Source organism: Stenotrophomonas sp. 10L48 (genome assembly GCF_056395105.1).
In genome coordinates this window covers 110501-166251 of the sequence record NZ_JBFTIX010000004.1, presented here as the reverse complement: position 1 = coordinate 166251, position 55751 = coordinate 110501, and the positions used below count along the sequence as shown (strand labels likewise).

Below are 55751 nucleotides of genomic sequence, written 5' to 3'. Positions count from 1 at the left end.
GGGACCTGCTGCAGAAGCGCAGCACCCTGCGCCGCAACTATCCGGTGATAGCGCACTTCCGTTATGGCCTGGAATCGATCGGCCCGGAGATCCGCCAGTACTTCGTGCAGAGCGATCTGGAGGATGTCCCGTTCTCGCGGCAGCAGCGTGCGCTGATCTACCAGCGCGCCAAGAACCAGATGGACACGGTGCCCTTCGGTACCCTGCGCAGCACATATGCGGTGGACTACGAATGGATCAACCATTCGCTGGCGCCGACCACCATCGCCAAGCATGATTTCCGCGTGCTGATCGGTCCGAACTGTGCCAAGCCCTATTCGGCGAGCGTGTTCAACATCTCGGCGATGAGTTTCGGTTCGCTGTCGGCCAATGCGATCCGCGCATTGAACGAAGGCGCACGCCTGGGGGGTTTCTACCACGATACCGGCGAAGGCTCGATTTCGCCGTATCACCGGGAGATGGGCGGTGACCTGGTCTGGGAGATCGGCTCGGGCTACTTCGGGTGCCGTGACGAGAAGGGCGGCTTCAGCGAGGAACGCTTCGTTGCCAATGCCAACCACGATCAGGTGAAGATGATCGAGATCAAGCTGTCGCAGGGTGCCAAGCCCGGCCATGGCGGGGTGCTGCCGGCGCCGAAGGTGACCGCCGAGATCTCGGTGACGCGTGGCGTGCCGATGGGCGTGGACTGCGTGTCGCCATCGCGCCATTCGGCGTTCTCCACGCCGGTTGAACTGCTGCAGTTCGTGGCCCGCCTGCGTGAACTGTCCGGTGGCAAGCCGGTTGGTTTCAAGCTGGCCATCGGCCACCCATGGGAATGGTTCGGCATTGCCAAGGCAATGCACGAGACCGGTCTGCTGCCTGATTTCATCGTCGTCGATGGCGCCGAAGGCGGTACCGGCGCGGCACCGGCCGAATTCGTCGATCACGTGGGGGTGCCGATGCACGAAGCGTTGCTGCTGGTGCACAACACCCTGGTCGGCCTGGACCTGCGCGAGCACATCCGTATCGGCGCTGCCGGCAAGATCACCAGCGCGTTCGATATCGCCCGCACCATTGCGATGGGCGCCGACTGGTGCAATGCCGGGCGCGGTTTCATGTTCGCGCTGGGCTGCATCCAGTCGCTCAGCTGCCATACCGACAAGTGCCCGACCGGCATCGCGACCCAGGATCCGGCACGCTGGAAGCATCTGGATGCACCGGACAAGGCCACGCGCGTGTACAGCTTCCACGAGCACACCCTGCACGCGCTGAAGGAGTTGCTGTGCGCGGCGGGCTTGAACGATCCGGCCGAGCTAGGCCCGGAACACATCCTTCGCCGGGTGTCGCCGGTTGAGATCCGTTCGCTGGCCTCGTTGTATCGTTACCTGGAACCGGGCGAGCTGCTGCACAAGGTGCCCGACCACGCGGTGTTCCATTCGTTCTGGGCGGACGCACGCAGCGATTCGTTCCAGCCGCCACCGAAGATCCAGGCGCTGCGTGCCAGCAAGTCGCGATGACCCGCGTTGCAGGACCGAGCCCATGCTCGACTGCACGAAAACCATCCATGCAAGGAGGCTGCATGCAGTTCAGGACGGGTACCGACGATGATGTGGGCACGCTGTGGGCCCTGCGAACGCGCTGCGTACGTGAGCTGTGCAGCAGCCACTATCCGCCGGAGGTGATTGCACCCTGGTCGGCATCGCCGCCGCCGGTGCAGTATTCGCGGCTGCTGGGGCAGGGCGGCTGCGTCGTAGCCGAGGATGACCGGGGCAATGTGCTGGGGTTCGGTGTGTTCGATACCGAGGGCAACGAGATCGATGCGCTGTTCGTTGATCCGGATCGGGGCGGGCAGGGTGTCGGCCAGGCGCTGATGCAGCGGTTGCTGGCCCTGGCCGACCCGACGCGGGAGGTTGTGCTGTCGGCCTCGCTCAACGCCGTGCCGTTCTACCAGCGGCAGGGCTTCGTCGCCGAGCGCGAGGAGCTGTATCCGCATCCCAGTGGCGTGTCATTGGCGTCGGTGAAGATGCGCCGGCCGGGGTGAAATTTCCGGCGCTATCGCGCGTTGATCAACGCGTGGCCAACCACGCGGTCACGCCCTCTGCCGCACGCAGTCCGCTGGCATAGCACGCCGTCAACAGGTAGCCGCCGGTCGGTGCTTCCCAGTCCAGCATCTCTCCGGCGCAGAACACGCCGGGCAAGGCACGCAGCATCAGGCCCTCGTCCAGCGCGTCCAGGCGCACGCCGCCGGCCGTGCTGATCACCTCGGCCATCGGCCGCGGGCGCAGCAGGAGCAGTGGCAGGCGCTTCAACGTGGCGATCACCGCGGCCAGATCGTTGCCGGCATCCTTGCCCAGTGTTTCGAACACCAGCGCGGTCTTCACTGGGTCCAGTCCAGCCTGGCGACGCAGGTGCTCGCCGAAGCTTCGCCCCTTGCGCGGTTGCGAAAGGTCGGCCAGCAGCCGTGCCTCGTCGCGGCCCGGAACCAGGTCCAGCCACAGCGTGGCGTGGCCGTCGCGGTTGAGGGTTTCGCGCAGATCGGCCGACAGGGCGTAGATCAGGCTGCCTTCGATACCGTACTCGCTGGCCACGCACTCCCCTTGCAGGGTGTGCGGCTCACCGTCGAGGCCATGCCAATGTGCGACGACCGGCTTCAGCGGTGCGCCCGCATGGCGCTGCGCGAAGAACGGTGTCCACGCAATATCGAATCCACAGTTGGCCGATTGCAGCGGCGCGATGTCCACGGTGCGGGCCTGCAACGCCGGAACCCAGGCACCGTCACTGCCCAGCTGCGGCCAGCTTCCGCCGCCCAGTGCCAGTACGGTCGCATCGGCGCGCACCTCCAGTTCGCCGTTGTCGGTGGCAAAACGCAGTGCGCCGTCGTCGCTCCAGCCCAGCCAGCGATGGTTGACGTGCAGGCGCACGCCCTGTTCCTTCAGCCGGCGGACCCAGCCGCGCAGCAACGGTGCCGCCTTGCGGTCGACCGGGAACACCCGGCCGGAACTGCCGACGTAGGTCTCCACGCCGAAGCCAGCGGCCCAGTCGCGCAGCGCCTGCGCGTCGAAACCATCCAGCCAGCGGCCGACGCGGGTTGCCTGCTCGCGGTAGCGGCTGTCGAACAGTGGACGTGGGTCGGAATGGGTGAGGTTGAGCCCACCCTTGCCGGCGATCAGGAATTTGCGGCCCGGCGAGCCCTTGGCCTCGTACAGATCGACATCCAGGCCTGCCGCGCGCAGCCGCTCGGCGGCAAACAACCCGGCCGGGCCGCCGCCGATGACGGCGATGCGGCGCGGCGGGCGGACGTCACTGTTGGACATTGAGCAGCTCGACGTCGAACACCAGCGACGAACCTGCCGGAATCGGGCCGACCTGGCGGTCGCCATAGCCGAATTCCGGCGGAATCATCAGCGTGCGCTTGCCGCCGACCTTCATGCCGGCGACGCCTTCATCCCAGCCACGGATGACCTGGCCCGCACCCAGCGTGAAGGTGAACGGCTCGCCGCGCTCGACCGAACTGTCGAAGGTCTTGCCGTGCTTGTTGTCGGCGCGCTCGTCGTAGATCCAGCCGGTGTAATGCACGCTGACCTTCTGGCCCGGCACGGCCTCGGCACCGCTGCCCGGCTGGGTGTCGATGCGCTCGAACGTGGCAATGGTGCCTCCCGGCGGCGGGCCGGACGGCTCCGACGAGCAACCAACGGCGGCGAGGGACAGCAGCAGGGGAAGCAGCAGGCGGCGCATCAGGCGTCTCCAGGGGCGATGAGTCGAGGGCGGCAAGGTTAGCGCATCGGCGCCGGGTATCATGGTGGCATGGCAAAACTCCTGCTCAATCTGCGCAATGTCGGCAACGACGAATATGCCGATGTCTGCACGCTGCTGGACCAGCACGGCATCGCCTGGTACCGCACCGAACCCAGTCCGTGGGGCATCTCCAATGGTGGCCTGTGGCTGCGCGAGGATGCCGACCAGCCGCGAGCCAAGGCGCTGATGGCCGACTACCAGGCGGCCCGCGGCGTGCGGGTCCGTGCCGAGCGCGAACAGGCCTTGCGCGACGGCACTGCCGAGACCTTTGGCAGCCTGTTGCGCCGCCGCCCTGTGTTCGTGGTGCTGGTGCTGCTGGGCATGGCGGTGGCGGCGGCACTGGTGCTGCTGCCGTTCATGCTGCTGCGGGGGTAGAGGGTTCGGCCGGGTTGCACCCGGCACCCGCAGAGGCAACGGCAACAGCAACAGCAACAGCAACAGCAACAGCGGGCGTTCCGTGGTGGGCGGGGCGGTATAGGCAGGCGGGACACGCCGTAGACCCATCCTTGGGGGCTCGATGGCGCCATCCATGGCGCCAACGGTCCCGCCTGCCTATACCGCCCCGCCCCGGACGCGTTCCGGGTGCTGTCGGTAGATGTCGACCTTGGTCGACACTGTGGTAGATCCACGCCATGCGTGGATGAACGGTGGAGGCTGATGCGGGGGCGGTCAGGCGCTAAAATGGCGGGATGATCGCCAATACCGCTGCCTATCATTTCGCCGTCATCGACGCCCCCCAGGCCCTGTGCGACCAGCTGCAGGCGCGTGCCGAGGCGTCCGGCCTGCAGGGGACGATCCTGGTGGCGGGCGAGGGGCTGAACCTGTTCCTGGCGGGTGCGCCGTCCGCGATCGATGGCTTCTACGCGGAACTGCGTGCTGATGCGCGCTTCGCCGATATGCGGGTCAAGACCAGCTTCAGCGAGCACCAGCCGTTCGCGCGGCTGAAGGCCAAGGTCAAGGACGAGATCATCAGCTTCCGTCGTGACGATGGCCAGCCGCTGGACTACCCGCGCGCGCCGGCCATCGATCCTGCCACCGTGCAGCGTTGGCTGCGGCAGGGGCATGATGATGCTGGCAAGCGCGTGGTGATGCTCGATACGCGCAACCTGCAGGAGATCGAGTACGGCACCTTCAAGGACGCGCTGGTACTGCCCATCCACAAGTTCACCGATCTGCCCGAGGCGCTGGCGCCCCATCGTGAAGCGCTGAAGGACAGCACCGTGGTCAGTTTCTGCACCGGTGGCATCCGCTGCGAGAAGGCGGCGCTGTGGATGCTCAACGACGGCATGGACAACGTGCTGCAGCTCGATGGCGGCATCCTCGGCTACTTCGAGGAAGTCGGCGGTGAGGGCTACGAAGGTCGTTGTTTTGTGTTCGACGAACGGGTGGCGCTGGATGCCGAACTGAAGCCGTTGGTGGACGAGCCGTTGCCCGAGCCACGCCCCAGCGCGTTCTGACGCTTCCACATTGGCCTGCGGGCCTGAACCGGCCAGGCAGGAATCAGCGTCCCGCCACCGGCACTGGCCGTGGGGGCAGGGCGACCCCATCAAACGGGGATCTTGTGACGGAAAACCGCCTGATGATCCCGTTGTCGATTCTCGACCTGGCCCCGGTCTGCGAGGGCAGCGATACCACTGCCGCCTTTGCCAACATGCTTGAGCTCGCCCAGCATGCCGATGCGCTGGGCTACCGCCGCTACTGGCTGGCCGAACACCACAACATGCCTGGCATCGCCAGTGCCGCCACGGCGGTGCTGATCGGTCATGTGGCCGGTGGCACCCAACGCATCCGCGTCGGCGCCGGCGGCATCATGCTGCCCAACCATGCACCGCTGCAGGTGGCCGAGCAGTTCGGCACCCTGGCCTCGCTGTACCCGGATCGCATCGACCTCGGCCTGGGCCGCGCACCGGGTACCGACCAGCCGACCGCGCGCGCCCTGCGCCGCTATTTCGACAGTGCCGACCAGTTCCCGCAGGACGTACGCGAGCTGCTGCACTACTTCGAACCGGTGCAACCCGGCCAGGCGGTGCAGGCCGTACCCGGCGGCGGCCTGCGGGTGCCGACCTGGATCCTCGGTTCCAGCCTGTTCGGCGCACGCATGGCCGCCTCGATGGGCCTGCCGTACGCCTTCGCCTCGCACTTCGCCCCCGATTCCATGGATGAAGCGCTTGCGGTGTATCGCCGCGAATTCCGCCCGTCGGCCATGCTCAAGCAGCCGCACGCGATGCTGGCGTTGAACGTGGTGGCCAGTGACAGCGAGGCCGAATCGCGGCGGTTGTTCACCAGCCAGCAGCAGAGCTTCGTCAACCTGCGTCGCGGCCGTCCGGGCAAGATTCCGGCGCCGATCGATGACATCGAAGCGTTCTGGGAACCCCACGAGAAGCTCGGCGTGGAGCGGGCGCTGGCGTGCACCGTGCTGGGTGATCCGCAGCAGGTCGCCGATGGCATTGCGGCGTTCGTCGAACGCCATCAGCCCGACGAACTGATGCTTACCGCCAACCTGTACGACCACCGCGCGCGTCTTCGCTCGTTCGAGCTGGCAATGCACGCCTGGCATGCCCGCCACGCGGGCTGAACAATTGCGTCACGGCAATTTGCGGTGCGGACGCGTCTGATGGGGACTCCCACTTCCGGAGTCCCCCATGGACGAATCGCGTACCGAGCACATTGCCCAGCTGGCTGAACTGATCAAGGACGTGGAGGTGGCGATGTTCACCACCCGTGGTGTCGATGGACGCCTCTACAGCCGTCCGCTCGGCACCCAGCAGGTCGCCTTCGATGGCGACCTGTGGTTCGCCACTGCGGCCGACAGCCCGAAGGTGGCCGAGATCGCGCTCGACCCGCGGGTCAACGTGGCCTATGCCTCGCCATCGAAGAATACCTATGTGTCGGTAGCCGGCGTGGCACGGATCATCGATGACCGCGCGAAGGTCGAAGAGCTGTGGTCGCCGGCGATGAAGCTGTTCTTCCCGGGCGGCCCGGATGACCCGAGCCTGCGCTTGATCCACGTGCGTGCAGAGACCGCCGAGTACTGGGACGGACCGGGCACCCTGCTCGGCTCGGCGTTGAGTTTCGTGTTGTCGGCGGTGCAGGATGAGCCGGCACGGTTGGGCGACAACGGATTCATCGATCTGCGTTGATTGCAGCAACCCGCCGGGCATGGCCCGGCGCTACCGGGCGGGGCTCAGGGTAGCGCCGGGCCATGCCCGGCGAGCGCAGCGGCAGGCGCTCAGAACCAGCGCTGGAACAGGTCGACGGTGTAGCCCACCAGCTGCCCGGAACTGAAGCCGAAGAAAGCGATCGCCACCAGCGCAGCCACCCAGTTGAACAACATCAGCGCGCCGTCGCGTTCAAGCAGGGCCAGCGCGAACAGCAGCAACTGGAAGCCGAACAGATAGTTGGTGAACGGAATCGGCAGCGACAGCAGCAGGCCCAGCAGCACCAGCAGCAGGCCGCTGAAGGCGTGGGCGGGAGCCGGGGTCAGCAGTTGCGGCATGCGCGGCTTGAGCATGCGGTCGAGGCGGCGCAGGGCACCATCGATGCGATCCAGGAACCGGTGCATGGTGCCGCGCTTCGGCCCGCGACGGGCAATGAAGCCGGGCAGCCAGGGCCGGCGCATGCAGAACAGCATCTGCAGGCCGATCAGGATCACCAACGGACCGCTGACTGCGCCGCCCAGCCCCGGGATGGGGATGAAGGCCGGCAGGATGGCGACGAACAGGAATACACCAAAGGCACTCTGCTGCAGATCCTGCAGGATCTGCCCCAGCTTCATGTGCTGGGCCGGGTCACCGAAGGCGAACATCGCCAGCAGGGTCCGGATGCCCTCGTTGCGGTACTCCGGCGATGCAGCGCCGGGGCCGGCGTCAGGCGGTGAGCTCATCGGCCTGCTCGTCGGACAGGGTGCGAAGCAGCAGTTTGTCCACGCGCGCACCGTCCAGATCGACCACCTCGAAGCGCCAGCCGGCCCAGTCGAAGTACTCGCCCGCGTGCGGGATGCGGCCGAAGAAGTGGATGCACATGCCGGCCAGGGTGTAGTAATCGCCATCCTCGGCGTCGGGCAGGTCGTTGCTGCCGATCAGCTCGCGCAGGTCCTCGATCGGCAGCGAGCCGTCCACCAGCAGCGAGCCGTCCTCACGGGTCACCACCAGCGCGTCCTCGTCGGCATTTTCCGTTGCCTGCAGGCGGCCGACCACCGCGCCCATCAAATCGCTGATGGTTACCAGGCCCTGGATCTCGCCGTACTCGTCCACCACCAGCGCCATCGACTGCTGTTCTTCGCGGAAGATCTCCAGCAGCTTCATCGCATGGGTGGATTCGGAGACGTACAGCGGTTCGCGCAACGTCTGGAACAGCGCGTTGTCGCCGCGTGCCATCCGCGTGGCCAGCGATTTCAGCTCAAGCACGCCGACCACGTCCATGTCGTTGTCGCGGTACACCGGGTACCGCGAGAACTCGTGCTCGGCCATGATCTCCAGGTTCTTGTCCAGGCCACCCAGCGTATCCAGCCAGGCGATCCGGTTGCGCGGGGTCATCAGGCTGTCGGCGGTACGGTCGCCCAGGCGCATCACGCGGTTCATCATGTCGCGCTCGTGGCTGTCGATCACGCCGGCCTCGTGGCTCTCGGCCACCAGCATGCGGATCTCCTCTTCGGTCACCGACGCGACCTCGTCCTTGCCCAGGCCGAACAGGCGCAGCACCAGCTGGGTGGTCTTGGACAGCAGCCAGACGAAGGGGAAGGCCAGCTTGGCCAGCCAGCTCATCGGCAGCGCCACCAGGCCGGCGATGTCCTCCGAGCGGGTCAGGGCCAGGCGCTTGGGCACCAGTTCGCCGAAGATCAGCGTGATGAAGGTGATGAAGGTGACCGCAAGGGCCTTGCCGATGCCGCCGGCGTAGGCGAAGCCCGGCATCAGCCCCTGGATCCAGCCGCCGATGGCTTCACCCAGTGCCTCGCCGCCGAGGAAGCCGGTCAGCACRCCGATCACGGTGATGCCGATCTGGACGGTGGACAGGAAGGCTTCCGGCTTCTCCGACAGCTCCAGGGCCTTGGCCGCGCGCTTGGAGGTGCCGGCCAGCTGCTTCAGCCGGCTCTTGCGCGAGGTCATGACCGACATCTCGGACATGGCAAAGAAGCCGTTCAGCAGAACAAGCGCGAAAACAATCAGGATCATTTCAAACACGGGCATCGTCCCCGGTTGGTGGCAGGGAGGGCGGGTGCTTGCGATGGCGGCAGGCGCTCAGGAACGGGGTCCGGCGCGGCGCTGGGGGATAAGGGTCGTCGTCCATAAGGTGCGCCCGAAGGCGCGCTGGCATCTTAGCAAAGGGCCGTGGCTGGGTGGCAAATGCCTGTTCAGTTTTGGGCGTCCCGACCCCCGGAAAGGGGCAGGGATACCCGTGATGGTCATCTAGCCGTCATAATTCGCACTGGTGCCGTCCTTCCCGCGACGGCTGACAGGTTTCTCAATGTTCTCTCTGCAGACCATTTTCGGTTCCGGCAAACAGTTCTACACCCTGCTCGATGAGGCTGCCGTCGCGGCTTCCGATGCCGCCAAGGCACTGCATTCGATGCTGCGCGACGCCGATCGCCAGCCCGCCCTGGATGCCTTCAAGCTGGCCCGTCTGCGCGAACGCGCGGCCTCGGACAAGATCAGCCAGGCGCTGGTGGACAGCTTCATGACCCCGATCGAGCGCGAAGACATCGAAGCGCTGGGCTCGGCCCTCTACAAGATTCCCAAGCAGATCGAGAAGTTCGCCGATCGCTATTCGCTGGCCACCACCCACCTGGAACACATCGACTTCGCGCCGCGCGCGGCGATGCTGGAGCAGGCCGCTGGCGTGGTGGTGGAGATGGTCGCCGACCTGCGCCACATGAACCTGGACCGGATGACCGCGCTCAACGAGCGCCTGCGCTCGCTGGAAAACGAGGCCGACCGTCTGATGCTCGAGCTGTACCGCGACATCTACTCCGGTCGCCTGGACAACCTGCAGATGTTCCTGCTCAAGGAATTCTTCGAGATCCTGGAAAAGGCCATCGACCGCTGCCGCGAGGCCGGTGTGGTGGCGTACCAGATCGTGTTGAAGAACAGCTGACGGGCCGGTACCGATGCTCACCCTAGTCCTGGTGGTGATCCTGGCCGCGCTCGTCTTCGAGTTCATCAACGGCTTCCACGATACCGCCAACTCCATCGCTACCGTGGTGGCAACCAAAGTACTGTCGCCCGGTTGGGCGGTGATGCTTGCCGCCTTCATGAACCTCATCGGTGCCCTGACCGGCACCGCGGTCGCACTGACCATCGCGTCGGGCCTGCTCAACACCAACGTGGTCGACGTGACCCCGCAGGTGATCCTGTGCGCGCTGCTCGGCGGCATCATCTGGAACCTGATCACCTGGTGGAAGGGCCTGCCGTCCTCGTCCTCGCACGCGTTGATCGGTGGCCTGTGCGGCGCCGGCCTGGCTGCGGCCCACAACAACTGGGACGCGCTGATCTGGTCCGAACGGCTTGGCAGCTGGGCGCAGAACAAGGGCCTGCTGTGGAAGGTGTTCGTGCCGATGATCACCTCGCCGATCGCCGGCTTCCTGCTCGGCATCGCAGTGATGGTGCTGTTGTGGGCGCTGATCGCAGGCCTGGCCAAGATCGGCGGCGCGATCGGCCGGCTGGCACGTCCGCGCATCGTCAATGCGTTCTTCGGCAAGGCGCAGATCGCTTCGGCGGCCTACATGGGCTTTGCCCACGGCCACAACGATGCGCAGAAGACCATGGGCATCATCGCGATGACCCTGATCGGTGCCGAGGCGACCGGCGCGTTGAACGACCTGCCGTCGTGGCTGGCCTTCATGCATCCGGACGCGCACGCTGGCGACGGCATCGCCATGTGGATCGTGCTGACCTGTGCGGTGGTGATGGCCGCCGGTACCGCCTCGGGCGGCTGGAAGATCATCAAGACCCTGGGCCACAAGATGGTCAAGCTGCACCCGATCCACGGCTTCGCCGCGGAAACCAGCTCGGCCACCGTGCTGACCCTGGCGGCGCACTTCGGCATGCCGGTATCGACCACCCACAGCATCTCCACCGCGATCATGGGCGTAGGCTTCGCCAAGAACCCGCGTTCGCTGCGCCTGGGCGTGATCGAACGCATCGTCTGGGCCTGGATCCTGACCATCCCGGCGGCAGGCGGCTGCGCCTACCTGATCCTGAAGCTGTTCGAGCTGCTCGGCTGGACCTGATGCCAGGAGCCTTGCGGTCAGAGCCCTTTACCTGTGGGAAAAGGATCTGACGCTGGAAACAAAAAGCCCGCCGGATTCCGGCGGGCTTTTTCATTTCATGAAGCATCCGGTTTCCGTTATCCACGCATGGCGTGGATCTACAGTGTCGACCAAGGTCGACACCTACCAACAGCAGCAGGAAGTCGACACGCACCAACAGCAGCCGGAACCTGTCGAAGGCGGGGTGGGTCCGGTTGCGGGGGTGTCCGCGGCATGGATTCCGCGGACAAGCCCCCAAGGGTGAGGGCGCTTTGCTTGCGAAGCACTGCTTCGCAAGCGCCCGAACGCACAGCCGCCAGCGGCTGGGCCGGTCTGGGGGTTTACGGCGTCCCCCGCAACCGGGCCCACCCCGCCAACCCACGGAAAGCCCGCTTTTGACGTTGCCGTTGCCGTTGCCATTGCTGTCCGCGGGTGCCGGGCCGCAGGCCCGGCCGACAACCCCTCAATTGCGCTGGAACAACGCCTGCACATCCCTGCGGAACGCCGCCTGGCTGTCAGCCCGGCTGTAGAACATGTGCCCGCCCGGATAGCTGCGCACCTGCACGCGGTCCGGGTTGCTGCCCATCGCCGGCATCTGGTCCACCGTCAGGATCGAGCCCATGAACGGGCAGGACAGGTCATTCCAGCCATGCACGATCAGCACCTGCAGGTGCGGATCGATCGCCACGGCCTGGCGCAGCTGGGTCACCGCACCTTCGCGCAGGTCACCATTGCGATCCCACAGACGGTTCACGTCGTAGTTCAGTGCCTGGTAGCGCGCATCCACCTTCCAGCCGACCTCGCGGGTAACGAAGTCGACCATCGCGGTGGTGGTCGGGGCGATGATGCTGTCCAGCAGCGGATCGTTGGCGCGCTGCTCCGGATCGTTCGGGAACGGATCGAACGCAGTGACGTTGGAATCGTAGCGGCTGCCCAGCGTGCCCTTGTCGCGGAACACCTCACGCAGGTAGGCCTGGGTCTCCAGGCGGCCGCCGGCGCGGCGCACGAACTGCGGGTCCAGGCCGGTCAACTCGGCCACCCGGCGCAGCATCGCCTCGGTCGCCTGCGGATCGCTGCGGCCCTTCATCAACGCGGTGGCGTAGTCGCCGCGGGTGTACTCGACCACCTCGCGCATCGCCGCGTCGGTCAGCTTGCCCTGGCGTTCCAGGTGCGCGGCAGCGATCGATGGCAGGGTCTGCATCCACGCCATCGGCGAGACATCGGCGTTGTCTTCCAGGGTCGGGCTCAGGTAAGGCGACACCAGCACCAGGCCGTTCATCGCCACGCCCAGGCGCGTCTGCAGGAAGTGGGTGATGCGCGGGCCGCGATAGCCGCCATAGCTCTCGCCGGTCAGGTACTTGCGCGAGGCCATGCGCTGGTTGCGCAGCAGCCAGTCGTAGATCGTGCGCGAGAGGTACTCGACATCGGCACTGGGCGTATACAGCTGTTTCTTCGCTTCCTCATCGCCGATGCGGGCGCGGCTGAAGCCGGTACCGACCGGATCGATGAACACCAGGTCGGTGAAGTCCAGCCAGGTGCCGGGATTGTCGTGCAGCTTCGCCGGCGCCGATGCGCTGTCGCCTTCCGAACCGAAGGTCACCACCTTCGGGCCGATGGCGCCCAGGTTGAGGTACACAGAAGATGCGCCGGGGCCGCCATTGAGCGCGAAGGTCACCGGCCGGTCCTTGCCCGGCATCGTGTAGGCGGTGAACACCACATCGGCGATCACCTTGCCCTTCGCATCGCGTACCGGCAGGGTGCCGACGGTGGCGGTGTAGTCGAGGGTGCGCCCAGCCAGGCGCATGCTCTGGCGAGCCGACGCATCGGCCGGCAGGGGCGCGGCTTCGGTCTTTTCTTCTTTCGATTCGGAGGCGCCGTCAGCAGCAGGCGCGGCCAGCACGCAGGCAGGGGCGATCAGCAGGCCGACGCAGAGCGCGGCAGAGTGCAGCAGAAACTTCATGGCACCGGAACGGCAGCGGAAGGGACCCCGATGCTAGGGCGGGGTGCCGCGCACCGTATGTGTCCAAAGGCATGGGCCGGCGTTGTGGCCTGATCCGGTCAAGCGACGGTGGCTGAGCGCACCGCGTCGTCGGCCAGCAGTCCGTACACGGCCGAGTCGGCCAGTTCACCCTGGATACGCCAACGCTGCCGCAGCAGGCCTTCGCGGTGGAAGCCCAGGCGTTCGAGCACGTGTGCCGAGGCGTGGTTGCGTGGATCGATCTCCGCTTCCACCCGGTGCAGTTGCAGGGTGTTGAACAGATAGGCCAGCACCTGCTGCAGCGCTTCATGCATGTAGCCGTGGCCCTGCCTGCCAGGTGCCAGCAGATAGCCGATTTCCGCGCGCGCCGCATCCCGATCCAGGGCAAACACCACGCAGATGCCCAGTAGCGGGCCGTCCACCGATTCGCGCAGGGCCAGCTTCAACTGCGTGCCGGTGGCCTGTGCAGCCAGGTCGTCGTCGATCTGCGCGCGTGCTTCGGCCGGACGCGTCCACGCCGGGTGGTTCCACCAGTGCATCACGTCCGGGTCGGACTGCAGGGCGAACAGGGCCGCGGCGTCATCGCGGCGTATGGGGCTCAGCACCAGGCGCGCGCTGTGCAGCGGCAGCCCGGGGAACGGCAGTGAGTTGGCGGGCAATGGGGTCGTCCACGCGGATGAAGGTCGGTTGGTGCCGGCCGGTGGCCGGCACCCCAGGTATCCCGCTGGTTCACGAAAAGCAGCCGGCCAGCGGCCGGCACTACCACGGGTTCGGGAATCAGACTTCCAGCGAAGCCAGATCGCCCTTGCTCTCCAGCCAGCCCTTGCGGTCCGACGCGCGCTTCTTGGCCAGCAGCATGTCCATCAGTGAATGGGTCTGCTCGCCATCGTCGATGGTCAACTGCACCAGGCGACGGGTGTCCGGATGGATGGTGGATTCACGCAGCTGCGGCGGATTCATCTCGCCCAGGCCCTTGAAGCGGGTCACGTTGATGGCGCCCTTGATCTTCTCGCGTTCGATCTTGTCCAGCATCGAGCGCTTTTCTTCCTCATCCAGGGCGTAGAACACCTGCTTGCCCACGTCGATGCGGAACAGCGGCGGCATCGCCACGAACACGTGGCCGGCATCGACCAGCGCCGGGAAGTGCTTCAGGAACAGTGCGGTCAGCAGCGTTGCGATATGCAGGCCGTCGGAGTCGGCGTCGGCCAGGATGATCACCTTGCCGTAGCGCAGGCCGCTGATGTCTTCCTTGCCCGGGTCACAGCCGATGGCCACCGCCAGGTTGTGCACTTCCTCCGAGGCCAGCACGCTGTTGGAGGACACTTCCCAGGTGTTGAGGATCTTGCCGCGCAGCGGCAGGATCGCCTGGAAATCCTTGTCGCGGGCCTGCTTGGCGCTGCCGCCTGCCGAGTCGCCCTCGACCAGGAACAGTTCGGTGCGCGACAGGTCCTGGCTGATGCAGTCGGCCAGCTTGCCGGGCAGGGCAGGGCCCTGGGTGACCTTCTTGCGGACGACCAGCTTCTCGGTCTTCAGGCGCGCACTGGCGCGCTCGATGGCGATCTGCGCGATCTTCTCGCCCAGCTCCACGTTCTGGTTCAGCAGCAGGCTGAACGCATCGTGCGCGGCGCCTTCGACAAAACCGGCGGCCTGGCGCGAGGACAGGCGTTCCTTGGTCTGGCCGCTGAACTGCGGGTCGGTCATCTTCAGCGACAGCACGAACGACACGCGGTCCCACACGTCTTCCGGGGCCAGCTTGACGCCGCGCGGCAGCAGGTTGCGGAAGTCGCAGAACTCGCGCAGCGCTTCGGTCAGGCCGGTGCGCAGGCCGTTGGCGTGGGTGCCGTGCTGTGCGGTGGGAATCAGGTTGACGTAGCTTTCCTGCACCAGCTCGCCTTCCGGCAGCCAGGCCACGGCCCAGTCCACGATCTCGGTGTCTTTCTTCAGGTTGCCCACGAACAGATCAGCCGGCAGCGACTCGCGATCGCCCAGTTCCAGCTTCAGGTAATCGCGCAGGCCATCCTCGTAGTACCAGGTGTCGACCTCGCCGGTGGCTTCGTCGGTCAGCTTGACGGTCAGGCCCGGGCACAGCACGGCCTTGGCGCGCAGCAGGTGCTTGAGCGCGCGCACGGCGAACTTGGGCGTATCGAAGTACTTCGGGTCCGGCCAGAAGCGCAGGCGGGTACCGGTGTTCTTCTTGCCGACGGTGCCGACCACTTCCAGCGGCGAGGCGCGGTCGCCGTTGCGGAAGGTGATGCGGTGTTCGGCACCGTCGCGCTTGATGTGGATTTCCACCAGGGTCGACAGCGCGTTGACCACGCTGACGCCGACGCCATGCAGGCCGCCGGAGAAGGTGTAGTTGTTGTTGTTGAACTTGCCGCCGGCATGCAGGCGGGTCAGGATCAGCTCGACGCCCGGGATCTTCTCTTCCGGATGGATGTCCACCGGCATGCCGCGGCCGTCATCGCTGACCTCCACGCTGCCGTCCTTGAACAGGGTGATCTCGATCGAGCGGGCATGGCCTGCGAGGGCCTCGTCCACCGAGTTGTCGATCACTTCCTGCGCCAGGTGGTTCGGGCGCGCGGTGTCGGTATACATGCCGGGGCGGCGCTTGACCGGGTCAAGGCCGGACAGGACTTCAATATCGGCGGCGTTATAGCGGGCGTTCATCTGTCTTCGAAAGCGTGGAGCGACGGGCAAGTGTGCGGTCTGGACCGGGAATTTGCACGCCTGCGGTTCAGCCTCGTTGGCGGGGAGGGGGTAAAATGGCAACCGCTGGAACCGAACACCGGCGCCCCCCACATCCGAGCCATACCGCGAGGAGGACTCCATGAAGAAGTTGCTGACCATTGCGATCCTGGCTGCCGCCGCTGTTGCAGTGCCGATGGTGCTGGCGCAGAACGCCGGCCAGCCTGCTCCGCAGCAGGGTGACCAGGCCGACAAGGCGCAGTCCGAAGCCGAGGCCAAGGCCAAGCGCCGCGCGCAGGCCAATGCCGAGATGAAGGCCAAGGGCCAGCCGGTGCCGCAGCAGGAAGAAGAGGAAGAGGCACGCAAGAAGAAGTAATTCTTCTGCCCCTCCGAGGCCCTTGCCACAAGGGTTTCCCCCTCGAACGCCCCGCCCAGCGGGGCGTTTCTTTTTGCCGATGGCGCCATCTGCCCCTTGGGTTGGCGGCCATCTATCTGTAAACTATGGCTTTCCGGGAGTAAGTGCGTGTCCACCATTTGCGAATGGGCTGGCACGGCCAAGCGTGGCCTCCAGCAAAGCGGGTCGCAGGTGACGGTCGAAGTGACCGGCACGGCCGCCCCGACCTCGCAGGGTGGTTCCCCGCTGGCGCATTGCGCTGGCCGGGCCCGCACCTCCCTCGCTGCTCCAGCGAACCGGAAAACCCCCTTTCTGCTCCACGCCCGCCCCCCGGGCAGGCGTGGCGCTGCCGTTTTCCATTTCCAGACAGGATGCTTGCAGCCATGACTCCCTTGATTTTCGTAACCGGCGGCGTGGTGTCCTCGCTCGGCAAAGGTATTGCCGCCGCGTCACTGGCCGCCATTCTCGAAGCGCGTGGCCTGAAGGTCACGATGATGAAGCTCGATCCGTACATCAACGTCGACCCGGGCACCATGAGCCCGTTCCAGCACGGTGAGGTGTATGTCACCGACGACGGCGCCGAAACCGATCTCGACCTGGGCCACTACGAGCGCTTCGTGCGCACCCGCCTGAGCCGCAAGAACTCGGTCACCACCGGCCGCATCTATGAGGAAGTGATCCGCAAGGAGCGCCGCGGCGACTACCTGGGCGCGACCGTGCAGGTCATTCCGCACATCACCGACGAGATCCGTCGCTGCATGGACGAAGCCACCGAGGGCTTCGACGTGGCCCTGGTGGAGATCGGCGGCACCGTCGGCGACATCGAGTCGCTGCCGTTCCTGGAGGCGATCCGCCAGGTACGCACCGAGCGCGGCCCGGAAAAGGCGCTGTTCATGCACCTCACCCTGGTGCCGTACATCGCCGCCGCGGGTGAACTGAAGACCAAGCCGACCCAGCACTCGGTGAAGGAACTGCGCTCGATCGGCATCCAGCCGGACGTGCTGCTGTGCCGTTCGGAACAGCCGGTACCGGATTCGGAGCGTCGCAAGATCGCCCAGTTCACCAACGTCTCCGAGCGCGCGGTGATCAGCGTGCCCGACGTCGATGTGCTGTACCGCATTCCGATGGGCCTGCACGCACAGGGCCTGGACGAGATCGTCATCAACCAGCTGAAGCTGGCCGACAAGGCCGGCCCGGCCGACCTGTCGATGTGGGAAGACGCCGTCGATGCCACCCTGCATCCGCTGGATGCGGTGACCATCGCGGTGGTCGGCAAGTACATCGACCACCAGGACGCCTACAAGTCGGTCGGCGAAGCGCTCAAGCACGGTGGCCTGCGTCAGCGCACCAAGGTCACCCTGAAGTGGCTGGAAGCGCAGGACCTGGAAGGCAGCGACATGTCCGCGCTGGCCGATGTCGACGGCATCCTGGTGCCGGGTGGTTTCGGCGACCGTGGCTTCGAAGGCAAGGTGCTCACCTCGCAGTACGCCCGTGAGCACAAGGTGCCGTACTTCGGCATCTGCTACGGCATGCAGGCTGCGGTGGTCGACTACGCGCGCCACGTAGTGGGCCTGGAAGACGCCAACAGCACCGAGAACGATCGCCAGTCGCCGAACCCGGTGATCGGCCTGATCACCGAATGGCGCACGGCCACCGGCGACGTGGAAAAGCGTGACGACAAGAGTGACCTGGGCGGCACCATGCGCCTGGGCCTGCAGGAGCAGCGCCTGAAGCCGGGCACGCTGGCCCGCGAACTGTACGGCAAGGACGTGGTCGCCGAGCGCCACCGCCACCGTTACGAGTTCAACAACCGCTACCGCACCCAGCTGGAAGACGCCGGCCTGGTGATCGCCGGCAAGTCGATGGACGACACCCTGGTGGAAGTGGTTGAACTGCCGCGCGACCAGCATCCGTGGTTCCTGGCCTGCCAGGCGCACCCGGAATTCCTGTCCACCCCGCGTGATGGCCACCCGCTGTTCATCGGCTTCATCCGTGCCGCGCGCGAGCGCAAGGCCGGTGGCAAGCTGCTGCAGGAAGTGCGCGCCTGACTTGTCATGGGGGCCGCCGGCCCCCATCTTGCTCGCTTCAACCCCAGCGCACCGGCACTGCCGGTGTAGCGGACAACAAGGAAACGCCATGAAACTGTGTGGATTCGAGGTCGGGCTGGACCAGCCCCTGTTCCTGATCGCCGGCCCCTGCGTGATCGAGTCGATGCAGCTGCAGCTGGATACCGCCGGCAAGCTGAAGGAAGTGACCGACAGGCTCGGTGTGAACTTCATCTTCAAGTCCAGCTTCGACAAGGCCAACCGCACCTCCGGCACGGCCTTCCGTGGCCCGGGCATGGAAGAGGGCCTGAAGGTGCTGGCCGAGGTCAAGAAGCAGATCGGCGTGCCGGTGCTGACCGACGTGCACGAATACACCCCGATGGATGAAGTGGCCTCGGTGGTGGACGTGCTGCAGACCCCGGCGTTCCTGGTCCGCCAGACCGACTTCATCCGCAAGGTGTGCTCGGCCGGCAAGCCGGTCAACATCAAGAAGGGCCAGTTCCTGGCGCCGTGGGACATGAAGCCCGTCGTCGAGAAGGCCAAGGCCACCGGCAACGAGCAGATCATGGTCTGCGAGCGTGGCGCCAGCTTCGGCTACAACAACCTGGTCAGCGACATGCGTTCGCTGGCGGTGATGCGCGATACCGGCTGCCCGGTGGTGTTCGATGCCACCCATTCGGTGCAGTTGCCGGGCGGGCAGGGCACCAGTTCCGGCGGCCAGCGCGAGCATGTGCCGGTACTGGCGCGTGCCGCGGTTGCCGTGGGCATCTCCGGCCTGTTCGCCGAAACCCATCCGGACCCGTCCAAGGCGCTGTCCGACGGCCCCAACGCGTGGCCGCTGGACCAGATGGAAGCCCTGCTCGAGACCTTGATGGAGCTCGATGCGGTGACCAAGAAGCACGGCTTCTCGCGCTTCGCGTGAGCCAGCACCCGCAGGCGGCGCTGGAGATCCAGCGTCGTCGCCGGCGCTGGCGGCAGTGGCCGTGGGGCCCGATCGCACTCGGCCTGGCGTTGCTGTCGGTGTCGGGTGTATTCGCCATCGGCATGCTGTTCGGTGCCGGCATGCGCCCGTCCAGTGCCGGCGGTCCGGTAGTGAACCTGATGCCCTTCGTCATCGCCCTGGCGGTGGCCGAAGTGCTGACCATTTCCGCAGGGCTTTTCGCCGCAGTGCTCGGCTGGCGCCTGAACCGGGGCAGGGTTACCGCTGCACTGGCGATGGTCGTGCTGTCGCTGTGGGCGGGCATCCTGCTGCACGATCTTCTTTGATGAATACGATGCCTGAACCCTCGCGCAGCTGGCCGTGGGGCCTGATCGCCCTGTTGCTGTCGGTGCTCGCCTGGGGCGGCTTGCTCGTGGGCGTGCTGGCCTTCGCCGCCAGCTTCCGTCCGCCGGGGGATGGCAACAACGGCGTGCAGGCCATGCAGTACTGGATGCTGGGCGCGCTGGTCACGCTGGTGCTGTCCTTCGTGGGCAGCCTGGTGGCGATGGTGATGGCCTGGCGACGCCGGCGCGGGCCGGTGTGCGCGACCATTGCCGGTGCCCTGCTGGTGATGCTGGTGTCGCTGCTGCTGATCGTGATCGGGTCCAGCTGGGGCTGAGGCCCATCACGCCATTTGGCAAGTGAGGGGTAGCCGGGGATAATCACGCGGCATTCGTTTTTGTCGCCCCCTCTCCATACAGGTAACCGGCCCGACCATGAGTACGATCCGCAGCATCCATGCCCGTGAAATCCTCGACAGCCGTGGCAACCCCACGCTGGAAGCCGAAGTCACCCTGGAGGACGGTTCGTTCGGTCGCGCCGCGGTTCCCTCCGGCGCATCGACCGGCACCAAGGAAGCGGTGGAGCTGCGTGACGGCGACAAGACCCGTTACCTCGGCAAGGGCGTGCGCAAGGCCGTCGACAACGTCAACGGCGCCATCGCCAACGCACTGAAGGGCTTCGAGGCTACCGACCAGGCCGGCCTGGACCGTCGCCTGATCGATCTGGATGGCACCGAGAACAAGGGCCGCCTGGGTGCCAACGCACTGCTGGGCGTTTCCATGGCCGCCGCGCACGCCGCCGCTGCCTCCAGCAAGCAGGCACTGTGGCAGTACCTGGCCGCCAAGACCGGCGCGACCCCGTCGCTGCCGGTGCCGATGATGAACATCATCAACGGCGGCGCGCACGCCGACAACAACGTCGATTTCCAGGAGTTCATGGTGCTGCCGGTCGGCTTCACCTCGTTCTCCGAAGCGCTGCGTGCCGGTACCGAAATCTTCCATTCGCTGAAGTCGGTGCTGAAGGGCCACGGCCTGAGCACGGCGGTGGGCGACGAAGGCGGCTTCGCGCCGGACTTCCGCAGCAACGTCGAAGCGCTGGACACCATCCTCGAAGCCATCGGCAAGGCCGGCTACACCGCCGGTGAAGACGTGCTGCTGGGCCTGGACGTGGCCTCCAGCGAATTCTTCGAGAACGGCAAGTACAACCTGGTCGGCGAGAACAAGCGCCTGACCTCCGAGCAGTTCGTCGACTTCCTGGCTGACTGGGCCGCGCAGTACCCGATCATCACCATCGAAGACGGCCTGGCCGAGAACGACTGGGCGGGCTGGAAGCTGCTGACCGATCGCATCGGCAAGAAGGTGCAGCTGGTCGGCGACGATCTGTTCGTCACCAATCCGAAGATCTTCCAGGAAGGCATCGATTCGGGCACCGCCAATGCGATCCTGATCAAGGTCAACCAGATCGGTACCCTCAGCGAAACGCTGGAAGCGATCGCCATGGCCGACCGTGCCGGTTACGCCGCCGTGGTCTCGCACCGTTCGGGTGAAACCGAGGACACCACCATCGCCGACATTGCGGTGGCGACCACCGCCACCCAGATCAAGACCGGCTCGCTGTGCCGCAGCGATCGCGTGGCCAAGTACAACCAGCTGCTGCGCATCGAGGAAGCCCTCGGTGCCGGCGCGCGTTACGCTGGTCGTGACGCGTTCGTGTCGCTGAAGCGCTGAGCCGATGCGCGACTGGCGCTGGCTGCTGTTGTTGCTGGCCCTGCTGCTGGCATGGCTGCAGTACCGTTTCTGGTTCGGCCCGGGCAATTCGGGTGAAGTGATGATGCTCGAAGCCCAGGTCGCCAACCAGGAGCGGGACAATGACGGTCTGCAGCAGCGCAACGATGCGCTTGCTGCCGAAGTGAAGGACCTCAAGGAAGGCCAGTCCGCCATCGAAGAACGCGCGCGCAGCGAGCTGGGCATGATCAAGCCCGGCGAGAAGTTCTATCGCGTCGTGGAAGATGCACCGACGCGTCCGGCGCAGCCTGCGCCGGTTGCGGCCCCGGCCGGTGACCATCCTGCGGACGTGCCATGAGCGCGGCGATCTGGGTGGTTGTTCCGGCCGCAGGGCGCGGCACGCGTTTTGGTGCGCCGTTGCCCAAGCAGTACCTGCAGGCGGGCGGGCAGACCCTGCTCGCCCACACCCTGGACGCACTGCTGGCACACCCGGCCGTGGCCGGGGCGATGGTGGTGATCGGTGCGGACGATGCCGACTGGCCGGGCTGGAGCGAATGGGCGGGCAAACCGGTGCTGACCTGCACCGGTGGCGCCACCCGCGCCGCCTCGGTGCTGGCGGGGCTGCAGGCCTTGCCGGACAGCGTGCGTGCCGATGAATTCGTGCTGGTGCACGACGCGGCGCGTCCGAACCTGTCGCAGGCCGATCTTGGCCGCCTGCTGGAAGTGGGCCGCACCGATCCGGTCGGCGCCATCCTGGCCGCGCCGGTACGCGACACGCTCAAGCGTGCTGGTGATGATGGTGGCATCGACGGCACCGAGCCACGTGAGCGCCTGTGGCGCGCACTGACGCCGCAACTGTTCCGCCGCCACCAGCTGATCCGCGCACTGTCCGAGGCCGCTGCCGCCGGTATCGATGTGACCGACGATGCCATGGCCATGGAGCGCCAGGGCCAGCGCCCGCTGCTGGTGGAAGGCAGCGAGGACAACTTCAAGGTCACCACGCCGGCCGATCTCGATCGTTTCGAATTCGTACTCTCCCGCCGCGCCGGCTGACCGCCCGCGCGGCCCTGCTGCAAGGGCTGCATCCATGAGCACCTCCCCGTTCCCGCCCGTCCGTATCGGCCAGGGCTACGACGTCCATGCCTTCGGTGAAGGCGACCACATCATGCTCGGTGGCATCGCGGTGCCGCACAGCTGCGGCGTGCTCGCGCACAGCGACGGCGACGTCATCCTGCACGCGTTGTGCGACGCCATGCTCGGTGCGATCGCGCTGGGCGACATCGGCCAGCACTTCCCGCCCACTGACGACCGCTGGAAGGGCGCGGACAGCAGCGAATTCGTGCGCCATTGCGATGGCCTGCTGCGCGAGCGCGGCTGGCGTGTCGGCAACACCGACATCACCGTGATCTGCGAACGGCCCAAGGTCGGCCCGCATGCGCTGGCCATGCGCGAGCGCATCGGTGAACTGTTGCAGCTGCCGTTGGATGCGGTGAGCGTCAAGGCCACCACGTCCGAGAAGCTGGGCTTCACCGGCCGTGGCGAAGGCATCGCTGCGCAGGCGGTCGTGCTGCTGGTGGCCGCATGATCCCGTTGCCGCTCGCGTTCGGTGCACCGCTGCTGCAGGCGCGCATCCGCACCACGCCGGAAGATTTCCAGGTCGATGAGCTGCCCGCTTTCGAAGCGACCGGTGAAGGCGAGCATCTGCTGCTGCATATCCGCAAGCGTGGCGCCAATACGGTGCACGTGGCCAAGGTACTGGCCAAGTGGGCAGGCCTGCCGGAAATGGCGGTCAGCTATGCCGGCATGAAGGACCGCAACGCGGTCACCACCCAGCGTTTCAGCGTACATCTGCCCAAGCGCGTCGCGCCCGATCTGGCCGAGCTGGCCAGTGACGAGATCGAGGTGATCGACTCCACCTGGCACAACCGCAAGCTGCAGCGCGGTGCGTTGGCGGGCAACCGCTTCAGGCTGGTGCTGCGCGATGTGCAGGGTGACGCGGCGGCAATCGACGAGCGCCTGCAGCAGATCGCCGCGCGTGGCCTGCCGAACTGGTTCGGCGAGCAGCGCTTCGGTCGCGATGGCGGCAACGTTCCCGCTGCGTTGGCGATGTTCGGTGGCCGGCGCATGCGCAAGGACCAGCGTTCGCTGCTGTTGTCGGCGGCGCGTTCGGCCTTGTTCAACCGCGTGCTCGCTGCACGCGTGGAGCAGGGCAGCTGGGACCAGCCGCTGCAGGGCGAAGTGTGGATGCTTGATGGCAGCCGCAGCGTGTTCGGCCCCGAGCCCTACAGCGACGTGCTGGCCGAGCGCCTGGCACGTTTCGACATCCACCCCAGTGCTCCGTTGTGGGGTGAGGGTGAGCTGCGCAGCAGCGACGCCGCCCGTGAGCTGGAACTGGCAGCGCTGGATGATGACGAATCAAAGGCGCTGCGCGCCGGCCTGGAAGAGGCGCGGCTGAAGCAGGAGCGGCGCGCGCTGCGGCTGCGTCCAGCGCTGCTGCAGCACCAGTGGCTGGCCGCTGACGTACTGGAGTTGTCCTTTGCGCTGCCGCCAGGCTGCTATGCCACCGCGGTCCTGCACGAGCTCGGCCCGGTCGAGGACGCGTCGCAGGCCTGACGGAAATGGTGGCGGAGGCGAAGAGCATCCACGCATGCCGTGGATCCACCTTCCTCCGCCCGCCACAGTAGATCCACGCCATGCGTGGACGGGCCGTCAGTAGATCCACGCCATGCGTGGATGAATCCCACCGGCAGAACGTCAGCGCCGCGCCAGCAGCACCAGCATGGCACCGGTCCCGCCTTGTCCGGTCGGGGCGGAATGGAACGCCAGCACGTCGTTGCGCAGGCGCAGCAGGCGGTCCACCAGGTTCTTCAGCACCGGCGCACTGCCATCGGACTGCAGGCCCTTGCCGTGGATGATGCGCACGCAGCCGTACTCGTGGGCGTGCGCCTCCAGCAGGAACTGGCGCAGCATCATCTCGGCCTGCGCGGCGGTGGCGCCGTGCAGGTCCAGTTCGTCCTGCACCGAGTACTGTCCGCGCTTCAAGCGCTGGAACAGGCGTGGCGGCAGGTTGTCGCGCCGGTAGCTGGCAACGTCGCCCGCTTCCAGCGGGGCGTTGTCGCGCAGCAGCCGGGCGAACTCACCGGCGGCTTCTGCGTCGTCGCGCTCGGCCATGCGCGCACGCGGCCTCGGCCGCGGCGCAGCAGGCGCGGGCTCCACTTCCTTGCGCAGCGGCGTCACTTCGCCGATGGCGGCACGGAACAATGCAGCCGGATCTTCGTCTTCAGGGTGCGACATGCGCACAGGGTAAACCGCCTGCGCGGGTCTGCCTATGACCGTTGGATGTCGGCCGTGACCGCAGACAGGGTAGGACCCAGCGCCCGCTTGCGGCACAATAGTCAGCGCACTTGCGGAGCTGCCGCCTCCCTGGAGGAGACGGGCCGGCTTCGCCCACGTTGCAAGGTGACGGGATCGAATTCTTGGAAAATCAAGCGGTTAAATCGAAGATGCGCATCCTGGTCAGCAATGATGACGGTGTCGACGCGGCGGGCATCCGGATGCTTGCATCCGTGCTGCGCGAGGCCGGGCACGAAGTCACGGTGGTCGCACCGGACCGCGATCGCTCCGGCGCCAGCAATTCGCTGACCCTGGATCTGCCGATCCGGCTCAAGCGCATCGACCACTACACCGTGTCGGTGGCCGGCACGCCCACCGACTGCGTGCACCTTGCGCTGACCGGCCTGCTCGAATTCGAGCCTGACATTGTCGTGTCCGGTATCAACAATGCCGCCAACCTCGGCGACGACGTGATCTATTCCGGCACCGTCTCGGCGGCGATGGAAGGACGTTTCCTCGGCCTGCCTGCAGTGGCGGTGTCGCTGGTGACCCGTAACCACGACCCCAAGCATTTCGAGACGGCGGCGCGTGCCGCAGTGGAGATCGTTGCCCGCCTCAAGGCCGATCCGCTGCCGGCCGACACCATCCTCAACGTCAATGTGCCGGACCTGCCGTGGAGCGAGGTCAAGGGCTTCGAAGTCACCCGCCTGGGCAACCGTCATCGCGCCGAAGGCTGCATCGCGCAGAAAGACCCGCGCGGCAACGAGGTGTACTGGATCGGTCCGGCCGGCCGCGAGCAGGACTCCGGCCCGGGCACCGATTTCCATGCGGTGCGCACCGGCTACATTTCGATCACCCCGATCCAGGTTGACCTGACCCGCTATCAGGCACTGGAAAAGGTCGCCAGCTGGGTCGGCGGCCTCAGCGCCGCGCTGGACCGGCCGGCATGAGCCCACGCCTGCGCCTGCAGCCGGAAGCAGTCGGCATCGGCATGACATCGCAGCGCGTGCGCGACCGCCTGGTCGACCGCCTGCGCGAAGCCGGCATCGTCGACGAGTCGACGCTGAACGCGATCCGGGTGGTGCCGCGCCATCTGTTCATCGATGAGGCCCTGGCCTCGCGCGCATATGAAGACACCGCGCTGCCGATCGGCCACGGCCAGACCATTTCCCAGCCGTGGGTAGTGGCGCGGATGACCGAGGCCGTGCTGCAGGTGGCGCCGAAGAAGGTGCTCGAAGTGGGTACCGGCTCGGGCTATCAGGCCGCCGTGCTCGGCGCGCTGGGGCTGGAGGTCTATACCGTCGAGCGCATCGGTGACCTGCTGCGGCAGGCGCGCAAGCGGTTCCGCGCGCTGGGCATGAACATCCGCACCAAGCACGACGACGGCCGCGTGGGCTGGGCCGAGCATGGCCCGTTCGACGCCATCGTGGTTACCGCCGCCGCACCGGCACTGGTCGATGCGCTGGTCGAGCAGCTGGCTGCAGGTGGCCGCCTGGTCGCCCCGGTCGGTGGCGCCGGCGCACAGTCGCTGGTGCAGCTCGACCGCAAGGATGACGGCAGCATCGAACAACGCGTGCTGGCGCCGGTCACCTTCGTGCCGCTGCTGTCTGGCATGCTCGATTGAATCCACGGAGCAGGGTTGCATGAAGATTTTCGGGCCGCTGTACGAGCGGGCGATGAAGTGGGCCGCGCATGAGCGCGCGCCGACCTATCTGATGGTGCTGAGCTTTTTCGAAGCCATCATCTTCCCGGTGATGCCGGAAGTGATGCTGGCGCCGATGTGCGTGGCCCAGCCCAAGCGCGGCTGGTGGTTCGCCACCCTCAGCCTGGCCGGCTCGATGGTCGGCGCGCTGATCGGCTACGCGCTGGGCCACTATGCATTCGAAGCGGTCAAGCCGGTGTTCGAGGCGCTGGGCATGCTGCCGGCGATCGAGCAGGGCATCGCTACCGTGCAGGCGAAGATGGTGGAGTCGCCCTGGGCGGTGTTCACCTTCCTGGTGCTGGGCGGCTTCATGCCGATTCCGATGAAGGTCTTCACGTGGGCATCGGGTATCGTCGGCGTGCCGATGCCGCAGTACCTGTTGAGCATGTTGATCGGTCGTGGCAAGCGCGTGTTCGTGCTGGCTGCGGTCATCCGTATCGGTGGTGCGCGCGCGGAAGCTGCGCTGCGCCGATGGATTGAACCGCTGGGCTGGATCGCCACCGCGTTGGTGGTGGTGCTGATCGCCTGGCTTGTATGGAGGTCGAAGTTCGCATGAGTGCAGATCGTCTGAGCAAGGGAGTGCGCATCGGCGCGCTGGCGTTGCTGGTATCCACCCTGGCCGCCTGTGGCACCGCCACCGTGGTCCGGCCCAGTGGCGGCGGCAGCAGTGGCGTCAGCACGCCGAAGACGTCGGTGCCCAAGCCGGGGCAGACGGTGGTCGTGCGCAAGGGCGACACCATCTATGCGCTGGCCCGCATCCACGACATCACGCCGGCCGACCTGATCGCCTGGAACAACCTGGACAACCCGTCGACCATTTACCCGGGGCAGGTGATCCGCCTGTATCCGGCCGGTTCCGGTGGCGGTCGTGCGCCGACCACCGTGGTCACCGCGCCGCGTCCGGCTGGCAGCACGTCTGGCGGCAGTACCGCGCCGACGCCGGGTCCGGCCGGTCCGGTCAAGAGCAACATCGCCTGGCGCTGGCCGGCCGATGGCGCAGTCGTGGGCCGCTACGTGGCCGGCGATGCAACCAAGCAGGGCGTGGACATCGCCGGCACCAGCGGCGCGCCGGTGAAGGCCACGGCCAATGGCGTGGTGGTGTATTCCGGCGCCGGCCTGGTCGGCTATGGCGAGCTGATCATCATCAAGCACAGCGACCAGTGGCTGTCGGCCTATGGCCACAACCGCAAGCGCCTGGTCAATGAAGGGCAGAGCGTGAAGGCCGGCGAGCAGATCGCCGAGATGGGCCGTACCGGCGCCAACCGGGACATGCTGCACTTCGAGATCCGCTACAACGGCAAGCCGGTTGACCCGCAGCAATATCTGCCGGCGAAGTAACCGGCCGCTCTTTCTCCGGGCGGATCCCCGGCCCGGCGCAGCGCGCCGGGCGTTCGCCAAGGGCGCGTCCCATGGGCCGCAAGCGCCCTCGGCTCACCCGCTACAACGGCAAGCCGGTCGACCCGCAGCAATATCTGCCGGCGCGCTAGCGCGGGCAGATACGCGGGTAGCGCCGGGCCATGCCCGGCGGCTGTACGCCGCAATGGAGCGCTGCCCGAGCATGGGCTCGGACGCTCACAGATGCCGCGATTGCCTTGCGCCTGTAGAGCCGCGCCGTGCTCGGCTGCCTTTCGACCCGCAACAGTATCTGCCGGCGCGCTAGCGCGGGCAGATACGGGTAGCGCCGGGCCATGCCCGGCGGCTGTACGCCGCAATGCAGCACTGCCCGAGCATGGGCTCGGACGCTTACATATGCGCAACGTGTGTTTCAGGTGGCGCCGGGCCATGCCCGGCGACCTCGGGCCTCAGCCTTCCAGGATGAAGGCGGCCGCCACCTTGCGGCCTTCGCCGGCAAGGATGTTGAAGGTACGTGCGGCAGCCGGATTGTTCATCACTTCCAGTCCGATACCGCGCGACAGGCAGGCGGCCATGACAACCGCCGGCGGGAACGCCTGGCGCTCTCCGGTGCCGAGCAGTATCAACGCCGGCTTCAGTGCCAGGATCGGCTCCAGGTCAGCCACCTGCAGCGCCGCGACATCGGTCACCGGCCACTGTTCGACCAGCTGGTCCGGGGTCAGGAAGAAGCTGTTGCCCAGAACGCGATCATTCACCCGTGCCGAGCGACCGTCAGCGGCGCGCAGGCTGTAGGCGTAGTCGGGCAGTTCGTGGTTCAGCTGCATGGCAGGGTCCGATCAGCCGCGCGGCAGCACGATCTGGCGGTGTTCCTTGCTCGGGCGATACAGCACGGCCACATGGCCGATACGCTGCACCAGCGCACTGTCGGTGGCCTGCACGATTTCGCCGATCATCACGTCGCGGGCGTCACGGTCTTCGGCGGCAACCTTCACCTTGACCAGTTCGTGGCGTTCCAGCACTTCGTTCAGCTCGGTCAGGAAGGCCGGAGTGACGCCCTTGCCGCCGGTCTGCAGCAGGGCCTTCAGGTCGTGGGCTTGGCCGCGCAGGAAACGGGTCTGGGAAGGGGTCAAGGCAGTGGGCATGCAGAAAACACGGTTGAATGGGACGATCAGGGTATCATGGCGACCCCATCAGCCCCTATTTCCAATGGCTACCCGCAGCAAAAGCAGCCAGCGCTGGCTCAAGGAACACTTCTCCGATCCCTTCGTGAAGAAGGCCCAGGCCGAAGGCATGCGCTCCCGTGCGGCCTACAAGCTTGAAGAACTGCTCGAACGTGACCGGCTGCTGAAGCCGCACATGGTGGTGGTCGACCTCGGCGCGGCCCCAGGTGGCTGGTCTCAGCAGGTGCGGAGACAGATCGGCGATACAGGCCGCGTGCTGGCCCTGGACATCCTGGACATGCCGCCGCTGGCCGGCGTGGAGTTCCTTCACGGTGACTTCAGGGAAGAAACCGTCCTATCGCAGTTTGAAGCCATGCTCGGGGATCAGCCGGTAGACCTTGTGCTGTCGGACATGGCCCCCAATAAGAGTGGTGTGGACGCGGTCGACCAGCCGCGGATGATGCACTTGGCGGAGCTGGCCATGGATTTTGCCGACAACCACCTCAAGACTGGTGGGGCGTTCCTGATCAAGCTGTTCCAGGGCGAAGGCTTTGACGACTACGTGCGCGACATGCGCCGCCGGTACGACAAGGTCTCCATCCGCAAGCCGGAAGCCTCGCGCAAGCGCTCTCCCGAGGTGTATGCCTTGGGTCAGGGAAAACGCGCCCACATGAAGTAAGCTCGACCCCGTAAGTTCGACCCCAACGCAACGCCAGCACTAAGAGGAACACCGGAGCCAATGAGGATGAACGACTTGACCAAGAACCTCCTGCTATGGGTGGTCGTCGCCGTCGTGCTGATGGTGGTCTTCCAGAGCTTCTCGCCCAAGACCTCGGGGGCCGGGGCGCAGGGCGCTTCGTACTCGCAGTTCCTGGACCAGGTGGACACCGGCAACGTGCAGAAGGTCGCCTTCGGCGGCGATACGCGCGGCGGTACCAGCCAGATCACCTACACCACCCGTGGTGGACAGTCGTCCACCATCACCGCACCGTTCGATCGCGACCTGATCAACGTGCTGCGCACCAAGAACGTCGAGATCGTGCAGGAAGAGCCGTCCAGCGGCATCTCCCTCGGCGCGATCCTGATGAATTTCCTGCCGGTCATCCTGATCATCGGCTTCTGGCTGTTCATCATGCGGCAGATGCAGGGCGGTGGCGGCGGTGCCAAGGGCGCGATGTCCTTCGGCAAGTCGCGCGCCAAGCTGCAGGGCGAAGACCAGATCAAGGTCACCTTCGCCGATGTTGCCGGTTGCGACGAGGCCAAGGAAGAAGTCGGCGAACTGGTCGATTTCCTGCGTGACCCGTCCAAGTTCACCAAGCTCGGCGGCAAGATCCCGCGCGGCGTGCTGATGGTCGGCCCTCCGGGTACCGGCAAGACGCTGCTGGCCAAGGCCATCGCCGGCGAAGCCAAGGTGCCGTTCTTCTCGATCTCCGGTTCGGACTTCGTGGAAATGTTCGTCGGCGTCGGCGCCAGCCGAGTGCGCGACATGTTCGAGCAGGCCAAGAAGCACGCGCCGTGCATCATCTTCATCGATGAAATCGACGCCGTCGGTCGCCACCGTGGTGCCGGCCTGGGCGGCGGTCATGACGAGCGCGAGCAGACCCTGAACCAGCTGCTGGTCGAGATGGACGGTTTCGAAGGCGGCGAAGGCGTGATCGTGATCGCCGCCACCAACCGTCCTGACGTGCTGGACCCGGCGCTGTTGCGTCCGGGCCGCTTCGACCGCCAGGTGGTGGTCGGTCTGCCGGACGTGAAGGGCCGCGAGCACATCCTCAAGGTGCACATGCGCAAGCTGCCGCTGGCCGACGACGTCGTGCCGATGGTGATCGCGCGTGGTACCCCGGGCTTCTCCGGTGCCGACCTGGCCAACCTCTGTAACGAGGCCGCCCTGTTCGCCGCCCGTGGCAACGAGAAGGAGGTCCGCATGGACCACTTCGATCGTGCCCGCGACAAGATCCTGATGGGTGCCGAGCGCCGCTCGATGGCCATGAGCGAGGAGGAGAAGACCCTCACCGCCTACCATGAAGCCGGCCATGCCATCGTTGGCCGCCTGGTGCCGGAACATGACCCGGTCTACAAGGTCACGATCATTCCGCGCGGCCGTGCGCTGGGCGTGACCATGTACCTGCCGGAAGGCGACAAGTACTCGATGAACCGCGTGGCGATCCAGTCGCAGCTGTGCTCGCTGTACGGTGGCCGCGTGGCGGAAGAACTGATCTTCGGTACCGACAAGGTCACCACCGGTGCGTCCAATGACATCGAGCGTGCCACCAAGATGGCCCGCAACATGGTCACCAAGTGGGGCCTGTCCGAGCAGCTCGGCCCGATCGCCTATGGCGAAGAGGACGATGAGGTGTTCCTGGGTCGTTCGGTGACCCAGCACAAGAGCGTGTCCAACGACACTGCCCGTCGCATCGACGAGGAAGTGCGCAACATCCTCGACAAGGCGTACGCCCGCACCACCGAGCTGCTGACCGAGAACATCGACAAGCTGCATACGATGTCGCAGCTGCTGCTGCAGTACGAAACCATCGATGCGCCGCAGATCGACGCGATCATGGAAGGTCGTGACCCGCCGCCGCCGATGGGCTGGAACAAGTCCAACAAGGATGGCGGCAACAACGACAAGGGCGGCGACGCCCGTCCGTTGCCGCCGATCGCCGGTCCGGCCGAATCGATCTGACGGCCTGCCGTACGCAATGCAAGACGAGGCCGGGGCAACCCGGCCTTGTTGTTTCCGGGCCCCGGCCCATCCGATCCTGACAGCCCGCTGGAGTCCGCATGTCCGCCCCCAAGCCTGAACCGATTTCCCACACCGCCGAGATGGTGATCGCCACCGTAGTCGGCGTCGCTGTCGGCCTGACCGTGGACAATCTGCTGCTGGGCTGTGGCGTGGGTATCGCGGTGGGTATCCTGCTGAGCATCATCAAGACGCTGTACGTGGACCGGAAGCGTCGCCGGCAGCGGTGAGGTTTGCCGGCAGGGCGGCGCCCCGCCTCCGACAATTTCCCGCTGCTGCTGGTAGGTGTCGACCTTGGTCGACACGGTAGATCCACGCCATGCGTGGATGCTCTTCGTTCAATTGTCGAGATATTCGATTCCGATGGAGATTCATCCACGCATGGCGTGGATCTCCTGGCCACCGGGAAACTGTCGAAGGCGGGGTGGGCCCGATTGCGGAGGCGTGAGCCGCATGGATGTGGCGACCGAGCTTGCATGGACGTACTTGCAGCGCCCCCCCGCAACCGGACCGACCCCGCCATCCCACAGAATGCTGCGGTTGCTTTTGCTGTTGGGGTTGCCGGCCAGCGGCCGGCACTACCGCCTCTGCGGGTGCAGGGCGCAGCCCTGCCGCCTTAAACTAACCTTCGTTGCCCGCAGGATCTGCCATGTTCGACATCTCGCCCCAGCTCGATTGCGCCGGCCGCATCCTGCGCCTGGACCGTGCCCGGGTCATGGGTATCGTCAACGTCACCCCGGATTCGTTCTCCGATGGTGGTGCCCATGACACCACCGAGGCGGCGGTCGCGCATGGCCTGCAGCTGGTGGAGGAGGGCGCCGACCTGCTCGACATCGGCGGCGAATCGACCCGTCCGGGCGCGGCGCCGGTGTCGATCGACGAGGAACTGCGTCGTGTCGTGCCGGTCATCGAGCAGCTGGCAGCGCGCACGGCGGTGCCGATCAGCATCGATACCTTCAAGCCGGAGGTGATGCGTGCCGCGGTTGCTGCAGGCGCCGGGATGATCAACGACATCTTCGGCCTGCGCCAGGACGGTGCGCTGCACGCGGCGGCGGACGCGGGCGTGCCGGTGGTGCTGATGCACATGCAGGGCGAACCGGGTCACATGCAGACTGACCCGCAGTACGACGATGTGGTCGCCGAGGTCCATGGCTTCCTGGTGCAGCGGCTGTTCGCCGCGGAGATGGCCGGCATCGCCAAGAAGAATCTGGTGATCGACCTCGGCTTTGGCTTCGGCAAGACCACGGCGCACAACATGACGCTGCTGGCCCGTTCGGAGCGTTTCCTTGAACTGGGCGTGCCGATGCTGGCCGGGCTGTCGCGCAAGCGCAGCCTGGGCGAGCTGACCGGTCGTCAGTCGCCGGCAGAGCGTGTCGCTGCGTCGGTGGCCGCACACCTGATCGCCGTGCAGCGCGGCGCCCGTATCGTGCGCGTGCACGATGTGGCAGCGACGGTCGATGCATTGAAGGTCTGGCAGGCGGTCGAGGCGGTACCTGCCGAGCGGGCGGACGCCAAGCCGACCCTCCGCTGGCCGGACGAAGACTGATGGCAGTGGATCAGCGGCCGCTGGCGATCGCCGTGATGGGGCCGACCGCCAGCGGCAAGACCGCCACCGCGATCGCGCTGGCGCAGCAGCTGGACGGTGAAATCGTCAGTGTCGATTCGGCGCTGGTCTATCGCGGCCTGGATATCGGTTCGGCCAAGCCGGATGCGGCCGAGCGCGCACAGGCACCGCACCACCTGCTGGACCTGCGCGATCCCTGGCAGACCTATTCCGCCGCCGAGTTCGCCGCCGACGCCGCCCGCGTGGTGGCCGACATCGTCGCCCGTGGCAAGACTCCGATCCTGGCCGGCGGCACGGGCCTGTACTTCCGGGCGCTGTTGCAGGGTCTGTCGCCGATGCCGGAGGCCGACCCGGCGATGCGTGCCGTGCTGAGCGCCGAGGCCGCCGAGCGAGGCTGGGCGGCGCTGCACGCCGAACTGGCCGCCGTTGACCCCGCCGCCGCAGCACGCATCCATGCCACCGACCCGCAACGCATCCAGCGGGCGCTGGAGGTCTACCGGCTGACCGGCACGCCGATCAGTGAATGGCAGCGCCGCCCCGGGGTGGCCCCGTTGCCGGTGCGCACGTTGAAGCTGATTCTGGCGCCGCGCGACCGCGCCGTCCTGCACCAGCGCATCGAGGCCCGCTTCGACGCCATGCTCGCGCAGGGCTTCCTCGACGAAGTGCGCGCCCTGCGTGCATTGCCGGAAATGCGGGCGGTGGCCGCACCGCTGGACCTGCCCGCCGTCCGCGCGGTGGGGTATCGCCAGGCCTGGGAGTACCTGGACGGGGACGGGGACGCGGCCCGCTTCCGGGACAAGTCCATTTTCGCCACCCGGCAACTGGCCAAGCGCCAGCTTACCTGGCTGCGCGGCGAGCTTGATGCGCGCTGGTTCGACCCCCATATGGATGGGGAGCGCCTCGCAGGCGCGGTGTCGACCTTCGTTGCACGCTGAACCGACGCTGGCCGTGTACCATCATGGGCCGGCAAGCGGCTCGGGGGCCGCGGCAACCGCCGGCTACCAATAAGAACAATAATCAGGAGTGTGCAATGTCCAAGGGGCAATCGCTGCAGGATCCTTTCTTGAATGCACTGCGGCGCGAGCGCGTGCCGGTTTCGGTGTACCTGGTCAACGGCATCAAGCTGCAGGGCACGATCGAATCGTTCGATCAGTTCGTGGTCCTGCTGCGCAACACCGTCAGCCAGATGGTCTACAAGCACGCCATTTCCACCGTGGTGCCGGCGCGCAACGTCAAGGTCGGCCCGGGTGGTGGGTACGTGCAATCAGGTGAGGATGGTCAGGCGGGTGATGAAGCAGACGAATGATGTTGGAGCGGTGAATGTTTGACCGCTCGAAAAAGGGCGAACACGCCCTGTTGATCCAGCCGCATTTCGGCAAGCTGGAAGACGATGTGCTGGAAGAATTCGGTGATCTGGCCCGCTCGGCCGGGGCCAGCATCGCGGTGACCATCACCGCGCGGCTGGATCGCCCCAACCCGTCGACCCTGATCGGCAGCGGCAAGCTGGATGAGATCAAGGCCGCCGCCGAAGCCACCGGCGCAGACCTGATCCTGGTCAACCACGCGTTGAGCCCGGGCCAGGAGCGCAATCTGGAGCGTTTCCTCGAGCGCCGGGTGATCGACCGTACCGGTCTGATCCTGGACATCTTTGCCCAGCGTGCGCGCAGCCATGAAGGCAAACTGCAGGTCGAGCTGGCCCAGCTGCGCCATATGTCGACACGGCTGGTGCGCGGCTGGACCCATCTGGAGCGCCAGCGTGGCGGTTCGATCGGCCTGCGCGGCCCGGGTGAAACCCAGCTGGAAACCGATCGTCGCCTGCTGCAGAAGCGGGTTGAACAGCTGCAGAAGCGGCTGGAAAAAGTCGAAGTACAGCGCACCCAGATGCGTCGTGCGCGTGTGCGCAGCGAACTGCCGCGCGTCGCCCTGGTGGGCTACACCAATGCCGGCAAATCGACCTTGTTCAATGCGATGACCGGCGCCGAGGCCTATGCGGCCGACCAGTTGTTCGCCACCCTGGATCCGACCGTACGCCGGATCGCCGTGCCCGGTGGCAACGTCGTGCTGGCCGATACGGTTGGTTTCGTACGCGACCTGCCGCATGACCTGGTGGCGGCCTTCCGCTCGACCCTGTCTGAAGCGCGGGAAGCGGATTTCCTGCTGCACCTTGTCGATGCCGCCGATCCGCACCGCGAGGAGCGCATCGCCCAGGTCGACGAAGTGCTGACCGCCGTCGGTGCCGGCGACCTGCCGCAGTTGCTGGTGTTCAACAAGATCGACCGCATCGAGGGTGCCGACGTGCGCCACGACGGCCAAGACGGCGTGCCGGATGAATCGCGGCGTGAGCGGGTGTGGATTTCCGCACGCGACGGGCAGGGCATCGAGCTGTTGCAGGCCGTACTCGGCAAGCGGTTGGGTCTGCAGCACGTCACCGGCGAGTTGCGCCTGCCACCCAGTGCCGGCCGCCTTCGCGCTCGCCTGCACCAATTGGAAGTGGTGCGCAGTGAAGAGGCTGATGAAGAAGGCTGGCTGTTGCAGGTCGATCTTCCCATCGCCGAGGCCGAGAAGCTGGCGGCCAGCGCCGATGGCGAGCCGATCCGGGCCCTGCTGCCGGAGAAGCTGCCCGAATGGTGAGGTAGTGCCGGCCGTTGGCCGGCATGTCCTGCGGCCGCGACACCACCCTGCCATCTGCGGTACAACGTGCAGGTTCTTCACTTTTCAGCTACCCCGATGGCCTTCCCGACCGACGCCGAACTCAATGCCCAGGCCGCTGCGCTGGGCCAGCGCCTGCAGCAGGCTTCGCTGCAGCTGGTGACTGCTGAAAGCTGCAGCGGCGGCTGGATCGCCAAGTGCATGACCGACATCGCCGGATCCTCGGCGTTCTTCGACTGCGGCATGGTGGTTTACAGCTACGAAGCCAAGCAGCGCCTGCTCGGCGTGCGCGCGCAGACGCTGGAGCAGTTCGGTGCGGTCAGCCGCGAAGCCGTGCTGGAGATGGTGTCCGGGGCGCTGGTCAATTCCGGTGCCGGCATCGCGGTGGCGGTGACCGGTATCGCAGGGCCGGGCGGTGGCAGCCCGGACAAGCCGGTCGGCAGTGTCTGGATCGGCTGGAAGCGCCGTGGCGGCTATGCCCGGGCCGAACTGTTCCAGTTCGATGGTGACCGTGAAGCCATCCGCCGGCAGACCGTAGCGGCGGCATTGCACGGCATCGACGCCCAGCTGTGACATGCTGCTCCGGCAATCAACCGGAGTAGGCAACGATGTGGGAGACGCTGGGCACCGTCCGTGACCTTGGCCGGCTGCAGGAAATTGCCGCCGTCCTGATCCGCTACGGCTTCGGCGACGTCGTGCGGCGCATCGGCCTGGCCACGGTACTGGAACGTGCCGGCCGCCTGCTGCACTGGAACGAGGAGCGGCAGGAAATGCTGCGGATGACCGCGCCGGTGCGCGTGCGCAGCGCCCTGCAGGATCTCGGGCCGACGTTCGTGAAGCTGGGCCAGGTGCTCGCCACCCGCGTCGACCTGCTGCCGCCGGACTGGATCGCCGAACTCTCCGAGTTGCAGAACGCGGTCCCGGCATTGCCCTACGAGAAGATCCGCGAACAGCTCGAGGCCGATCTCGGTGCACCGCCGTCGCAGGTGTTTGCCTTCCTTGATGAAACCCCGATGGCGGCCGCTTCCTTGGCCCAGGCCCATCGGGCGCGGTTGCGTGATGGCCGCGAAGTGGTGCTGAAGGTGCGCCGCCCTGGTATCCGTGACGTGGTTGAAGCCGATCTGCGCCTGCTGGCACGGCTGGCCGAGATCGTTGAGGCACGGCTGCCGGATCTGCGCCGCTACCGACCCGCCGAGGTGGTGCAGCAGTTCACCGTGTCGCTGCGCCGCGAGCTGGATTTTGCCGCGGAGTGCCGCAACGCCGAGCGCATCGCGCGCAACTTCGAGGGCCGTGACGACATCCTGATTCCGGCGGTGCACTGGCAATGGACCTGCGAAAGCCTGAATGTCCAGGATTTCGTCGACGGCATTGCCGGACGTGATCTGGCCGGTGTCGATGCGGCCGGCATCGACCGCCGTGAACTGGCCCGGCGTGGCGCCGACATCGTATTGAAGATGGTGCTGGAGGACGGCAGTTTCCATGCCGATCCGCACCCGGGCAACATCATCTACCTGCGCGACGGCCGCATCGGCGTGATCGATTTCGGCATGGTCGGCGCGTTGTCGGAGGTGCGTCGCTTCCAGGTCGCGCAGCTGCTGCATGGTCTGGTTGAACAGGATCCGCAGGGCGTGGCCGATGTGTTGCTGGACTGGGCCGGCGGCGTGGAAGTGGACGAGAACCGGTTGCAGCATGACATCAGCCTGTTCGTTGACCAGTACCGCGGCGTGCCGCTGAAGGACCTGCGCATCGGCCTGATGCTGGGCGACATCACCCAGCTGCTGCGCAGCTACAACCTGACCCTGCCGGCGGATCTGGCACTGATGATCAAGGCCTTCCTGACGCTGGAGGGCATGGGCCGCCAGCTCGACCCGGATTTCGACATGGCCAGCGCCGCGCGCCCCTTCCTGGAGCGGGTGGTACTGCAGCGCTATGCGCCGCGGGCGCTGTTCAAGCGTGGCCGACGCAGCCTGCTCGGCATGATCGACTTCGCCGGTGAGTTGCCGCGGGACCTGCGCAAGCTGGTCCAGGCGGCGCGCCGTGGCCGGCTGCAGCTGAAGGTCGAGACCAACGCGCTGCAGGGCTTCGGCGACCAGGTCAACCGCGCCGCGAACCGCTTGGTGATGGGGATCGTCACGGCAGCCTTGATCATCGGCTCCTCGATCGTGATGCACAGCGTAGGAGGCGTTTCCAGCCGTTGGCTGCTGGCGCTGGGCGTGTGCGGTTTCATCGGCGCAGGGTTCTGCGGGGTGTGGATCCTGTTCTCGATCTGGAGAAGCGGCAAGCACACGTAGTGTGATTACCGCGGTGGTTCCCGCCGGGAACCGCGGCATCGCGCAGCGATTCCTGTAGCGCCGACCGCGGGTCGGCTGCTTCTGCCTTTGCCGCCCCCAACCAGCCACGCCGCATTCCCGGTAGCGCCGGGCCATGCCCGGCGGCTTTCGCTCCTGCCGGAATCGCCCTCGGCACTTGCAGTCCCGGGTGTTAGTAGTAATACTACTAACCATGGACCTGACCGACACCCAGCAGGCGATCCTGCAGTTGATCGCCGAGCGTATCGAGAGCGAAGGCGCACCCCCTTCGCAGACTGAAATCGCGCGTGCCTTCGGCTTCAAGGGCGTACGCGCAGCGCAGTATCACCTGGAGGCGCTGGAGCAGGCCGGGGCGATCCGTCGCGTGCCGGGCCAGGCCCGCGGCATCCGTCTGGTGCAGGCACCGCCGGTGGAGAAGCTCGCCGAGCCGGGCCTGCCCGACAGCGTCCTGCGTCTGCCGATCCTGGGTCGGGTTGCTGCGGGTCTGCCGATCGGCGCCGACATCGGCTCGGATGATTTCGTGGTGCTGGACCGGGTGTTCTTCTCGCCGGCACCGGACTACCTGCTGAAAGTGCAGGGCGATTCGATGATCGACGAAGGCATCTTCGATGGCGACCTGATCGGTGTGCACCGGACCCGCGATGCCCATTCCGGGCAGATCGTGGTGGCCCGCATCGATGACGAGATCACCGTCAAGCTGCTGAAGATCGCCAAGGATCGCATCCGCCTGCTGCCGCGCAATCCCGATTACAAGCCGATTGACGTGCTTCCGGACCAGGATTTCTCGATCGAGGGCCTGTACTGCGGGCTGCTGCGACCGAACCGTTGACGATTCATCCTGCAATTCCCGCGGTCTTTTGTGGCGATTCTCTGGTTCTGCTGAGGTTGGTACGGATGTCCGATAATTTTTTTCCGAACGCCGGGCAGAATCTCAGCCTGTGCGATACGCCAGCCTTAAAGTGAACCCATGGCCAAGAAGACTTCCAAAGACAGCACCTCCAACGACGTGACCTCTGCAAGGACCAATCCGATGGACGAGAACAAGAAGCGCGCCCTCGCTGCAGCTCTGGGCCAGATCGAAAAGCAGTTCGGCAAGGGCTCGGTGATGCGCATGGGCGACCGCGTGGTCGAGCCCGTCGAGGCGATCCCGACCGGTTCTCTGATGCTGGATATCGCATTGGGCATTGGTGGCCTGCCCAAGGGCCGCGTGGTGGAAATCTACGGTCCGGAATCCTCCGGCAAGACCACGTTGACCCTGCAGGCCATCGCCGAGTGCCAGAAGCTGGGTGGCACCGCCGCCTTCATCGATGCCGAGCACGCGCTGGACCCGATCTACGCAGGCAAGCTGGGCGTCAATGTCGACGATCTGCTGCTGTCGCAGCCGGATACCGGTGAGCAGGCGCTTGAAATCGCCGACATGCTGGTGCGCTCCGGTTCGGTGGACATCCTGGTGGTCGACTCGGTCGCCGCGTTGACCCCCAAGGCTGAAATCGAAGGTGAGATGGGCGACCAGTTGCCGGGTCTGCAGGCGCGTCTGATGAGCCAGGCGCTGCGCAAGCTGACCGGCAACATCAAGCGCTCGAACACCCTGGTGGTGTTCATCAACCAGCTGCGCATGAAGATCGGCGTGATGATGCCGGGCCAGAGCCCGGAAGTGACCACCGGCGGCAACGCGCTGAAGTTCTATGCCTCGGTGCGCCTGGACATCCGCCGTATCGGCGCGATCAAGAAGGGCGACGAGATCATCGGCAACCAGACCAAGATCAAGGTCGTCAAGAACAAGCTGGCGCCCCCGTTCAAGCAGGTCATCACCGAGATCCTGTACGGCGAAGGCATCAGCCGAGAAGGCGAGCTGATCGATATGGGTGTCGAAGCCAAGCTGGTCGAGAAGGCCGGTGCCTGGTACAGCTACGGTGAAGAGCGCATCGGCCAGGGCAAGGACAACGCCCGTGGCTATCTGCGCGACAACCCGCAGGTTGCCGCCAAGCTTGAGGCTGAGCTGCGCGAGAAGTTCCAGCCGACCGAAGCCGTCCGTGAGGAAGGCGAAGACGAAGGCGACGACGAGTAAAGGCTTGCTGTGGGGCAGGGCGGCGCCGTCAGTGACGTCGCCCTGTCCTGCAGATTCGGTTTCCCCGACGGGGGACGCGCCAGGGACGGCGCATTTGATTGAAGGCGAGAATGAACGATTCCGACGCCCCGGCACCCGGCCGTAAGCGCCGCGTACGCGAACAGACGCCTGTCCAGCGCGCCTTGGGCCTGCTGGTCCGTCGTGAGCACTCGCGCAAGGAGCTGACCCGCAAGCTGACGTCCCGGGGCATCGAGGACGAGGCCGCGCAGGCGGCGGTCGACAAGCTGACCGAGGCAGGTTGGCAGGACGACACCCGGTTTGCCGAGAATCTGGTGCGCATGCGCGCCAATACGGGTTATGGCCCCATCCATGTACGTGCCGAGCTGGGAACCCACGGGCTGGACAGCGAGCAGATTACTGCTGCGATGGATACCTTCGAGGGCGACTGGACGGAGAATGCCCGGGATCTGGTCCGTCGCCGCTTTGGTGAGGCCGGTCCGCAGGACCTCGCGCAGCGCCGCAAGGCCGCCGATCTGCTGGCCCGCCGGGGCTTCGATGGCGACAGCATCCGCCGCGCGACCCGCTACGATCCGGACGACTGAGACTGATGGCGCCGGGCCTGATACCCTTTGGGGTTTCGGCGGTCCGTTCGACCCTGGCCACTGCGGCCGGCGGCACGGGCCCCGGCCCGCAGACTGCCAGCCCCCATGAACGCATCCGCCAAATTCACGACATCCCAGATCCGCAGCGACTTCCTTGAATTCTTCAAGGGCAAAGGCCACACCATCGTGCCGTCGGCGCCGCTGGTGCCGGGCAACGATCCGACCCTGCTGTTCACCAACTCCGGCATGGTGCAGTTCAAGGACGTGTTCCTGGGCGCGGAAAAGCGCAGCTACGTGCGCGCGGCCGACGTCCAGCGCTGCCTGCGTGCCGGTGGCAAGCACAACGATCTCGACCAGGTGGGCTACACCGCCCGCCATCACACCTTCTTCGAAATGCTGGGCAACTGGTCCTTCGGCGATTACTTCAAGAAGGATGCGATCGCCTGGGCCTGGGAGCTGCTGACCCAGGTCTGGAAGCTGCCCGCCGAGCGCCTGCTGGTCACGGTCTACCAGACCGATGACGAGGCCTACGCACTGTGGCGCGACATGATCGGCATTCCGGAAGACCGGATCGTCCGCATCGGCGACAACAAGGGCGCGCCGTTCGCCTCGGACAACTTCTGGCAGATGGCCGATACCGGTCCGTGCGGTCCGTGCACCGAGATCTTCTACGATCACGGTGACCATATCGCCGGTGGCCCGCCGGGCTCGCCGGACGAGGACGGTGACCGTTTCATCGAGATCTGGAACCTGGTCTTCATGCAGTTCGATCGCCAGCAGGACGGCACGCTGATGCCGCTGCCGGCACCGTGCGTGGACACCGGCATGGGCCTGGAACGCCTGGCCGCGATCCTGCAGCACGTGCATACCAACTACGAGATCGACCTGTTCCAGGCGCTGATCCGCAAGGCATCGGAGCTGACCGGAACCGCTGATCTGGAAAACAAGTCGCTGCGCGTGATCGCCGACCACATCCGCGCCTGTTCGTTCCTGATCGTCGATGGCGTGCTGCCGTCCAACGAAGGCCGCGGCTACGTGCTGCGCCGGATCATCCGCCGCGCACTGCGACACGGCTGGATGCTGGGCGTGCGCCAGCCGTTCTTCAGCAAGCTGGTGCCGACCCTGGTCGAGCAGATGGGCGAGGCCTACCCGGAACTGCCGGCACAGGCCGATACCGTGGTGCGTGCCCTGCAGGCAGAAGAAGAGCGTTTCGCCGAGACGCTGGACTCGGGCATGAAGATCTTCGACGACGTTGCGGCCAAGGTCAGCAATGGCGTGATCCCGGGCGCGGACGCGTTCCGCCTGTACGACACCTACGGCTTCCCGCTCGACCTGACCCAGGACATCGCCCGCGAGCGTGACCTGACCGTGGACATTGACGGCTTCAACGCCGCGATGGAGACGCAGCGCGAGACCGCGCGTGCCGCCGGCAAGTTCGGCGGTGGCGTGACGCTGTCGGCCGATCTGGTCGCCACGCTCAAGCCGACTGTCTTCCTGGGCTATGACCGCCTGCAGGCCGACGGCCTCGGCGTGGTGGCGATCCTCAAGGATGGCCGCCCGGTGGACGCTGCCCAGGCCGGTGACGAGGTCATCGTGCTGACCAACCAGACCCCGTTCTACGCCGAGTCCGGCGGCCAGGTCGGCGACACCGGCACCTTGTCCGCTGCCGGCGTACAGCTGCAGGTGAGCGATACGCAGAAGTTCGCGGGCCAGTTCCATGGCCACGTCGGCAAGCTCACCCAGGGCAGTTTGAAGATCGGTGACGTGCTGTCCGGCCAGGTCGATGGCGAGCGCCGTGGCGCCACCATCCTCAACCACTCGGCGACCCACCTGCTGCATGCTGCCCTGCGCGAAGTGCTTGGCACCCACGTGCAGCAGAAGGGCTCGCTGGTGGCGCCGGACCGCCTGCGCTTCGACTTCTCGCATTTCCAGCCGATCAGCGCCGAGGAACTGGCGATCATCGAGCGCAAGGTCAACCAGCAGGTGCGCGCCAACAACGCCGCCGAAGTGCACAACATGGGCATGCAGGAAGCGCTGGACTTCGGCGCGATGGCCCTGTTCGGCGAGAAGTACGGCGAGAACGTGCGCGTGCTGAAGATGGGCGACTACTCCACCGAGCTGTGTGGTGGCACCCACGTCAACCGGACCGGTGACATCGGTCTGTTCAAGATCACCTCCGAAGGCGGTGTCTCGGCCGGTGTGCGTCGTATCGAGGCCGTCACCGGCCAGGGCGCGCTGGACTACGTGGATGCCGAGGAGGCCCGTCTGGCCGAGGCCGCCGAGCTGCTGGGTGGCAGTGCTGCCGACGTGGTCGAAAAGATCCGTGCGCTGGGCCTGCGCCAGAAGCAGCTGGAGCGCGAGCTGGAGGCCGTGAAGGCCAAGGTAGCCGCCGGCGCCACCGCCGACCTGTCCGGCCAGGCCGTCGAGGTCGCCGGTGTGAAGGTTCTGGCTGTCCGCCTGGAAGGCTTCGACGCCAAGGCCCTGCGCGATGCCATGGACCGCCTGAAGCAGCAGCTGGGCGACGCGGTGATCGTGCTGGCCGGTGCCCAGGACGGCAAGGCGGCGCTGGTCGCGGGCGTGAACGGCAGTGCAATGGGCAAGGTCAAGGCCGGGGAACTGTTGTCCCATATCGCCGGTCAGATCGGGGGCAAGGGCGGCGGACGCCCGGACCTCGCCCAGGGTGGTGGCGAGGACGGGCCCGCCCTTGCTACCGCGCTGGCTGCGGTCGTCGAATGGGTCAGCCCCCGCCTGTGATGAATCCCTGCCGTCCCCCTCCTTGTAGGAGCGGGACGGCTGACGGTACCATTGCGAATCTTTTCCCTTTGTCGTGGGCGCGCTTCTTGACGGAGCGTCAAGCCGGTGGGGGATACCCTTCCACACGGTTCCATGGAGACTTAAAAAAATGTTGATCCTGACTCGCCGCGTCGGCGAAACCCTGATGATCGGTGACTCGGTGAGCGTCACCGTGCTTGGCGTCAAGGGTAACCAGGTGCGTATCGGCATCACTGCGCCGAAGGACGTCGCCGTGCATCGCGAAGAGATCTACCAGCGCATCCAGCGTGGTGACGAAGCCGGCAGCACCGGTGGTGAAAATTCTGCGGAATAAGGCTTTACCTTCGCGCGTGATTAACGTTATGATTCACGCCCCGCTGAGGTGCAACGCACCAGACGCGGAGAAAACCCCGGAGCGATGCCCGAGCGGCTGAAGGGGCTCCCCTGCTAAGGGAGTATAGGGTCAAAAGCTCTATCGAGGGTTCGAATCCCTCTCGCTCCGCCAGATGCAAAAGAACGCCCGCAGATCCTCGATCTGCGGGCGTTTTCTTTGTGCGTCGCGTTGACCTGCGGCCCACGATCGCGGTGCTAGGTTCGCACAATGACCGCCGAGCGGAGCACGTCGATGACCAGTGCGAACAAGGCCACCCTGCTGGCTGCGAATGCTGCGATTTCCGTATTGGATATCGAAGGGTTCCTGCAGCACTGCACCGATGACATCGAGTGGAACGCGATCGGTGACACGGTCATCAATGGCAAGGCGTCCCTTCGCCAATGGATGAAGGCGAACTACCGGGAACCTCCCGAGTTCACCGTGACCGAACTGGTGGCCGAAGATGACATGGTGGTGGCTGTGGGTACGATCGTGACCACGGATACTGACGGCGGGCGGACCACGCGTCTTTACAGCGACGTCTGGCGTTTCCGTGACGGCAGGATGGCTACGCTCCGGGCCTTTGTTGTCGACCCTCGGATCAGCTGCCTGATGCAACCAGCGCCAACCAAGGCCCGGCCAACGGGCCGCAGCTGGGTATGATCGACGCACCATGACGCCGCCTGATTTCCCGCAGGACCCGCTGCAGCGCTTCCATCCCGCGACGCAGGCCTGGTTCCGTGCCGCGTTCGATGCCTCCACGCCGGTGCAGGATCAGGCCTGGTCGTCGATCGGTGCCGGGCAACATACCCTGGTCATCGCGCCAACCGGATCGGGCAAGACACTTGCCGCATTCCTGCATGCCATCGACCAGCTGTTCGCCGAGCGTGATCGGCAAGCGCGCGCAGCGCCGTTGGCCAAGCCGGTGCGGCGAACCCGTGTGCTGTACCTGTCGCCGATCAAGGCGCTGGGCAGCGACGTGCAGCGCAACCTGCAGGTGCCGCTGCAGGGCATCACCGACGAGCGCGCCCGACGCGGCGAGCCGGCGGTGCAGCTGACCGTCGCATTGCGTACCGGCGATACCTCCAGCAGCGAACGTGCAGGCCTGGTGCGGCGGCCGCCGGACATCCTGATCACTACGCCCGAGTCGCTGTACCTGATGCTGACCTCGCAGGCACGCGAGATCCTGCGCGATGTGCAGACCGTCATCCTCGATGAAATCCATGCAGTGGCCGGCGGCAAACGCGGTTCGCATCTGGCGCTGAGCCTGGAACGGCTGGATGCGCTGCTGCACGAGCCGGCGCAGCGCATCGGCCTGTCGGCCACGGTGCGGCCGGTCGACGAGGTGGCGGGCTTCCTGGGCGGCGACCGCCCGGTGAGCGTGGTCCAACCCGGCTCGGCGCGGCAGCTGCAGATGCGCATCGTGGTGCCGGTGGAAGACATGTCCAGCCTGACTACGCAGGGCACGCCCGGGGAGCGCGACGGCGGCGCGCGGATCGGCTCGATCTGGCCGCACGTGGAGGCAAGCATTCTCGACAACGTGCTGCGCCATCGCTCGACGATTGTCTTTGCCAATTCGCGTGGCGTAGCCGAAAAGCTGACCGCACGCCTGAACGAGCTGCACGCCGGACGCAGTGGCGAAGACGGCGCAATCCGTGGCGATTCGGGTAACGGGTTGGCCTATGGCTCTTTCACCGGCAGTACGGTCAACCGGGTCTCCGCTGCGCCGGCACTGATTGCACGCGCGCATCACGGATCGGTCTCCAAGGAGCAGCGCGGCGAGATCGAGCAGGCGCTGAAATCGGGTGCACTGCGCTGCGTGGTGGCCACGTCCAGCCTGGAGCTGGGGATCGACATGGGGCTGGTCGACCTGGTGATACAGGTGGCCGCGCCGCCGTCGGTGGCCAGCGCCCTGCAGCGCGTTGGTCGCGCCGGCCACCAGGTGGGTGGCATGTCCCGCGGTCTGGTGTATCCGCGTACGCGGCGCGACCTGATCGATGCCGCTGTGGTGGTGGACAGCATGCTGGCCGGACGCATCGAGGCCATCGCTCCGCCGCGCAACCCGCTTGATGTGCTGGCCCAGCAGACGGTGGCGGCGGTGGCGATGGAGCCGTGGCAGGCCGATGCCTGGTATGCGCGGGTACGCCGTGCCGCGCCGTACCGCTCACTCCCGCGCAGTGCCTTCGACGCGGTGCTGGACATGCTTTCCGGCCGCTATCCGTCCGAGGATTTCGCCGGCTTCCGGCCGCGGCTGGTATGGAACCGGCAGAGCGGTGAGCTCAGCGCTCGCCCTGGTGCGAAGCAACTGGCGGTTACCAGCGGCGGCACCATTCCCGACCGTGGCATGTACAGCGTGGTGCTGCCTGAAGGAGAAGAGCGGGCCGGATCGCGCCGCGTCGGTGAGCTGGACGAGGAGATGGTCCACGAGTCGCGGGTGAATGATGTGATCACGCTGGGCGCGACCTCATGGCGGATCGACCAGATCACCCACGATCAGGTGGTGGTGACGCCCGCACCCGGACGTTCGGCGCGCCTGCCGTTCTGGCGTGGCGAAGGTGTCGGCCGCCCTGCCGAACTGGGACAGGCCATCGGTGCGTTTCTCGCCGCGTTGGAGGCGCACATCGATAGCAGTGACACCCCTGCGACGGCGCTGCACGCACGCCTGCAGGCCAGTGGCCTGGACGCCAACGCGATCAGCAACATGCTCGGCCTGGTCGCCGAGCAGCGGCAGGCCACGGGCGTGCTGCCCACCGATCTGCGCCTGGTGGTGGAACGCTGCCGCGACGAGCTGGGCGACTGGCGGGTGATGCTGCATTCGCCGTATGGCCGCCGCGTGCATGATCCGTGGGCATTGGCGGTGGCAGCACGATTGCGCGAACGCTGGGGCATCGACCCGGCCGTGGTCGCCAGCGACGATGGCATCATCGCGCGGATTCCCGACAGTACCGGGCGCGTTCCGGGGGCGGACATGTTCGTGTTCGAACCGGAACGGTTGCGCCGCACGATCACCGCGGCGGTCGGCCATTCGGCACTGTTCGCGGCGCGCTTCCGCGAGTGTGCCTCGCGCGCACTGCTGTTGCCGCGTCGCACGCCGGGGCGTCGATCGCCGCTGTGGCAGCAGCGCCTGCGCGCCGGCCAGTTGCTGGAAATCGCGCAGGCCCATGCGGAGTTCCCGATCCTGATCGAGACCGCCCGCGAGTGCCTGCAGGATGTCTACGACCTGGATGCGCTGGACGCGCTGATGCAACGCGTTCAACGCGGCCAGGTGCAGTTGCTGGACGTCGCGACCGAGGTGCCTTCGCCGTTCGCGGCCAATCTGCTGTTCGGCTATGTCGCCGAGTTCATGTACGAGGCGGACGTGCCGCTGGCCGAGCGCCGCGCCTCGGTGCTGTCACTGGACAGTGGCCTGCTCGCCGAGCTGCTGGGCCAGGTAGACCTGGGTGAACTGCTGGATGCGGGGGTGGTCGATCAGGTTGAACGTGAACTGCAGCGGCTGGAACCTGCGCGCAGGGCCCATGGCATGGAAGGCGTGTCCGACCTGCTGCGCGAGCTGGGACCGTTGCCTGCATCGGACCTGGCGCTGCGCCTGTCCGATCCGGAATGCGTGGAAGTGCACCTGGCAGCGCTGCAGGCGCAGCAGCGCGCCATCCCGGCTTCAATTGCCGGCCACACGCAGTGGGTCGCCGTGGAGGACGCCGCACGTGTGCGCGATGCGTTGGGTACGGCGCTGCCGGGCGGGCTGCCCGAGGTGTTTCTTGCAGACATGCCCGATCCCCTCGGCGATCTGCTGGCCCGCCACGCACGTACGCATGCGCCCTTCACCAGCAGCGCGCTGGCCAAGCGGTTCGGGCTGGGTGTGGCGGTGGTCGACGGCGCGCTGGAAAGGCTGCAGGAGCAGGGGCGGGTGCTGCGTGGCAATTTCGGCGCAGCGCGGCGACAGCAGGGAAATGAGCGGGTGCATCCGTCGCCGGACGTAGTGCACGAATGGGTCAGCGAAGATGTGTTGCAGCGTCTGCGCCTGCGTTCGCTGCAGGCCGCACGTGAAGCCACCCGGCCGGTGCCACCGGCAGCCTATGTGCGCCTGCTGCTGGAGGGGCAGGGGGTATTGCTGGAAGGCGGCGCCGGGCGTGCCCGCAATGGTGCCGTTGCGGCCATGCTTGAGGGCAGCGACGGCGTTGCCCGTGTGGTCGAGCAGCTGGCGGGGTTGCCGCTGCCGGTTTCGGTCTGGGAACACCAGGTCCTGCCGACCCGGGTGCGCGACTACGCACCGGCCCTGCTTGATGAGCTGCTGGCCACCGGCAGGGTGCTGTGGGCCGGGCACGGACGGCTGGGTGACGACGACGGCCTGGTGTCGCTGCACCTGCAGGAACATGCCGCCGAAACGTTGCCGCTGCTGCCGGAAGCGGATCCGGCGCTGCGTACACCGATGCAGGACGCCATCGTGCAGGTCCTGGCCGATGGCGGCGCCTACTTCGCGCGGCAGCTGGCCACGCAGGTGCAGTCACGCCTGGTCGGCAGTGCGGCGGCGGCCGAGGACTTCCAGCTGGCGCTATGGCAGCTGGCCTGGAGGGGCGAAGTGAGCAGCGACCTGTGGTCGCCGTTGCGGGCCCTGGCCGGCGTGCGCCAGCAGCGGGCACGCGTTGCGTCGGCCTCGCGGCGCACGCGGGGTTTCCGCTTCATGCCGACGCTGGACGCGCGGGCCACGGCGCTGGACCCGGCCATTGCCAGCGGGCCGACCCTGGCGGGGCGATGGTCGTTGCTGCCCCGCGAGCGCAGCAACGACACGGTGCGGGCGCTGGCGCTGGGCGAAAGCCTGCTTGATCGCTACCGGGTGGTGACCCGGGCGGCGGCAATGACCGAAGCGGTAACCGGTGGGTTCCCTGCACTGCAGCCTGTCTATCGAGGCATGGAAGATGCCGGGCAGGTCCTGCGTGGCCGCTTCGTGGCGGGGCTGGGCGGAGCACAGTTTGCAGAGCGCGGCACCATCGACCATCTGCGCGAACTGTCCGAGCGTGTGCCGCGTGAGCTGTCGGTCGTCGCGCTGTCAGCGCTGGATCCGGCCAATCCCTTCGGCAGCCTGCTGCCGTGGCCGCAGCCGGTGGCCGGTGCACGTCCGCTGCGGCGTTCCGGTGCGATGGTGGTGATCGGCAACGGCCGGTTGCTGCTGTACCTGGCGCAGGGCGGGCGGCAACTGTCCAGCTGGATCGAGGGCGGGGCGGAGGATGCGGCCAACACTCTGGTTGCCGCTGCACAGGCCTTGGCCGTGGCATTGCGCCGGGGGCGGCGCCTGTCCTTCACCCTGGAACGGATCAATGATGTGCCGGTGCATCGCGGCGCGCTGGTGGACGCGCTGCGGGCCGCAGGCTTCAGCAACGAGCCGCGCGGACTGGGATGGAACGGCTGAGCGCGGCGGAATCACCTCGATGAATGCTCACCCCGTGGGGCCTGGCCCCGGATCGGACTGCCGGACTGTGATGCAGTTCGTTACGCGCATACCCCGGTGGCTGCAGAGTCCGGGTAGCGTGGCATCGTGCACGCTGCGCAGACGGTTCATCACTCGACAGGAGACTCACATGAAGCTGTTTTCTGCTGTGCTGCTGTCCCTTCTTTCGCTGCAGGCATCGACGGCGGAGGCGGCCGACGCTCTGCCTTCGCCCCTGCTCGGCCGCTGGTCGCTGGAGATCGCCACTTCCGCGCTTCCTGAGGCGCAGCGGCCGCAACAGGTCGTGCTGGAATTCAAGGATGCCGGTGCGGGCAGGTGGAGCTCGCACGTGGACATCGTCCTGCATGATGGCAAGACCATGAAATCCGACGGTACGCTGGCACTGGATGGCACGCCCGCGGCGTTGACCGGCAGCTACGGCGCCAACCAGGCAACGCTGAAACTGCCGGCGCCGAACACGCTGGTGATGCAGCTGGTCGATCATGGCGCGCCGGCGTCCACCCGCGTGTACACGGTGGCCGCCGATCGCTCAACGATGACCGAGACCAAGGCCTTCTTCGGCCATGACGGCACGCCGATCCTGCAGACCAACCTGTTCAAGCGGTTGCCGTAGTGATGTGATGCAGCGGCACCCACAGAAGCGTGCTCTGCGGGTGCCGTTGCTGTTCTGTCATGCTGCGGCGGGATCGCGCTTGCCGGTGTCGATGCCGTACCGGTCGATCGCCTGCTGCAGCAGGCCCCGTTCCACATGCCCGTCATCGGCCAGGGCCTTCAGTGCCGCCAGTACGATGAAGTGGCGATCGATTTCGAAGAACGTGCGCAGCGATTCGCGTGTATCCGAGCGGCCAAAGCCATCGGTGCCGAGTGCGATGAAGCGCCGGTCGTTGATGAAGGGGCGGATCTGGTCGCCGACGATCTTCATGTAATCGGTTGCCACCACCACCGGGCCGGCATGGTCCTGCAGGCACTGCTGCACGTAGGGAACGCGCGGCTCGTCGGCCGGATGCAGCAGGTTCCAGCGCTCGGCAGCCAGGCCATCACGGCGCAGTTCGGTCAGGCTGGTGGCACTCCAGACATCGCTTGCGATGGCGAAATCCTGCTGCAGCAGATCGGCGGCGGCCAGCACCTCGCGCAGGATCGAGCCACTGCCCATCAGCTGCACGCGAGGCTGTGCCGTGCTGTCGGCAGCGGCGGGACGCAGCAGATGGAGCCCCTTCAGGATGCCGGCTTCGGCGCCGTCAGGCAGTGCAGGGTGCGGGTAGTTCTCGTTGAGCAGGGTGATGTAGTAATAGATGTCTTCCTGGTCCACATACATGCGGCGCAGGCCGTCGTGGATGATCACTGCCAGTTCGAAGTTGTAGGTCGGGTCGTAGGACACGCAGCTTGGAATCACCGAGGACAGCACGTGGCTGTGGCCATCGTCGTGCTGCAGGCCTTCGCCCATCAGGGTAGTGCGGCCGGAGGTGGCGCCAAGCAGGAAGCCACGGGTGCGCGCGTCGGCCGCTGCCCAGGCCAGGTCACCGACGCGCTGCAGGCCGAACATCGAATAGAAGATGTAGAACGGAATCGTGGCCAGGCCGTGGTTGCTGTACGCGGTGCCCGCTGCGATCCACGAACAGATCGCGCCGGATTCGTTGATGCCTTCCTGCAGGATCTGGCCGTCCTTGGACTCCTTGTAATAGCTCAGCTGGCCGGCGTCCTGCGGGGTGTACAGCTGGCCCAGGAAGGAATGGATGCCGATCTGGCGGAACAGCCCTTCCATGCCGAAGGTACGCGATTCATCGGGCACGATCGGGATCACCAGCCTGCCCAGTTCGGGATCCTTGAGCAGGGTGGTGAGGATGCGTACGAAGCCCATGGTGGTGGATTGGCCACGATCACCGCTGCCCTGCAACTGCACGTTGAACGTGGACAGCGGCGGCAGCGGCAACGGATCGACCTGGGTCAGCCGTGCCGGCAGCTGGCCGCCCTGCGCCTGGCGACGCTGTGCGAAGTAGAGCGCCTCGGCGCTGCCCGGTTGCGGGCGCAGGTAGGGCATCTCTTCCAGCTGCCCGTCGCTGACCGGCAGGTCGAAGCGGTCACGGAACGCACGCACCGCGTCGGCGCTCATCTTCTTCAGCTGGTGGTTGATGTTCTGGCCTTCGCCGGCCTCGCCCATGCCGAAGCCCTTCACCGTCTTGGCCAGCACCACGCTCGGGCCACCGCTGGTGTTCACCGCCTGCTGGTAGGCGGCGAATACCTTCTGCGGATCGTGGCCGCCGCGTGCCAGTGCCCAGATCTCGTCGTCGCTCATGTCCGCCACCAGCGCCAGCAGTTCCGGGTAGCGCCCGAAGAAGTGTTCGCGCACGTAGGCGCCACTCTGCGACTTGAAGGTCTGGTAGTCGCCATCCACGCACTCCATCATGCGCTGGCGCAGCAGCCCGCTGTGATCGCGTGCCAGCAGCTCGTCCCAGCCGCTGCCCCAGATCACCTTGATCACGTTCCAGCCGGCGGCGCGGAAGGTGCCTTCCAGTTCCTGGATCACCTTGGCGTTGCCACGCACCGGTCCGTCCAGACGTTGCAGGTTGCAGTTGACCACGAACACCAGATTGTCCAGGCGCTCGCGCCCGGCCAGCGAAATGGCCGCCAGCGATTCGGGCTGGTCCATTTCGCCGTCACCAAGGAAGGCCCAGACCTTGCGGCCCTGGTGCTGCTTCAGCCCCCGGTATTCCAGGTAGCGCATGTAGCGGGCCTGATAGGCCGCCGTCAGCGGGCCCAGGCCCATCGACACAGTGGGAAACTGCCAGAACCCGGGCATCAGCCGCGGGTGCGGATACGAGGACAGGCCCTCGCGTCCGGCTTCGCGGCGGAAGTTGTCCATCTGCTCGGCACTGATGCGGCCTTCCACGTACGCCCGGCCGTAGATGCCCGGGGCCGAATGACCCTGGATGTAGATCATGTCGCCGTCGAAGGTTTCGGTCCGTCCACGGAAGAAGTGATCGAAGCCCACGTCATACATGACTGCTGCGGATTGGTAGGTGGCGATGTGGCCGCCGACATTGGAATGCCTGCCGGCACGCAGCACCATCACCATGGCGTTCCAGCGGATCATCGCGTTCAACCGCCGCTCGATGGCCAGGTCACCCGGGTAGGCGGGCTGGCGTTCGGGGGGAATCGTGTTGGTGTAGGCGGTCCACGCGCGGGTGTGCAGGTCGCCATGCTGCTGCACATCGAGTGCATCGAGCTGGTCCAGCAGATAGTGCGCGCGGGGGCGGCCGCCGGCCTCGATCACCGCCTGCAGGGACTCGCGCCATTCGCGGGTTTCCTGCGGATCGGCGTCGAGAGGGAAATGTGCCTGGTTCATGCTGCGTCTCCAGAGAGCGCCGGTTCTGCACCTGCACGGCACCGCCGGCAGGGCGACAGCTCTGGAGCGGAGTCGCGCCGGCGGGTCCGTGGCGCGGGGGCGGCCGTGGTGGCTGCCGAGGAGACAAGCGTAGGCGCCGTATCGGCTGGCGGGTAGACGGGCGACGATTGGGTCTGCGCGAACCTTCGCTTGGCCATGCAGCGCTGCAATGCGGATGTCATCGTTGGTGTGCACCCTGCTGGGTTTTCCAGCCTCGGGGTGGTTGGTCGGTTGTGAACAGCGTCAGGATCTGGGAGAAGAGCTACGCCTTGCGGCGCCGCCTGCTGCGTGGCTTCTTCCTTCGGCGTGGTTCACAGGCTGCCGATGCCGAGGACCTGGCCCAGGAGGTCTACCTGCGGCTGCTGCGCAGTACCGGCGAAGATGCCCAGGCGATCGAGAACCCCGAAGCCTATCTGTTCGCGGTGGCTGCCAACCTGGCGCGTGAACAGGCACGCTCGCGCTCCGGCCTGCCACAGATCGAGGACGTCGACCTGCTGGCCGAGGTACTGCGCAGCGAGGAGGACATCGAAGCTGATTTCGAGCGGGCGCAGCGCTGGAGCGGAATCCGCGGCGCCATCGCGCAACTGCCGCCGACAACGCGGCGGGTGATGGAGCTGCACTATCGCGATGGGCTGGATTGCCGGCAGGTGGGGGCACAGCTGGATGTGTCGGTGCACATGGTGCGCAAGCACATCGGCAAGGGACTGGATGCCTGCAGGAAGGCGCTCGGCGCCGGGAAGGATGGATGAACCGGCAGGAGCCTGCAGCGATGGATGACGAGGTGGCCGAGCAGGCCGCGCACTGGTTCCTGTGCAACCGCGAGGGTGACCTGAGCGCCGCTCAGCGCATCGAGTTCATGGCATGGATGAAGCGCTCTCCCGAACACATACGCGCGTACCTGCATGTCCTGCACGTGCACCGGCAGGTAGGCGCGGTGATGGTGGCGTACGGACAGGAGCAGGGGGACAGGGCCGCGTTGCCGGAGCTGCCGGCAACGGCGAAAGTCGTGCCGTTGTTTGCCGTACCGGTGCCCGTGCCGCGCGCCGTGGTCGCATCGCGATCACGCCGACCACTCTGGAGGCGGGTGGCTGCGGTGGCCTGCTGCCTGTTGCTGGTGGCCGGACTGGTGCCGTGGCTGATGCCTCGCGAACAGATGCTGATCGCCGGCCACGGGCAACTGCGTGAGGTGGTGCTGGCTGACCGGACGCAGGTGCGCCTGAACGCAGACAGCCGTCTGCGGGTGAACATCGGCTGGTTCAGCCGTCGGGTGGAACTGCTGAGCGGCGAGGCCACGTTCGATATCGCAGCGGATCGCCGGCCGTTCGAGGTGCAGGTTGGCGATCTGCGGATCCGCGACATCGGCACCGTGTTCGATGTCTCGCGCCGTTTGCAGAGTACGCGCATCGGCGTGGTGTCCGGCGAGGTGGAGGTCTGGACCGCCGGCAGCGGGCAACGACGGCTGGCGCAGCTGCCTGCCGGGAAGGTGGTCCAGGTCGATCACCGCAGCCATGCGGTGCAGCCATTGGAAATACCGATGTCCATGCTGCTGGACTGGCAGCAGCGCCGGGTGTCGTTCCGCGATGAGCGGCTGGACGAGGTGGCGGCTGCCTTCAACCGCCACAACCAGGTACAGGTGCGGCTGACCGATGACGCGGCGCGCGCGGCGCGTCTGTCAGGCAGCCTGGAGGCGCACCGGGTCGCAGCGCTGCAGGCATTCCTGCAGCGGGACGCGCGCTTTGTCATCCGCCGCGAAGCGGACACGGTGTGGGTGTCCAGCCGTTGATCGCGGTTCGGCGAAGGGCTGTCAGAAAAAATTCATCGAATCGGCGTTCTCCACTTCCGCCGATGCCGGCTCTTACTTGGGAGAAGCCGCTGTCGCATGCCGACGCGGTACCAGCAGTCCTCTCTCCTCCAAGGAACCGTGATGCGCAAGAAGCTCTATCTGTCGGTGGTACTGGCCTTGTCTCCCTGTCTGGGTGCGCATGCACAGGCGGCGTCGGCCAATGGGCTTGAGACCCGGGTCACCGCAGCGATCGCCGCGCAGCCGCTGAGCCAGGCGCTGGAGCAGCTGTCACGCAGTTCGGGCGTGCAGTTCCTGTATGCCGGCGCGGGCGCTGCACCCATGGCGGGCGCGGTACCGCGAGGAGCCACCGTCAAGCAGGCGCTGGACACGCTTCTGGCCGGCACCGGCCTGCGCTACACGGTGGTGGACGGCAACGTGATCGCCATCGACGCGGCACCGGTCTCGCGGGAAAGCCGGCAGGCCGCACCGGCATCGCGCCCACCGGAAGCGGTGGTGGCCCCGACCCTGGGCACGGTCAAGGTGATCGCCGCCCATGAGGTCATCGACCAGAAGAAGACCTCGCCGGTGATCAAGGATTCGGTGATCTACGACGAGATGGACAGCTATGGCGATGAGACGCTGGCCGAGAGCCTGATGGCCGCGCCCGGCCTGAGTGCGGTGGAAGATGCGGGCGAACCGCGTTACGTGACCGTGCGCGGCGTGCAGGCCAATCTCAACTACACGACCATCGACGGCATCGCGATCGCAAGCGTGGGCGGCAGTGGCTCCGGCGAGCGCATGAACAACCTGCAGCTGATTCCCAGCGACATCGGCACCCGCACCGACATCTACAAGAGCTTCAGCGCCGAGCAGGCACCGGATGCCATCGGTGGTGTGATCGACATCATCAGCCGCAGCGCCTTTGACCGCTCCGGCAAGTACGTGTTCGCCGACGTGGCCGGCATCCATTCCACGGCCGAGACCAATGTGGGGCGCAGCGCGGGGGGCGACCACAAGACCTTGGGCCACTTCGGCAAGAGCGCCAAAGCGGTGTTCTCCAATCAGTTCGGCGGCGACGATCAGTTCGGCATCGTCGCGGTCGCGCGCTACGAACAGCGCTCGCGCAACAGCGTCAAGCGCTGGGTGGAATCGAACTACTACTACAACGATGCCGGCAAGTACCTCACCGATGGAACCACCGGCCCCGACGAGGCGAAAGGCTGGAACGGCCTGCGTGCGCCGGGCAACTTCAGCACCGGCACCTACACCAACTACATCACCAACTTCGGTGGCTCGGCCAAGCTGGAATGGAAGCCATCGGACGACCCGTTCTATGCCTCGCTGCTGCTGTACTCGTACCGGTTCTACGAGAACTCGACGATGAACAAGACCGATCTGTATGGCAACGCCAAGT

Annotated in this window: 53 protein-coding genes and 1 tRNA gene (2 of these 54 running past the window's edge); 43 read left to right on the top strand and 11 right to left on the bottom strand. The window is 66.5% G+C overall.

Annotated features, from left to right (window positions below):
* Both AC1DCU_RS08125 and AC1DCU_RS08120 read left to right on the top strand, forming a co-directional pair.
* On the top strand, window positions 1–1496 hold the 3' portion of the coding sequence (locus AC1DCU_RS08125) for an FMN-binding glutamate synthase family protein (RefSeq protein WP_442252281.1). Its footprint begins 127 nt before the window's first position; 1496 of the gene's 1623 nt are visible here — the last part of the coding sequence; the start codon falls outside the window, past its left edge; it ends in the stop codon at window positions 1494–1496.
* Between the two features lie 62 nt (window positions 1497–1558).
* The gene (locus AC1DCU_RS08120) at window positions 1559–2020 is read left to right on the top strand and encodes a GNAT family N-acetyltransferase (RefSeq protein ID WP_032976497.1); all 462 of its coding nucleotides are present in this window, start codon (window positions 1559–1561) and stop codon (window positions 2018–2020) included.
* 25 nt (window positions 2021–2045) lie between these two features.
* Here AC1DCU_RS08120 and AC1DCU_RS08115 read toward each other — a convergent pair whose 3' ends face one another.
* On the bottom strand, window positions 2046–3293 hold the full coding sequence (locus AC1DCU_RS08115; RefSeq protein WP_032976498.1) for a TIGR03862 family flavoprotein: 1248 nt from the start codon (window positions 3291–3293) through the stop codon (window positions 2046–2048).
* Window positions 3280–3714 (bottom strand): FKBP-type peptidyl-prolyl cis-trans isomerase, encoded by a 435-nt coding sequence (locus AC1DCU_RS08110; RefSeq protein ID WP_025878883.1) that lies wholly within the window; start codon window positions 3712–3714, stop codon window positions 3280–3282. The genes AC1DCU_RS08115 and AC1DCU_RS08110 overlap by 14 nt, the downstream gene beginning before the upstream one ends.
* A 69-nt stretch (window positions 3715–3783) precedes the next feature.
* Between AC1DCU_RS08110 and AC1DCU_RS08105 the strand changes: the two genes are divergently transcribed.
* The 4 genes from AC1DCU_RS08105 (at window position 3784) to AC1DCU_RS08090 (ending at window position 6914) form a co-directional block, all read left to right on the top strand.
* The gene (locus tag AC1DCU_RS08105) at window positions 3784–4149 is read left to right on the top strand and encodes a DUF6164 family protein (protein ID WP_032976499.1); all 366 of its coding nucleotides are present in this window, start codon (window positions 3784–3786) and stop codon (window positions 4147–4149) included.
* A gap of 314 nt (window positions 4150–4463) precedes the next feature.
* Window positions 4464–5231: a sulfurtransferase gene (locus AC1DCU_RS08100; protein WP_032976500.1), complete on the top strand. Its 768-nt coding sequence runs from the start codon at window positions 4464–4466 to the stop codon at window positions 5229–5231.
* A gap of 122 nt (window positions 5232–5353) precedes the next feature.
* Window positions 5354–6349 carry an LLM class flavin-dependent oxidoreductase gene (locus tag AC1DCU_RS08095; RefSeq protein WP_442252280.1) on the top strand — a complete coding sequence of 332 codons (996 nt, stop codon included), beginning with the start codon at window positions 5354–5356 and terminating at the stop codon, window positions 6347–6349.
* A 67-nt stretch (window positions 6350–6416) separates the two neighbouring features.
* On the top strand, window positions 6417–6914 hold the full coding sequence (locus AC1DCU_RS08090; RefSeq protein WP_025878887.1) for a pyridoxamine 5'-phosphate oxidase family protein: 498 nt from the start codon (window positions 6417–6419) through the stop codon (window positions 6912–6914).
* An 89-nt stretch (window positions 6915–7003) separates the two neighbouring features.
* Here the strand turns inward: AC1DCU_RS08090 and AC1DCU_RS08085 are convergent, their stop codons facing one another.
* Complete coding sequence (locus AC1DCU_RS08085; RefSeq protein WP_025878888.1) at window positions 7004–7657, bottom strand: exopolysaccharide biosynthesis protein; 654 nt, start codon at window positions 7655–7657, stop codon at window positions 7004–7006.
* Window positions 7641–8945 (bottom strand): hemolysin family protein, encoded by a 1305-nt coding sequence (locus AC1DCU_RS08080; protein ID WP_032952108.1) that lies wholly within the window; start codon window positions 8943–8945, stop codon window positions 7641–7643. The genes AC1DCU_RS08085 and AC1DCU_RS08080 overlap by 17 nt, the downstream gene beginning before the upstream one ends.
* A 292-nt stretch (window positions 8946–9237) precedes the next feature.
* On the opposite strand from AC1DCU_RS08080, the gene AC1DCU_RS08075 reads away from it, so the two are divergent.
* Both AC1DCU_RS08075 and AC1DCU_RS08070 read left to right on the top strand, forming a co-directional pair.
* Window positions 9238–9864 carry a DUF47 domain-containing protein gene (locus tag AC1DCU_RS08075; RefSeq protein WP_025878890.1) on the top strand — a complete coding sequence of 209 codons (627 nt, stop codon included), beginning with the start codon at window positions 9238–9240 and terminating at the stop codon, window positions 9862–9864.
* Window positions 9865–9877: 13 nt separating this feature from the next.
* Window positions 9878–10999, top strand: a complete 1122-nt coding sequence (locus AC1DCU_RS08070) for an inorganic phosphate transporter (RefSeq protein ID WP_025878891.1) — start codon at window positions 9878–9880, stop codon at window positions 10997–10999.
* A 481-nt stretch (window positions 11000–11480) separates the two neighbouring features.
* Here AC1DCU_RS08070 and AC1DCU_RS08065 read toward each other — a convergent pair whose 3' ends face one another.
* From AC1DCU_RS08065 to parE, 3 genes are all read right to left on the bottom strand, one after another.
* Complete coding sequence (locus AC1DCU_RS08065; protein ID WP_442251490.1) at window positions 11481–12977, bottom strand: S10 family peptidase; 1497 nt, start codon at window positions 12975–12977, stop codon at window positions 11481–11483.
* Window positions 12978–13075: 98 nt separating this feature from the next.
* Window positions 13076–13654 (bottom strand): GNAT family N-acetyltransferase, encoded by a 579-nt coding sequence (locus AC1DCU_RS08060; RefSeq protein ID WP_282280240.1) that lies wholly within the window; start codon window positions 13652–13654, stop codon window positions 13076–13078.
* Between the two features lie 118 nt (window positions 13655–13772).
* Complete coding sequence (parE, locus tag AC1DCU_RS08055) at window positions 13773–15662, bottom strand: DNA topoisomerase IV subunit B (RefSeq protein ID WP_025878894.1); 1890 nt, start codon at window positions 15660–15662, stop codon at window positions 13773–13775.
* A 160-nt stretch (window positions 15663–15822) separates the two neighbouring features.
* On the opposite strand from parE, the gene AC1DCU_RS08050 reads away from it, so the two are divergent.
* The 10 genes from AC1DCU_RS08050 (at window position 15823) to truD (ending at window position 23717) form a co-directional block, all read left to right on the top strand.
* Entirely contained in the window at window positions 15823–16056 is a 234-nt protein-coding gene (locus AC1DCU_RS08050) for a hypothetical protein (RefSeq protein ID WP_025878895.1), read from the top strand.
* Window positions 16057–16457: 401 nt separating this feature from the next.
* Complete coding sequence (locus AC1DCU_RS08045) at window positions 16458–18122, top strand: CTP synthase (RefSeq protein ID WP_025878896.1); 1665 nt, start codon at window positions 16458–16460, stop codon at window positions 18120–18122.
* An 88-nt stretch (window positions 18123–18210) separates the two neighbouring features.
* Complete coding sequence (kdsA, locus tag AC1DCU_RS08040) at window positions 18211–19041, top strand: 3-deoxy-8-phosphooctulonate synthase (protein WP_012510652.1); 831 nt, start codon at window positions 18211–18213, stop codon at window positions 19039–19041.
* On the top strand, window positions 19038–19385 hold the full coding sequence (locus tag AC1DCU_RS08035) for a hypothetical protein (RefSeq protein ID WP_312965340.1): 348 nt from the start codon (window positions 19038–19040) through the stop codon (window positions 19383–19385). The genes kdsA and AC1DCU_RS08035 overlap by 4 nt, the downstream gene beginning before the upstream one ends.
* Window positions 19385–19717, top strand: coding sequence for a hypothetical protein (locus AC1DCU_RS08030; RefSeq protein ID WP_032976505.1), 333 nt, complete (start codon window positions 19385–19387; stop codon window positions 19715–19717). Before AC1DCU_RS08035 ends, AC1DCU_RS08030 begins: the two co-directional genes overlap by 1 nt.
* A gap of 97 nt (window positions 19718–19814) precedes the next feature.
* The gene (gene eno, locus AC1DCU_RS08025) at window positions 19815–21107 is read left to right on the top strand and encodes a phosphopyruvate hydratase (RefSeq protein WP_080149197.1); all 1293 of its coding nucleotides are present in this window, start codon (window positions 19815–19817) and stop codon (window positions 21105–21107) included.
* Window positions 21108–21111: 4 nt separating this feature from the next.
* A complete protein-coding gene (gene ftsB, locus AC1DCU_RS08020; RefSeq protein WP_025878900.1) occupies window positions 21112–21462 on the top strand; it encodes a cell division protein FtsB in 351 nt (116 codons plus the stop codon).
* Window positions 21459–22157: a 2-C-methyl-D-erythritol 4-phosphate cytidylyltransferase gene (gene ispD, locus AC1DCU_RS08015; protein WP_033830799.1), complete on the top strand. Its 699-nt coding sequence runs from the start codon at window positions 21459–21461 to the stop codon at window positions 22155–22157. Before ftsB ends, ispD begins: the two co-directional genes overlap by 4 nt.
* Before the next feature lie 34 nt (window positions 22158–22191).
* Window positions 22192–22689, top strand: coding sequence for a 2-C-methyl-D-erythritol 2,4-cyclodiphosphate synthase (ispF, locus tag AC1DCU_RS08010; protein ID WP_025878902.1), 498 nt, complete (start codon window positions 22192–22194; stop codon window positions 22687–22689).
* A complete protein-coding gene (gene truD / locus AC1DCU_RS08005) occupies window positions 22686–23717 on the top strand; it encodes a tRNA pseudouridine(13) synthase TruD (RefSeq protein ID WP_032976508.1) in 1032 nt (343 codons plus the stop codon). The genes ispF and truD overlap by 4 nt, the downstream gene beginning before the upstream one ends.
* A 141-nt stretch (window positions 23718–23858) precedes the next feature.
* Here the strand turns inward: truD and AC1DCU_RS08000 are convergent, their stop codons facing one another.
* A complete protein-coding gene (locus AC1DCU_RS08000; protein ID WP_032976509.1) occupies window positions 23859–24398 on the bottom strand; it encodes a Smr/MutS family protein in 540 nt (179 codons plus the stop codon).
* 209 nt (window positions 24399–24607) lie between these two features.
* On the opposite strand from AC1DCU_RS08000, the gene surE reads away from it, so the two are divergent.
* Genes surE through AC1DCU_RS07980 form a run of 4 tightly spaced genes read left to right on the top strand, consistent with a single transcriptional unit; the run spans window position 24608 to window position 27477 of the window.
* Window positions 24608–25387 carry a 5'/3'-nucleotidase SurE gene (gene surE, locus AC1DCU_RS07995; protein WP_032976510.1) on the top strand — a complete coding sequence of 260 codons (780 nt, stop codon included), beginning with the start codon at window positions 24608–24610 and terminating at the stop codon, window positions 25385–25387.
* Complete coding sequence (locus AC1DCU_RS07990; RefSeq protein WP_025878906.1) at window positions 25384–26061, top strand: protein-L-isoaspartate(D-aspartate) O-methyltransferase; 678 nt, start codon at window positions 25384–25386, stop codon at window positions 26059–26061. The genes surE and AC1DCU_RS07990 overlap by 4 nt, the downstream gene beginning before the upstream one ends.
* A gap of 19 nt (window positions 26062–26080) precedes the next feature.
* Window positions 26081–26695, top strand: a complete 615-nt coding sequence (locus tag AC1DCU_RS07985; RefSeq protein ID WP_025878907.1) for a YqaA family protein — start codon at window positions 26081–26083, stop codon at window positions 26693–26695.
* Window positions 26692–27477, top strand: coding sequence for a peptidoglycan DD-metalloendopeptidase family protein (locus AC1DCU_RS07980; RefSeq protein WP_032976511.1), 786 nt, complete (start codon window positions 26692–26694; stop codon window positions 27475–27477). Before AC1DCU_RS07985 ends, AC1DCU_RS07980 begins: the two co-directional genes overlap by 4 nt.
* A 464-nt stretch (window positions 27478–27941) precedes the next feature.
* Here AC1DCU_RS07980 and AC1DCU_RS07975 read toward each other — a convergent pair whose 3' ends face one another.
* Window positions 27942–28316 (bottom strand): Mth938-like domain-containing protein, encoded by a 375-nt coding sequence (locus AC1DCU_RS07975; RefSeq protein WP_032976512.1) that lies wholly within the window; start codon window positions 28314–28316, stop codon window positions 27942–27944.
* Window positions 28317–28328: 12 nt separating this feature from the next.
* Window positions 28329–28634, bottom strand: coding sequence for a ribosome assembly RNA-binding protein YhbY (yhbY, locus tag AC1DCU_RS07970; RefSeq protein WP_025878910.1), 306 nt, complete (start codon window positions 28632–28634; stop codon window positions 28329–28331).
* 64 nt (window positions 28635–28698) lie between these two features.
* On the opposite strand from yhbY, the gene rlmE reads away from it, so the two are divergent.
* The 18 genes from rlmE (at window position 28699) to AC1DCU_RS07880 (ending at window position 49785) form a co-directional block, all read left to right on the top strand.
* On the top strand, window positions 28699–29331 hold the full coding sequence (rlmE, locus tag AC1DCU_RS07965; RefSeq protein WP_025878911.1) for a 23S rRNA (uridine(2552)-2'-O)-methyltransferase RlmE: 633 nt from the start codon (window positions 28699–28701) through the stop codon (window positions 29329–29331).
* Between the two features lie 66 nt (window positions 29332–29397).
* A complete protein-coding gene (ftsH, locus tag AC1DCU_RS07960; protein WP_025878912.1) occupies window positions 29398–31335 on the top strand; it encodes an ATP-dependent zinc metalloprotease FtsH in 1938 nt (645 codons plus the stop codon).
* A gap of 98 nt (window positions 31336–31433) precedes the next feature.
* On the top strand, window positions 31434–31622 hold the full coding sequence (locus tag AC1DCU_RS07955; protein WP_025878913.1) for a hypothetical protein: 189 nt from the start codon (window positions 31434–31436) through the stop codon (window positions 31620–31622).
* 419 nt (window positions 31623–32041) lie between these two features.
* Window positions 32042–32938 carry a dihydropteroate synthase gene (gene folP / locus AC1DCU_RS07950; protein ID WP_032976513.1) on the top strand — a complete coding sequence of 299 codons (897 nt, stop codon included), beginning with the start codon at window positions 32042–32044 and terminating at the stop codon, window positions 32936–32938.
* Entirely contained in the window at window positions 32938–33891 is a 954-nt protein-coding gene (miaA, locus tag AC1DCU_RS07945; protein WP_032976514.1) for a tRNA (adenosine(37)-N6)-dimethylallyltransferase MiaA, read from the top strand. Before folP ends, miaA begins: the two co-directional genes overlap by 1 nt.
* Window positions 33892–33986: 95 nt before the next feature.
* The gene (gene hfq, locus AC1DCU_RS07940; RefSeq protein WP_025878916.1) at window positions 33987–34262 is read left to right on the top strand and encodes an RNA chaperone Hfq; all 276 of its coding nucleotides are present in this window, start codon (window positions 33987–33989) and stop codon (window positions 34260–34262) included.
* Window positions 34263–34276: 14 nt separating this feature from the next.
* The gene (gene hflX / locus AC1DCU_RS07935) at window positions 34277–35587 is read left to right on the top strand and encodes a ribosome rescue GTPase HflX (RefSeq protein WP_025878917.1); all 1311 of its coding nucleotides are present in this window, start codon (window positions 34277–34279) and stop codon (window positions 35585–35587) included.
* 96 nt (window positions 35588–35683) lie between these two features.
* Window positions 35684–36178, top strand: coding sequence for a CinA family protein (locus tag AC1DCU_RS07930; protein WP_025878918.1), 495 nt, complete (start codon window positions 35684–35686; stop codon window positions 36176–36178).
* A gap of 35 nt (window positions 36179–36213) precedes the next feature.
* Complete coding sequence (gene ubiB / locus AC1DCU_RS07925) at window positions 36214–37896, top strand: 2-polyprenylphenol 6-hydroxylase (protein ID WP_032976515.1); 1683 nt, start codon at window positions 36214–36216, stop codon at window positions 37894–37896.
* 211 nt (window positions 37897–38107) lie between these two features.
* Window positions 38108–38743 (top strand): transcriptional repressor LexA, encoded by a 636-nt coding sequence (gene lexA, locus AC1DCU_RS07920; protein WP_025878920.1) that lies wholly within the window; start codon window positions 38108–38110, stop codon window positions 38741–38743.
* Window positions 38744–38944: 201 nt separating this feature from the next.
* A complete protein-coding gene (gene recA, locus AC1DCU_RS07915; RefSeq protein WP_025878921.1) occupies window positions 38945–39982 on the top strand; it encodes a recombinase RecA in 1038 nt (345 codons plus the stop codon).
* 110 nt (window positions 39983–40092) lie between these two features.
* Window positions 40093–40584: a recombination regulator RecX gene (recX, locus tag AC1DCU_RS07910; protein WP_025878922.1), complete on the top strand. Its 492-nt coding sequence runs from the start codon at window positions 40093–40095 to the stop codon at window positions 40582–40584.
* A gap of 105 nt (window positions 40585–40689) precedes the next feature.
* Window positions 40690–43338, top strand: coding sequence for an alanine--tRNA ligase (gene alaS / locus AC1DCU_RS07905; protein ID WP_032976516.1), 2649 nt, complete (start codon window positions 40690–40692; stop codon window positions 43336–43338).
* Window positions 43339–43486: 148 nt separating this feature from the next.
* A complete protein-coding gene (csrA, locus tag AC1DCU_RS07900) occupies window positions 43487–43690 on the top strand; it encodes a carbon storage regulator CsrA (protein WP_025878924.1) in 204 nt (67 codons plus the stop codon).
* A gap of 78 nt (window positions 43691–43768) precedes the next feature.
* Window positions 43769–43861: transfer RNA gene (locus AC1DCU_RS07895), tRNA-Ser, on the top strand.
* 120 nt (window positions 43862–43981) lie between these two features.
* Window positions 43982–44392 (top strand): nuclear transport factor 2 family protein, encoded by a 411-nt coding sequence (locus AC1DCU_RS07890; RefSeq protein ID WP_081794571.1) that lies wholly within the window; start codon window positions 43982–43984, stop codon window positions 44390–44392.
* A 10-nt stretch (window positions 44393–44402) separates the two neighbouring features.
* Window positions 44403–49133 (top strand): ATP-dependent helicase, encoded by a 4731-nt coding sequence (locus AC1DCU_RS07885; protein WP_442251493.1) that lies wholly within the window; start codon window positions 44403–44405, stop codon window positions 49131–49133.
* A 169-nt stretch (window positions 49134–49302) separates the two neighbouring features.
* On the top strand, window positions 49303–49785 hold the full coding sequence (locus AC1DCU_RS07880; protein WP_100436082.1) for a LuxR family transcriptional regulator: 483 nt from the start codon (window positions 49303–49305) through the stop codon (window positions 49783–49785).
* Window positions 49786–49842: 57 nt separating this feature from the next.
* On the opposite strand, the gene aceE is transcribed toward AC1DCU_RS07880, so the two are convergent.
* A complete protein-coding gene (gene aceE / locus AC1DCU_RS07875; protein ID WP_442251494.1) occupies window positions 49843–52515 on the bottom strand; it encodes a pyruvate dehydrogenase (acetyl-transferring), homodimeric type in 2673 nt (890 codons plus the stop codon).
* A 272-nt stretch (window positions 52516–52787) separates the two neighbouring features.
* On the opposite strand from aceE, the gene AC1DCU_RS07870 reads away from it, so the two are divergent.
* From AC1DCU_RS07870 to AC1DCU_RS07860, 3 genes are all read left to right on the top strand, one after another.
* On the top strand, window positions 52788–53303 hold the full coding sequence (locus tag AC1DCU_RS07870; RefSeq protein ID WP_025878928.1) for an RNA polymerase sigma factor: 516 nt from the start codon (window positions 52788–52790) through the stop codon (window positions 53301–53303).
* Window positions 53300–54337: a FecR family protein gene (locus tag AC1DCU_RS07865; RefSeq protein WP_333622262.1), complete on the top strand. Its 1038-nt coding sequence runs from the start codon at window positions 53300–53302 to the stop codon at window positions 54335–54337. Before AC1DCU_RS07870 ends, AC1DCU_RS07865 begins: the two co-directional genes overlap by 4 nt.
* A gap of 141 nt (window positions 54338–54478) precedes the next feature.
* Window positions 54479–55751, top strand: partial view of a TonB-dependent receptor gene (locus AC1DCU_RS07860; RefSeq protein ID WP_442251495.1) — the 5' end (the start) only. 1661 nt of this gene lie beyond the right edge of the window; 1273 of the gene's 2934 nt are visible here — the first part of the coding sequence; its start codon is at window positions 54479–54481; the stop codon falls past the right edge of the window.

Bases quoted from the DNA above. Each gene is read 5' to 3' on its own strand.
- AC1DCU_RS08105 (WP_032976499.1), top strand. From the start codon at position 3,784: ATGGCAAAACTCCTGCTCAATCTGCGCAATGTCGGCAACGACGAATAT.
- AC1DCU_RS07990 (WP_025878906.1), top strand. From the start codon at position 25,384: ATGAGCCCACGCCTGCGCCTGCAGCCGGAAGCAGTCGGCATCGGCATG.
- AC1DCU_RS08070 (WP_025878891.1), top strand. From the start codon at position 9,878: ATGCTCACCCTAGTCCTGGTGGTGATCCTGGCCGCGCTCGTCTTCGAG.
- csrA (WP_025878924.1), top strand. From the start codon at position 43,487: ATGTTGATCCTGACTCGCCGCGTCGGCGAAACCCTGATGATCGGTGAC.
- AC1DCU_RS07865 (WP_333622262.1), top strand. From the start codon at position 53,300: ATGAACCGGCAGGAGCCTGCAGCGATGGATGACGAGGTGGCCGAGCAG.
- AC1DCU_RS08000 (WP_032976509.1), bottom strand. From the start codon at position 24,398: ATGTCGCACCCTGAAGACGAAGATCCGGCTGCATTGTTCCGTGCCGCC.
- ftsB (WP_025878900.1), top strand. From the start codon at position 21,112: ATGCGCGACTGGCGCTGGCTGCTGTTGTTGCTGGCCCTGCTGCTGGCA.
- AC1DCU_RS08115 (WP_032976498.1), bottom strand. From the start codon at position 3,293: ATGTCCAACAGTGACGTCCGCCCGCCGCGCCGCATCGCCGTCATCGGC.
- AC1DCU_RS07955 (WP_025878913.1), top strand. From the start codon at position 31,434: ATGTCCGCCCCCAAGCCTGAACCGATTTCCCACACCGCCGAGATGGTG.
- AC1DCU_RS08030 (WP_032976505.1), top strand. From the start codon at position 19,385: ATGAATACGATGCCTGAACCCTCGCGCAGCTGGCCGTGGGGCCTGATC.
- ubiB (WP_032976515.1), top strand. From the start codon at position 36,214: ATGTGGGAGACGCTGGGCACCGTCCGTGACCTTGGCCGGCTGCAGGAA.
- AC1DCU_RS08090 (WP_025878887.1), top strand. From the start codon at position 6,417: ATGGACGAATCGCGTACCGAGCACATTGCCCAGCTGGCTGAACTGATC.
- kdsA (WP_012510652.1), top strand. From the start codon at position 18,211: ATGAAACTGTGTGGATTCGAGGTCGGGCTGGACCAGCCCCTGTTCCTG.
- ispF (WP_025878902.1), top strand. From the start codon at position 22,192: ATGAGCACCTCCCCGTTCCCGCCCGTCCGTATCGGCCAGGGCTACGAC.
- yhbY (WP_025878910.1), bottom strand. From the start codon at position 28,634: ATGCCCACTGCCTTGACCCCTTCCCAGACCCGTTTCCTGCGCGGCCAA.
- AC1DCU_RS08085 (WP_025878888.1), bottom strand. From the start codon at position 7,657: ATGAGCTCACCGCCTGACGCCGGCCCCGGCGCTGCATCGCCGGAGTAC.
- ispD (WP_033830799.1), top strand. From the start codon at position 21,459: ATGAGCGCGGCGATCTGGGTGGTTGTTCCGGCCGCAGGGCGCGGCACG.
- AC1DCU_RS08100 (WP_032976500.1), top strand. From the start codon at position 4,464: ATGATCGCCAATACCGCTGCCTATCATTTCGCCGTCATCGACGCCCCC.
- AC1DCU_RS07980 (WP_032976511.1), top strand. From the start codon at position 26,692: ATGAGTGCAGATCGTCTGAGCAAGGGAGTGCGCATCGGCGCGCTGGCG.
- truD (WP_032976508.1), top strand. From the start codon at position 22,686: ATGATCCCGTTGCCGCTCGCGTTCGGTGCACCGCTGCTGCAGGCGCGC.
- hflX (WP_025878917.1), top strand. From the start codon at position 34,277: ATGTTTGACCGCTCGAAAAAGGGCGAACACGCCCTGTTGATCCAGCCG.
- AC1DCU_RS08050 (WP_025878895.1), top strand. From the start codon at position 15,823: ATGAAGAAGTTGCTGACCATTGCGATCCTGGCTGCCGCCGCTGTTGCA.
- folP (WP_032976513.1), top strand. From the start codon at position 32,042: ATGTTCGACATCTCGCCCCAGCTCGATTGCGCCGGCCGCATCCTGCGC.
- aceE (WP_442251494.1), bottom strand. From the start codon at position 52,515: ATGAACCAGGCACATTTCCCTCTCGACGCCGATCCGCAGGAAACCCGC.
- AC1DCU_RS07985 (WP_025878907.1), top strand. From the start codon at position 26,081: ATGAAGATTTTCGGGCCGCTGTACGAGCGGGCGATGAAGTGGGCCGCG.
- AC1DCU_RS07885 (WP_442251493.1), top strand. From the start codon at position 44,403: ATGACGCCGCCTGATTTCCCGCAGGACCCGCTGCAGCGCTTCCATCCC.
- AC1DCU_RS08095 (WP_442252280.1), top strand. From the start codon at position 5,354: ATGATCCCGTTGTCGATTCTCGACCTGGCCCCGGTCTGCGAGGGCAGC.
- AC1DCU_RS07880 (WP_100436082.1), top strand. From the start codon at position 49,303: ATGAAGCTGTTTTCTGCTGTGCTGCTGTCCCTTCTTTCGCTGCAGGCA.
- AC1DCU_RS08075 (WP_025878890.1), top strand. From the start codon at position 9,238: ATGTTCTCTCTGCAGACCATTTTCGGTTCCGGCAAACAGTTCTACACC.
- AC1DCU_RS08110 (WP_025878883.1), bottom strand. From the start codon at position 3,714: ATGCGCCGCCTGCTGCTTCCCCTGCTGCTGTCCCTCGCCGCCGTTGGT.
- AC1DCU_RS08120 (WP_032976497.1), top strand. From the start codon at position 1,559: ATGCAGTTCAGGACGGGTACCGACGATGATGTGGGCACGCTGTGGGCC.
- alaS (WP_032976516.1), top strand. From the start codon at position 40,690: ATGAACGCATCCGCCAAATTCACGACATCCCAGATCCGCAGCGACTTC.
- AC1DCU_RS07930 (WP_025878918.1), top strand. From the start codon at position 35,684: ATGGCCTTCCCGACCGACGCCGAACTCAATGCCCAGGCCGCTGCGCTG.
- AC1DCU_RS08065 (WP_442251490.1), bottom strand. From the start codon at position 12,977: ATGAAGTTTCTGCTGCACTCTGCCGCGCTCTGCGTCGGCCTGCTGATC.
- hfq (WP_025878916.1), top strand. From the start codon at position 33,987: ATGTCCAAGGGGCAATCGCTGCAGGATCCTTTCTTGAATGCACTGCGG.
- eno (WP_080149197.1), top strand. From the start codon at position 19,815: ATGAGTACGATCCGCAGCATCCATGCCCGTGAAATCCTCGACAGCCGT.
- lexA (WP_025878920.1), top strand. From the start codon at position 38,108: ATGGACCTGACCGACACCCAGCAGGCGATCCTGCAGTTGATCGCCGAG.
- parE (WP_025878894.1), bottom strand. From the start codon at position 15,662: ATGAACGCCCGCTATAACGCCGCCGATATTGAAGTCCTGTCCGGCCTT.
- rlmE (WP_025878911.1), top strand. From the start codon at position 28,699: ATGGCTACCCGCAGCAAAAGCAGCCAGCGCTGGCTCAAGGAACACTTC.
- AC1DCU_RS08045 (WP_025878896.1), top strand. From the start codon at position 16,458: ATGACTCCCTTGATTTTCGTAACCGGCGGCGTGGTGTCCTCGCTCGGC.
- recA (WP_025878921.1), top strand. From the start codon at position 38,945: ATGGACGAGAACAAGAAGCGCGCCCTCGCTGCAGCTCTGGGCCAGATC.
- AC1DCU_RS07975 (WP_032976512.1), bottom strand. From the start codon at position 28,316: ATGCAGCTGAACCACGAACTGCCCGACTACGCCTACAGCCTGCGCGCC.
- AC1DCU_RS07890 (WP_081794571.1), top strand. From the start codon at position 43,982: ATGACCAGTGCGAACAAGGCCACCCTGCTGGCTGCGAATGCTGCGATT.
- ftsH (WP_025878912.1), top strand. From the start codon at position 29,398: ATGAACGACTTGACCAAGAACCTCCTGCTATGGGTGGTCGTCGCCGTC.
- recX (WP_025878922.1), top strand. From the start codon at position 40,093: ATGAACGATTCCGACGCCCCGGCACCCGGCCGTAAGCGCCGCGTACGC.
- surE (WP_032976510.1), top strand. From the start codon at position 24,608: ATGCGCATCCTGGTCAGCAATGATGACGGTGTCGACGCGGCGGGCATC.
- miaA (WP_032976514.1), top strand. From the start codon at position 32,938: ATGGCAGTGGATCAGCGGCCGCTGGCGATCGCCGTGATGGGGCCGACC.